Source organism: Pseudomonas sp. FG13, from assembly GCF_057809755.1.
On sequence record NZ_JBMDKO010000003.1, the window covers coordinates 113,025 to 169,153 of the forward strand.

Annotated in this window: 55 protein-coding genes and 4 pseudogenes (2 of these 59 cut by a window edge); 22 read left to right on the forward strand and 37 right to left on the reverse strand. The window is 61.7% G+C overall.

The features are described from left to right. From ACODTO_RS04450 to ACODTO_RS04475, 6 genes and pseudogenes are all read right to left on the reverse strand, one after another. Positions 1–98, reverse strand: the beginning of a protein-coding gene (locus ACODTO_RS04450) for a heme biosynthesis HemY N-terminal domain-containing protein (protein WP_139641078.1). It extends 1,150 nt beyond the left edge of the window; the window shows 98 of its 1,248 coding nt (coding positions 1–98); its start codon is at positions 96–98; the stop codon falls past the left edge of the window. Continuing rightward, positions 95–1,225, reverse strand: a complete 1,131-nt coding sequence (locus ACODTO_RS04455) for a uroporphyrinogen-III C-methyltransferase (RefSeq protein ID WP_241801590.1) — start codon at positions 1,223–1,225, stop codon at positions 95–97. The genes ACODTO_RS04450 and ACODTO_RS04455 overlap by 4 nt, the downstream gene beginning before the upstream one ends. A gap of 36 nt (positions 1,226–1,261) precedes the next feature. Next, positions 1,262–2,005 (reverse strand): annotated as a pseudogene (locus ACODTO_RS04460) (uroporphyrinogen-III synthase); the annotation flags it as partial. Beyond that, complete coding sequence (gene hemC / locus ACODTO_RS04465) at positions 2,005–2,946, reverse strand: hydroxymethylbilane synthase (RefSeq protein ID WP_139641082.1); 942 nt, start codon at positions 2,944–2,946, stop codon at positions 2,005–2,007. The pseudogene ACODTO_RS04460 and the gene hemC, both read right to left, overlap by 1 nt. A gap of 215 nt (positions 2,947–3,161) precedes the next feature. Next, complete coding sequence (locus ACODTO_RS04470; RefSeq protein WP_139641084.1) at positions 3,162–3,908, reverse strand: LytR/AlgR family response regulator transcription factor; 747 nt, start codon at positions 3,906–3,908, stop codon at positions 3,162–3,164. Beyond that, positions 3,905–4,054, reverse strand: a pseudogene (locus tag ACODTO_RS04475) (sensor histidine kinase); the annotation flags it as partial. The pseudogene ACODTO_RS04475 and the gene ACODTO_RS04470, both read right to left, overlap by 4 nt. Positions 4,055–4,369: 315 nt before the next feature. On the opposite strand from ACODTO_RS04475, the gene argH reads away from it, so the two are divergent. Beyond that, positions 4,370–5,764 (forward strand): argininosuccinate lyase, encoded by a 1,395-nt coding sequence (argH, locus tag ACODTO_RS04480; RefSeq protein WP_489106029.1) that lies wholly within the window; start codon positions 4,370–4,372, stop codon positions 5,762–5,764. A 128-nt stretch (positions 5,765–5,892) separates the two neighbouring features. On the opposite strand, the gene ACODTO_RS04485 is transcribed toward argH, so the two are convergent. Continuing rightward, positions 5,893–6,552, reverse strand: coding sequence for a glutathione S-transferase family protein (locus tag ACODTO_RS04485; protein ID WP_139641087.1), 660 nt, complete (start codon positions 6,550–6,552; stop codon positions 5,893–5,895). Between the two features lie 124 nt (positions 6,553–6,676). On the opposite strand from ACODTO_RS04485, the gene ACODTO_RS04490 reads away from it, so the two are divergent. The 3 genes from ACODTO_RS04490 to ACODTO_RS04500 all read left to right on the forward strand — a co-directional run bounded on the left by ACODTO_RS04490 (position 6,677) and on the right by ACODTO_RS04500 (position 10,459). Next, the gene (locus tag ACODTO_RS04490) at positions 6,677–6,961 is read left to right on the forward strand and encodes a hypothetical protein (protein WP_139641089.1); all 285 of its coding nucleotides are present in this window, start codon (positions 6,677–6,679) and stop codon (positions 6,959–6,961) included. A gap of 232 nt (positions 6,962–7,193) precedes the next feature. Then, the gene (locus ACODTO_RS04495; RefSeq protein WP_024780550.1) at positions 7,194–7,439 is read left to right on the forward strand and encodes a TIGR02647 family protein; all 246 of its coding nucleotides are present in this window, start codon (positions 7,194–7,196) and stop codon (positions 7,437–7,439) included. A 176-nt stretch (positions 7,440–7,615) separates the two neighbouring features. Continuing rightward, positions 7,616–10,459, forward strand: coding sequence for a class I adenylate cyclase (locus ACODTO_RS04500; protein WP_139641092.1), 2,844 nt, complete (start codon positions 7,616–7,618; stop codon positions 10,457–10,459). A 4-nt stretch (positions 10,460–10,463) separates the two neighbouring features. Here the strand turns inward: ACODTO_RS04500 and rnk are convergent, their stop codons facing one another. From rnk to cyaY, 3 genes are all read right to left on the reverse strand, one after another. Continuing rightward, a complete protein-coding gene (rnk, locus tag ACODTO_RS04505) occupies positions 10,464–10,874 on the reverse strand; it encodes a nucleoside diphosphate kinase regulator (RefSeq protein WP_139641094.1) in 411 nt (136 codons plus the stop codon). A 267-nt stretch (positions 10,875–11,141) separates the two neighbouring features. Continuing rightward, on the reverse strand, positions 11,142–11,360 hold the full coding sequence (locus ACODTO_RS04510; protein WP_139641095.1) for a DUF1289 domain-containing protein: 219 nt from the start codon (positions 11,358–11,360) through the stop codon (positions 11,142–11,144). A gap of 4 nt (positions 11,361–11,364) precedes the next feature. After that, entirely contained in the window at positions 11,365–11,697 is a 333-nt protein-coding gene (gene cyaY / locus ACODTO_RS04515; protein ID WP_139641097.1) for an iron donor protein CyaY, read from the reverse strand. A gap of 226 nt (positions 11,698–11,923) precedes the next feature. On the opposite strand from cyaY, the gene lptM reads away from it, so the two are divergent. Genes lptM through ACODTO_RS04545 form a run of 6 tightly spaced genes read left to right on the forward strand, consistent with a single transcriptional unit; the run spans position 11,924 to position 16,528 of the window. Beyond that, on the forward strand, positions 11,924–12,094 hold the full coding sequence (lptM, locus tag ACODTO_RS04520) for an LPS translocon maturation chaperone LptM (RefSeq protein WP_139641099.1): 171 nt from the start codon (positions 11,924–11,926) through the stop codon (positions 12,092–12,094). A gap of 9 nt (positions 12,095–12,103) precedes the next feature. Next, the gene (lysA, locus tag ACODTO_RS04525) at positions 12,104–13,351 is read left to right on the forward strand and encodes a diaminopimelate decarboxylase (protein WP_139641100.1); all 1,248 of its coding nucleotides are present in this window, start codon (positions 12,104–12,106) and stop codon (positions 13,349–13,351) included. A 4-nt stretch (positions 13,352–13,355) separates the two neighbouring features. Next, positions 13,356–14,186: a diaminopimelate epimerase gene (gene dapF, locus ACODTO_RS04530; RefSeq protein WP_139641102.1), complete on the forward strand. Its 831-nt coding sequence runs from the start codon at positions 13,356–13,358 to the stop codon at positions 14,184–14,186. Between the two features lie 13 nt (positions 14,187–14,199). Continuing rightward, positions 14,200–14,925 carry a DUF484 family protein gene (locus tag ACODTO_RS04535; protein WP_489106030.1) on the forward strand — a complete coding sequence of 242 codons (726 nt, stop codon included), beginning with the start codon at positions 14,200–14,202 and terminating at the stop codon, positions 14,923–14,925. A gap of 2 nt (positions 14,926–14,927) precedes the next feature. Beyond that, positions 14,928–15,827, forward strand: coding sequence for a tyrosine recombinase XerC (gene xerC, locus ACODTO_RS04540; protein WP_489106057.1), 900 nt, complete (start codon positions 14,928–14,930; stop codon positions 15,825–15,827). Continuing rightward, positions 15,824–16,528 (forward strand): HAD family hydrolase, encoded by a 705-nt coding sequence (locus ACODTO_RS04545; RefSeq protein WP_139641106.1) that lies wholly within the window; start codon positions 15,824–15,826, stop codon positions 16,526–16,528. The genes xerC and ACODTO_RS04545 overlap by 4 nt, the downstream gene beginning before the upstream one ends. Before the next feature lie 195 nt (positions 16,529–16,723). Here the strand turns inward: ACODTO_RS04545 and sutA are convergent, their stop codons facing one another. The 4 genes from sutA to glnK all read right to left on the reverse strand — a co-directional run bounded on the left by sutA (position 16,724) and on the right by glnK (position 19,493). Further along, entirely contained in the window at positions 16,724–17,047 is a 324-nt protein-coding gene (gene sutA, locus ACODTO_RS04550; RefSeq protein ID WP_024780560.1) for a transcriptional regulator SutA, read from the reverse strand. A 101-nt stretch (positions 17,048–17,148) separates the two neighbouring features. Further along, the gene (locus tag ACODTO_RS04555; protein ID WP_024780561.1) at positions 17,149–17,574 is read right to left on the reverse strand and encodes a secondary thiamine-phosphate synthase enzyme YjbQ; all 426 of its coding nucleotides are present in this window, start codon (positions 17,572–17,574) and stop codon (positions 17,149–17,151) included. 212 nt (positions 17,575–17,786) lie between these two features. After that, entirely contained in the window at positions 17,787–19,121 is a 1,335-nt protein-coding gene (locus ACODTO_RS04560) for an ammonium transporter (protein ID WP_139641108.1), read from the reverse strand. Positions 19,122–19,154: 33 nt separating this feature from the next. After that, entirely contained in the window at positions 19,155–19,493 is a 339-nt protein-coding gene (gene glnK, locus ACODTO_RS04565) for a P-II family nitrogen regulator (RefSeq protein ID WP_002555808.1), read from the reverse strand. A 413-nt stretch (positions 19,494–19,906) separates the two neighbouring features. Here glnK and ACODTO_RS04570 point away from each other — a divergent pair, with 413 nt between their 5' ends. Further along, entirely contained in the window at positions 19,907–20,167 is a 261-nt protein-coding gene (locus ACODTO_RS04570; RefSeq protein WP_053148583.1) for an accessory factor UbiK family protein, read from the forward strand. Between the two features lie 51 nt (positions 20,168–20,218). On the opposite strand, the gene ACODTO_RS04575 is transcribed toward ACODTO_RS04570, so the two are convergent. The 3 genes and pseudogenes from ACODTO_RS04575 to ACODTO_RS04585 form a co-directional block, all read right to left on the reverse strand. Beyond that, positions 20,219–21,082 carry a methyl-accepting chemotaxis protein gene (locus ACODTO_RS04575; RefSeq protein WP_464712009.1) on the reverse strand — a complete coding sequence of 288 codons (864 nt, stop codon included), beginning with the start codon at positions 21,080–21,082 and terminating at the stop codon, positions 20,219–20,221. Further along, a pseudogene (locus ACODTO_RS04580) lies at positions 21,077–21,859 on the reverse strand (MCP four helix bundle domain-containing protein); the annotation flags it as partial. The pseudogene ACODTO_RS04580 and the gene ACODTO_RS04575, both read right to left, overlap by 6 nt. A gap of 136 nt (positions 21,860–21,995) precedes the next feature. Further along, positions 21,996–23,273 (reverse strand): sensor histidine kinase, encoded by a 1,278-nt coding sequence (locus ACODTO_RS04585; protein ID WP_489106031.1) that lies wholly within the window; start codon positions 23,271–23,273, stop codon positions 21,996–21,998. Between the two features lie 200 nt (positions 23,274–23,473). Between ACODTO_RS04585 and ACODTO_RS04590 the strand changes: the two genes are divergently transcribed. Continuing rightward, complete coding sequence (locus ACODTO_RS04590; RefSeq protein ID WP_139641115.1) at positions 23,474–24,967, forward strand: YifB family Mg chelatase-like AAA ATPase; 1,494 nt, start codon at positions 23,474–23,476, stop codon at positions 24,965–24,967. Between the two features lie 6 nt (positions 24,968–24,973). Here ACODTO_RS04590 and ACODTO_RS04595 read toward each other — a convergent pair whose 3' ends face one another. The 5 genes and pseudogenes from ACODTO_RS04595 to ACODTO_RS04615 form a co-directional block, all read right to left on the reverse strand. Then, positions 24,974–26,188: an aldose 1-epimerase family protein gene (locus tag ACODTO_RS04595; RefSeq protein WP_175362810.1), complete on the reverse strand. Its 1,215-nt coding sequence runs from the start codon at positions 26,186–26,188 to the stop codon at positions 24,974–24,976. A gap of 12 nt (positions 26,189–26,200) precedes the next feature. Beyond that, entirely contained in the window at positions 26,201–26,437 is a 237-nt protein-coding gene (locus ACODTO_RS04600) for a hypothetical protein (protein WP_489106032.1), read from the reverse strand. Between the two features lie 61 nt (positions 26,438–26,498). After that, positions 26,499–27,359 (reverse strand): methyl-accepting chemotaxis protein, encoded by an 861-nt coding sequence (locus ACODTO_RS04605; RefSeq protein WP_373682427.1) that lies wholly within the window; start codon positions 27,357–27,359, stop codon positions 26,499–26,501. A gap of 42 nt (positions 27,360–27,401) precedes the next feature. Further along, positions 27,402–28,529 (reverse strand): annotated as a pseudogene (locus ACODTO_RS04610) (Cache 3/Cache 2 fusion domain-containing protein); the annotation flags it as partial. A 131-nt stretch (positions 28,530–28,660) separates the two neighbouring features. After that, a complete protein-coding gene (locus tag ACODTO_RS04615) occupies positions 28,661–29,581 on the reverse strand; it encodes a LysR substrate-binding domain-containing protein (RefSeq protein WP_047702568.1) in 921 nt (306 codons plus the stop codon). 146 nt (positions 29,582–29,727) lie between these two features. Between ACODTO_RS04615 and ACODTO_RS04620 the strand changes: the two genes are divergently transcribed. Further along, the gene (locus tag ACODTO_RS04620; protein ID WP_139641120.1) at positions 29,728–31,128 is read left to right on the forward strand and encodes a NorM family multidrug efflux MATE transporter; all 1,401 of its coding nucleotides are present in this window, start codon (positions 29,728–29,730) and stop codon (positions 31,126–31,128) included. Between the two features lie 122 nt (positions 31,129–31,250). On the opposite strand, the gene ACODTO_RS04625 is transcribed toward ACODTO_RS04620, so the two are convergent. Beyond that, the gene (locus ACODTO_RS04625) at positions 31,251–32,921 is read right to left on the reverse strand and encodes a putative bifunctional diguanylate cyclase/phosphodiesterase (protein WP_489106033.1); all 1,671 of its coding nucleotides are present in this window, start codon (positions 32,919–32,921) and stop codon (positions 31,251–31,253) included. Positions 32,922–33,187: 266 nt separating this feature from the next. Between ACODTO_RS04625 and rep the strand changes: the two genes are divergently transcribed. After that, positions 33,188–35,197: a DNA helicase Rep gene (gene rep, locus ACODTO_RS04630; RefSeq protein WP_139641125.1), complete on the forward strand. Its 2,010-nt coding sequence runs from the start codon at positions 33,188–33,190 to the stop codon at positions 35,195–35,197. Positions 35,198–35,253: 56 nt separating this feature from the next. After that, a complete protein-coding gene (locus ACODTO_RS04635) occupies positions 35,254–35,826 on the forward strand; it encodes a xanthine phosphoribosyltransferase (protein WP_041023330.1) in 573 nt (190 codons plus the stop codon). Positions 35,827–35,936: 110 nt separating this feature from the next. On the opposite strand, the gene ACODTO_RS04640 is transcribed toward ACODTO_RS04635, so the two are convergent. The 6 genes from ACODTO_RS04640 to dadA form a co-directional block, all read right to left on the reverse strand. Then, a complete protein-coding gene (locus ACODTO_RS04640) occupies positions 35,937–37,871 on the reverse strand; it encodes an acetyl-CoA hydrolase/transferase C-terminal domain-containing protein (RefSeq protein WP_489106034.1) in 1,935 nt (644 codons plus the stop codon). A gap of 136 nt (positions 37,872–38,007) precedes the next feature. Next, positions 38,008–38,421, reverse strand: a complete 414-nt coding sequence (locus ACODTO_RS04645; RefSeq protein ID WP_177329262.1) for a c-type cytochrome — start codon at positions 38,419–38,421, stop codon at positions 38,008–38,010. 181 nt (positions 38,422–38,602) lie between these two features. Then, positions 38,603–39,151 carry a cupin domain-containing protein gene (locus ACODTO_RS04650; protein WP_024780576.1) on the reverse strand — a complete coding sequence of 183 codons (549 nt, stop codon included), beginning with the start codon at positions 39,149–39,151 and terminating at the stop codon, positions 38,603–38,605. 128 nt (positions 39,152–39,279) lie between these two features. After that, positions 39,280–40,353 carry an alanine racemase gene (gene alr, locus ACODTO_RS04655; RefSeq protein WP_139641131.1) on the reverse strand — a complete coding sequence of 358 codons (1,074 nt, stop codon included), beginning with the start codon at positions 40,351–40,353 and terminating at the stop codon, positions 39,280–39,282. A 93-nt stretch (positions 40,354–40,446) separates the two neighbouring features. Next, positions 40,447–40,800, reverse strand: a complete 354-nt coding sequence (locus ACODTO_RS04660) for a RidA family protein (protein WP_139641132.1) — start codon at positions 40,798–40,800, stop codon at positions 40,447–40,449. Further along, on the reverse strand, positions 40,772–42,076 hold the full coding sequence (gene dadA, locus ACODTO_RS04665) for a D-amino acid dehydrogenase (RefSeq protein ID WP_139641134.1): 1,305 nt from the start codon (positions 42,074–42,076) through the stop codon (positions 40,772–40,774). Before dadA ends, ACODTO_RS04660 begins: the two co-directional genes overlap by 29 nt. A 156-nt stretch (positions 42,077–42,232) precedes the next feature. Here dadA and ACODTO_RS04670 point away from each other — a divergent pair, with 156 nt between their 5' ends. Next, positions 42,233–42,721, forward strand: coding sequence for an Lrp/AsnC ligand binding domain-containing protein (locus ACODTO_RS04670; protein WP_003206849.1), 489 nt, complete (start codon positions 42,233–42,235; stop codon positions 42,719–42,721). Positions 42,722–42,854: 133 nt separating this feature from the next. Here ACODTO_RS04670 and ACODTO_RS04675 read toward each other — a convergent pair whose 3' ends face one another. Further along, positions 42,855–43,208: a YkgJ family cysteine cluster protein gene (locus tag ACODTO_RS04675; RefSeq protein ID WP_489106035.1), complete on the reverse strand. Its 354-nt coding sequence runs from the start codon at positions 43,206–43,208 to the stop codon at positions 42,855–42,857. 145 nt (positions 43,209–43,353) lie between these two features. Here ACODTO_RS04675 and ACODTO_RS04680 point away from each other — a divergent pair, with 145 nt between their 5' ends. Beyond that, complete coding sequence (locus tag ACODTO_RS04680) at positions 43,354–44,667, forward strand: NAD(P)/FAD-dependent oxidoreductase (protein WP_139641140.1); 1,314 nt, start codon at positions 43,354–43,356, stop codon at positions 44,665–44,667. A 95-nt stretch (positions 44,668–44,762) separates the two neighbouring features. On the opposite strand, the gene ACODTO_RS04685 is transcribed toward ACODTO_RS04680, so the two are convergent. Continuing rightward, positions 44,763–45,008 carry a DUF1127 domain-containing protein gene (locus ACODTO_RS04685; protein ID WP_041024408.1) on the reverse strand — a complete coding sequence of 82 codons (246 nt, stop codon included), beginning with the start codon at positions 45,006–45,008 and terminating at the stop codon, positions 44,763–44,765. A gap of 180 nt (positions 45,009–45,188) precedes the next feature. On the opposite strand from ACODTO_RS04685, the gene ACODTO_RS04690 reads away from it, so the two are divergent. After that, positions 45,189–46,622 (forward strand): aminotransferase-like domain-containing protein, encoded by a 1,434-nt coding sequence (locus ACODTO_RS04690; protein ID WP_139641142.1) that lies wholly within the window; start codon positions 45,189–45,191, stop codon positions 46,620–46,622. Between the two features lie 61 nt (positions 46,623–46,683). After that, the gene (locus tag ACODTO_RS04695; RefSeq protein WP_175385185.1) at positions 46,684–48,252 is read left to right on the forward strand and encodes a phospholipase D family protein; all 1,569 of its coding nucleotides are present in this window, start codon (positions 46,684–46,686) and stop codon (positions 48,250–48,252) included. A gap of 186 nt (positions 48,253–48,438) precedes the next feature. On the opposite strand, the gene ACODTO_RS04700 is transcribed toward ACODTO_RS04695, so the two are convergent. After that, positions 48,439–49,581: an MFS transporter gene (locus ACODTO_RS04700; RefSeq protein ID WP_139641145.1), complete on the reverse strand. Its 1,143-nt coding sequence runs from the start codon at positions 49,579–49,581 to the stop codon at positions 48,439–48,441. 156 nt (positions 49,582–49,737) lie between these two features. Continuing rightward, entirely contained in the window at positions 49,738–51,231 is a 1,494-nt protein-coding gene (locus tag ACODTO_RS04705) for an aldehyde dehydrogenase (protein ID WP_175362815.1), read from the reverse strand. 233 nt (positions 51,232–51,464) lie between these two features. Here ACODTO_RS04705 and ACODTO_RS04710 point away from each other — a divergent pair, with 233 nt between their 5' ends. Then, positions 51,465–51,827, forward strand: a complete 363-nt coding sequence (locus ACODTO_RS04710; protein ID WP_139641149.1) for a cupin domain-containing protein — start codon at positions 51,465–51,467, stop codon at positions 51,825–51,827. A 131-nt stretch (positions 51,828–51,958) separates the two neighbouring features. On the opposite strand, the gene rpmG is transcribed toward ACODTO_RS04710, so the two are convergent. The 3 genes from rpmG to ACODTO_RS04725 form a co-directional block, all read right to left on the reverse strand. After that, on the reverse strand, positions 51,959–52,114 hold the full coding sequence (gene rpmG, locus ACODTO_RS04715) for a 50S ribosomal protein L33 (protein WP_003177274.1): 156 nt from the start codon (positions 52,112–52,114) through the stop codon (positions 51,959–51,961). 11 nt (positions 52,115–52,125) lie between these two features. Further along, positions 52,126–52,359, reverse strand: a complete 234-nt coding sequence (gene rpmB / locus ACODTO_RS04720) for a 50S ribosomal protein L28 (RefSeq protein ID WP_003177273.1) — start codon at positions 52,357–52,359, stop codon at positions 52,126–52,128. Between the two features lie 109 nt (positions 52,360–52,468). After that, complete coding sequence (locus ACODTO_RS04725) at positions 52,469–52,732, reverse strand: hypothetical protein (RefSeq protein ID WP_139641151.1); 264 nt, start codon at positions 52,730–52,732, stop codon at positions 52,469–52,471. Between the two features lie 63 nt (positions 52,733–52,795). Here ACODTO_RS04725 and ACODTO_RS04730 point away from each other — a divergent pair, with 63 nt between their 5' ends. Next, a complete protein-coding gene (locus ACODTO_RS04730; protein WP_175362816.1) occupies positions 52,796–54,382 on the forward strand; it encodes an ABC transporter substrate-binding protein in 1,587 nt (528 codons plus the stop codon). 128 nt (positions 54,383–54,510) lie between these two features. Here the strand turns inward: ACODTO_RS04730 and radC are convergent, their stop codons facing one another. Then, positions 54,511–55,185 (reverse strand): RadC family protein, encoded by a 675-nt coding sequence (gene radC / locus ACODTO_RS04735; RefSeq protein ID WP_139641155.1) that lies wholly within the window; start codon positions 55,183–55,185, stop codon positions 54,511–54,513. A 145-nt stretch (positions 55,186–55,330) separates the two neighbouring features. Here radC and coaBC point away from each other — a divergent pair, with 145 nt between their 5' ends. After that, a protein-coding gene (coaBC, locus tag ACODTO_RS04740; protein ID WP_041022862.1) for a bifunctional phosphopantothenoylcysteine decarboxylase/phosphopantothenate--cysteine ligase CoaBC crosses the window boundary here: on the forward strand, positions 55,331–56,129 show its 5' portion. 410 nt of this gene lie beyond the right edge of the window; 799 of the gene's 1,209 nt are visible here — the first part of the coding sequence; it begins with the start codon at positions 55,331–55,333; its stop codon lies beyond the right edge, outside the window.

Here is a 56,129-nt window from a genome sequence, read left to right on the forward strand (position 1 = left end):
TACGCCACCAGCACGTAACCCGAATGCTCGGAAATCGCCACGCCCAACAGGGCGGCGGCAGCGATGACCACGAACAGAATCACGTAGAGACGCTTCATGGCGTGGTCTCCTGCCCAGCAGGCTTGGCCAGCGGCTTGACCGACTCCTCGGCATTCAGGTTGCGACGCTCCAGATAGGCCTGGACGCTGCTCAGGGTCGCGGTCAGGTCCGGCGTGACCACCGTCACCGGCTGCTTGGCCAGTTCAGCCACTCGCTCGAGCATGACCTTGCTCTGCGGGTTGTCCTGGTTGAAGTTGTTCTGCAGTACATCGCGGGCCTCGAGCAACGCCTGGGTATACACCGGCGCTTGCCCGTTGAGGGCCGCCCATTGCGCCTGCTCCAATGCCAGGCTCAGGGCCAGGCGCACCTGCATCAGGCTCTGCCCGGCCAGCAGCGGACGGACGTTCTCGTCGGCATTGAAGTCGATGCGGATATAGCGCGAGATCTGATCCCACCACTGCGCCCAGCGGCTGGCCCCGTCGCCATCGGCCGTCAGGCCCAGCAGGGATTCGCCTCGATCCTTGTACTCGGGCGCCAGCTCCGAGAGTTGCAGCACTTGCTCACGCAGGGCCCCCAGTTGCAGGAACAGCCCGGTGCGATCCGGCTGCTCGGTGCTGCGCAGCGCCGCAAGCGTCTTGGCCAACTGCTCGCGGGCAGCGAACGAGCCCGGGTCGTTCTGTTCCCGCAGGATTTCGTCGGCGCCCTGGACCAGGGCCTGGGCACTGGTGATGTCTTGCAGGGCGGAAAGACGCAGGCTGGCAAGGCGCAACAGATGCTCGGCCTCGGCCAGGCGCCAATCCTTGCGGCTGGCACCCAGTACGGTTTCCAGCCGTTGGCTCAGGTGTTGCTGGTCGCCTTGTAGCTGGGCGACCTGACGCCGTCGCTCCTCCAGCTCTTCGGCCGCCGGCATCTGCGCCAGGCGCTCGCTGAGGCGTTGCTCATTGAGCTTGAGAGTCTGGGCCTGGTCATTCAGTGCCTGGACCTGGGTGGACTGTTGCTGGTTGTTGGCCTGCAGGTGACGCACCTGCCAGACGCCCCAGCCGCCAACGGCCACGCCAGCGGCCCCCAGCAGCAATGCGACAATGGCCAACCCGTTACCGCGACGCGGCGCCACCGGTGCCGGCGTTTCCACCGGAGCATCGATCACGGGTCGGTCTTGATCTTTTGGCAAGGCTGTTTCGCTCACGTATCCATCCTTTGCATTAGAAAACGGCACGGATTGTTCCCGTAAAGCCGCCAGCAAAGCCGCGGCACTGGCGCCACGACAATCCACAACTGATCGGGCCCCGGCGGCCCGCGCTATCTCGGCAACCCTGGGGCTTGGGACAAACAACGGCAACCGCGCCAGATCGGGCCAGGCGGCACCCGCCAGGCGGTGAAGATGCTCGAAGCTCTGCCCACTGCTGACCATCAGTGCGTTCAAGCGTTCCGCTTCGACCTTCGCCAGCAGTTCGCCTTCGCGATACTCAGGCAGGCCTCGCCGGTACAATTCCAGATAATCGACGCTAGCACCTTGCTCGCGCAAGCGCTCTGCCAGCAAACCGCGGCCGCCCTCACCACGCACGATCAGAACCTGGGGATTGCTCCGGGTGAGAGCCTGACGCAACGCCGGGAGTTCCAGCAAGGCTTCGCTGTCGTCGCCATCGTCCGGATAAAACACCGTGAGGCCCGCATCGGCCAGGATCTGCCCGGTGGCTGCGCCCACGCTGAACCAGGGTTGTTCCGGCGGCTCCGGCCAATATTCACGCAGTTGCTCCAGACACAACCGGGCGGCCGGCTTGCTGACGACGATCACGGCGCAGTACTGGTCGAGCCGCTGCAACATCGCTCGGCCGGAATCGGAGAGGGGAATCGGTTCGATAGCCAGCAACGGCAGGCTGCTGCTGAATACGCCAGCCTCGGCCAAGACAGCAGCCAGGGCCGACGACTCGTCCTCCGGCCGGGTCAGCAGCAACCGCCAGCCCATCACGCGTGGCCTGCCTCGCCGTAGACCTTCTTGAGGATCTCGCCAGCGCCCTGGCTCAGCAGGTCTTCAGCGACCCGCACCCCCAGCGCTTCGGCATCGCCCCGGGGCGCCCTGGCTTCGGAGCTGAGCAGCGTGCCGCCGTCCGGATCGCCCACCAGGCCACGTAACCAGACCTGTTCGCCTTCCAGCACGGCGTAGCAGGCAATCGGTACCTGGCAGCCGCCGTTGAGGTGTTTGTTGAGGGCGCGCTCGGCGAAAACCCGGGTCGCCGTGTCTTCGTGATGCAGAGGAGCCAGCAGCGCGTGGATCCCGCTGTCGGCGCTGCGGCATTCGATGCCTACCGCTCCTTGCCCGCCGGCCGGCAGGCTGTCGTCAACGCTGATGGCCGAGGTGATGCGGTCCTCGAAGCCCAGCCGGATCAGGCCAGCGGCGGCAAGGATGATGGCGTCGTACTCGCCAGCGTCGAGCTTGGCCAGGCGAGTGTTGACGTTGCCTCGCAGAAAACGGATTTGCAGGTCGGGACGACGGGTCAGCAGTTGCGCCTGGCGACGTAGGCTGGACGTGCCGACGACGCTCCCGGCAGGCAACGCGTCAAGGCTGGCAAAGGCGTTGGAAACGAACGCATCGCGCGGGTCTTCGCGCTCGCAGATGCAAAACAGACCCAGGCCTTCGGGGAAGTCCATGGGCACGTCTTTCATCGAATGCACGGCAATGTCGGCTTCGTTGTCCAGCAGCGCGGTTTCAAGTTCCTTGACGAACAAACCCTTGCCACCGATTTTCGACAGTGGCGAATCCAGCAGTTTGTCACCGCGACTGACCATGGGCACCAGCGTCACGACCAGGCCGGGATGGGCGGCCTCCAGACGGGCTTTGACGTACTCGGCCTGCCAGAGGGCCAGGGCGCTTTTACGGGTGGCGATGCGGATCTCGCGAGGGGACATGGATCAATCCGTACTTAAAAGATACGACGGATAATAACAGCTCAGCCAAATCCGCTTTGACTTGAATCACGACCCCAAGGCCTCCCTGGCCGTCAATATTCCGGATAATAAAACGTGCAATGCCGTTGAGACATTGCGCTAGTGGCCTGTACGGTTAATTCGAGTACTCAAGTTCTGGTGCCGAATTTGAGTGCACGAATTGGCCACGCAGGCCACTAGAGCTGCTGCATCATCTTGCGCACGCCCGCCACATGACGCCGACTGACAATCAACGCGTCGCCATTGAGGCCTTTGAGAAACAGCTGGAAATGCCCAAGGGGCGTGCGTTGCAGACGCTCGATGCGCTCGCGGGCCACCAGGGCGTTGCGGTGGATACGCACGAACCGCTCGCCGAACTCGTCCTCGAGTGCCTTGAGGGGCTCGTCCAGGAGCACCTCGCCACTCTCATGGCGCAAGGTCACGTATTTATGGTCGGCAATGAAGTAGACCACCTGGTTCAACGGGATCAGTTCGATGCCCTTGCGGGTTCGCGCACTGATGTGGCTGCGCGGGCCGCTGCCACTTTCCGCTGCCGGACGGGTCAGCGCCGCCAGTTGCACGCGGTTGGGCCGTTCCGCCTTGCGCAAGGCGTCAAGCAACGCCTCGGATGCCACCGGCTTGACCAGATAGCCCACGGCGCCGGCCTGCAATATCTCGGGCGGGAAGTCGTCCCGGGTGGTACAGAACACCACGGCGGGGGGCGACTCTCGTTCGCACAGCTTCGCCGCGACCTGCAGACCATCCAGGCCAGGCATGCGAATGTCGAGCAGCACGATATCCGGCTTGTGGCTGTCGATAAGGGCCAACGCCTCGTCGCCATTGGTGGCGCTCGGCTCCAGGACACTGTAACCCTCGAGCTCGCCAACCATTCGGCTCAGGCGCTCGCGGGCCAGTGGTTCGTCATCAACGATCAGGACATTCATATTGCGCTGGATTCCTGCGTGAGTCTCGCACAAGGATAGCGTAGACAGGGGAAGTGACATCCGTCACCGCGATCCACGCTAAGACTCGCTCGAGGGCCAAAAAGTGCCGCGAGGCGGTTGCCTATCTTTACCAGCGCTTGCCGACCGATGCTCGAGGCCCGTTGTCGCACGGCGTCGCCGCGGGGATTGTTGATTTTCGATCTGATCAATATTGAGCCCCCCTGGTTGGTTCGCCCCATGCGCCATGATGGAAAAAGCAAAACTCCTATCGTCCACTGTAGACGGTTGCCACGACGATATTGCTCAATCGGAAAATATCGTTGTGCAGAAAACCTGCTTGCACGCCTGGCTCGTGCGTAAAAAACCTGCCGACCAGTGCCAGCGCCAGCCCCGGCAACCCTGCTATCATCCGCCGCAGCCTTTAACCGCTACTTTTTCCACAGCCGATCACGAGCGAATTCATGAGCACTGACAAGACCAATCAGTCCTGGGGCGGCCGCTTCAGTGAACCCGTCGACGCCTTCGTCGCCCGCTTCACCGCCTCCGTCAATTTTGACCAGCGCCTGTATCGCCACGACATCATGGGTTCGATCGCCCACGCCACCATGCTGGCCAAGGTCGGCGTGCTGACCGATGCCGAGCGCGACAGCATCATCGATGGCCTGAAGACCATCCAGGGTGAAATCGAGGCCGGTCAATTCGACTGGCGTGTCGACCTTGAAGACGTGCACATGAACATCGAAGCGCGCCTGACCGATCGCATCGGCGTGACCGGCAAGAAACTGCACACCGGCCGCAGTCGCAACGACCAGGTCGCCACCGACATCCGCCTGTGGCTGCGTGATGAAATCGACCTGATCCTGGCCGAGATCACCCGCCTGCAGAAAGGCCTGCTGGAACAGGCTGAACGTGAAGCCGAGAGCATCATGCCCGGCTTCACCCATCTGCAGACCGCTCAACCCGTGACCTTCGGGCATCACATGCTGGCCTGGTTCGAAATGCTCAGCCGCGACTACGAGCGCCTTGTCGATTGCCGCAAGCGCACCAACCGCATGCCCCTGGGCAGCGCCGCGCTGGCCGGCACCACCTACCCGATCGATCGCGAATACACCGCCCAACTGCTGGGCTTCGACGCTGTGGGCGGCAACTCGCTGGATAACGTCTCGGACCGCGATTTCGCCATCGAATTCTGCGCCGCCGCGAGCATCGCGATGATGCACCTGTCGCGCTTCTCCGAAGAACTGGTGCTGTGGACCAGCGCGCAATTCCAGTTCATTGACCTGCCGGATCGCTTCTGCACCGGCAGCTCGATCATGCCGCAAAAGAAAAACCCCGACGTACCGGAGCTGGTACGGGGCAAGAGCGGCCGGGTGTTCGGCGCACTGATGGGCCTGTTGACCCTGATGAAAGGCCAACCGCTGGCCTACAACAAGGACAACCAGGAAGACAAGGAACCGCTGTTCGACGCCGCCGATACCCTGCGCGACTCGCTGCGCGCCTTTGCCGACATGATCCCGGCCATCAAGCCCAAGCACGCGGTGATGCGTGAAGCGGCCCTGCGCGGCTTCTCCACCGCGACGGACCTGGCCGACTATCTGGTGCGCCGTGGCCTGCCATTCCGCGACTGCCATGAAATCGTCGGTCATGCCGTGAAATATGGCGTGGAAAACGGCAAGGATCTGGCGGAGATGAGCCTGGACGAACTGCGCCAGTTCAGCGACCAGATCGAGCAGGACGTGTTTGCGGTGCTGACACTGGAAGGCTCGGTCAACGCCCGTGACCACATCGGCGGCACGGCACCGGCGCAGGTCAAGGCTGCCGTGGTGCGCGGCCAGGCGTTGCTTGCCGGTCGCTAGAACCTAACAGCATCGCGAGCAGGCTCGCTCCCGCATGGATCTTCAGTGAACACAAAGTTGTGAACATACAGAGATCCCCTGTGGGAGCGAGCCTGCTCGCGAAAGCAATCGCTAGAGCAGTATAAAATTCACTTCTTGGCAGCGATCATCGCCAAAAACTCTGGCATCCCCGCTTCCCTGTCCGCCGCGATCCGTTGTACGTGCGGATTCGTCCCCAACCGTTCCATCAGCGCCTTGGCCGCCGGCATGTCTGCGAACAGGTCGATATCAAACAATTTTTTGCCCACCTGTAAGGCTGGCGAAACACCATAGAGAAAGTACAAGTCGGCAATGCTCAAGCTGTCGCCCGCGACATAAGGTGAGAACTTTCCGTGCCTGCCCAGCGAGGCGAACCCCAGCAGCAGTTCAGCCTTGCTCTTTTCCTTGATGGCATCGGGTACTGTCATGCCGAAGAATGCCTCGGCGTAGCAGGCGCGCCCTGGCAGCTCGATGTACAGCTCGATCTCCCGGCACAGGGCCAGGACCTGGGCACGCTCGAACGGATCGGCGGGCAACAGGGCTTTGCCGGACTGGGTTTGCTCGATGTACTCGAGGATCACGCTGGTTTCGCTGATGAAGCCCTGCTCGGTTTTCAGCACAGGCACTTTGCCCCGTGGGCTGATGGCGAGTATTTCCGGGGTCTGCTTGCCATAGAACGACACTTCTTCGAAGGGCACGCCCTTCTCCAGCAATGCCAGTTTGACCATGTTGTAATAATTACTGGCGCAGAAACCATAAAGCTTGAGCATTGCAGATACCTCCAGTCCGTGTGGGGTGGGCAGCCTTGCGTTATAGACTGTCGGGAGGTTTCGCGCTAGGCGCATCACGCCGCTGAATGCAGGTAAACTGGCGCCTTTCTCACAGGAGCCTGCCATGAGCGAGCCAACCGACATCGACAATGACGAAGAAGAATTCGTCGAGTCGACCCTGATCGAAGCCATTGAAAACCAGATCGAAAGCGGCAACCCGCCAGCGGCCAAGGCCACCTTCAACAAACTGACTCTGGTCAATTACGAGCGCGAAGACATCCTGAACCTCATGGCCCATGTGCTGGCCTTCGAGATCGACGCCATGCTCGATGAAGACCGCCCGTTCAATACCCAATGGTATGAAGACGCGTTGCGCAAACTGCCCGAGCTGCCACCGGAAAAGAACTGAACCCGCTGCGGTGGGAGGGACTGCCTCAAACACTGTGGGAGCAAGGCTTGCCCGCGATGAAACCGATGCGATCGCTCATGAATCGAGGCGCCTGCATCGCGAGCAAGCTTTGCTCCCACACACGCTCCATCGCCCAAAACAAAAAAAGCCTGCCTCTACACTGGACAGCTCGGCTGAGTGCGCTCACCTTAGTGACGCTATCGACCATATTCCTAGAAAGTCTGGAGTCCTTATGTCGCTTACCCCTGAGCTGGTTGCCGAACTGGAAATCCTTGCACTCTTCAACCTGGACAGTTCCCAGGAAGGCCTGAAAATCCATCAGACCGCTGCCCCTAAAGCCATTGCCGCTGCCCAACGCCTGTACGACAAAGAACTGATCACCCAACCCGACGGCGGTTATCTGACCAGCCTGGGTCGTGACGCCGCGCAAAACGTACAAACCGTCCTGACGATACTCAGCGTCCAAGAAGCTGCCTGACTCTCCCTGTCGCCCACGGAAATCTGCTTCGCCGGATTTCCGCAGGCGCGGGCGCCTTGCGTGAAAAATCTGACGTCCACACCCTACTTTCAGCTTAAGAATTCACCGTCCCGGACGCTAAACTGCCATCACCTCTGATTTCCCACGTTCGACGCCGCGAGCCGGTTTGAGCCGACATGACCCGCAATCACGAAATACGCCCCGATCTGGACGAGGGAATCGACCGCAAGGTCCTCAGCCAGCTGCGCGCACGTTTTCTCAAGCTCAACACCGTCCGGATGGATCGCGCCATGGACGGCCTGTCGCCTCGCCAGCAGGGCGTGCTGACGCTGCTTCCTTTGTTTTTCCACGTCAACCATCCGCTGCTGCCAGGCTACGTCTCCGGCAGCACACCGGCCGGGCTGTCGAACTACGAGCCCGACGCCAGCGTCCTCGCCGACGCCCAGCGACTGACCCGATCGTTTTCCTACAAGCCACGCCATGGCAGCAATCCGCCGCGCCCCATCCTGGGTTTGTATCTGATGGGCAGCCTGGGCACCCTCGCCCAGGCGGACCAGAGTGACATGGATGTGTGGGTCTGCCATGGGCCGGACCTGAGCGACGACGAACTGGCCGAGCTGCGCAAGAAATGCCAACTGCTCGAAGCCTGGGCCGCGACCCAGGGCGCCGAAGCCCATTTTTTCCTGATCGACCCGGCCCGGTTCGTCCAGGGTGAACGGGACAATCAACTCAGCTCCGAAGATTGCGGCACGACTCAGCACTACCTGCTGCTGGACGAGTTCTACCGCACGGCGATCTGGCTGGCCGGGCGCACACCGATCTGGTGGCTGGTGCCGGTCTACGAGGAAGACAACTATGAGGCGTACACCCATACGTTGCTTTCCAAGCGCTTCATCCGCGCCGATGAAACCCTGGACCTCGGGCACCTGGCCTACATCCCGCCAGGGGAGTTCATCGGCGCGGGGCTCTGGCAATTGTTCAAGGGCATCGAGTCGCCCTACAAGTCCGTGCTCAAGCTGCTGCTGACGGAGGTCTACGCCAGCGAACACCCCAATGTCCGGTGCCTGAGCCTGCGCTTCAAGCAAGCCGTGTTCGCCAATCGCCTGGACCTGGAGGAGCTGGACCCGTACATGCTGGTCTACCGCCGTATCGAGGAATACCTCAACGCTCGTGGCGAACCCGAGCGCCTGGAATTGATCCGACGCGCGCTGTACCTGAAGGTCAATCGCAAGCTCACCGGCCAAGGGCGCAGCAGCGGCTGGCAGCGGAGGCTGCTCGAACGCCTGGCCGGGGAATGGGGCTGGGACCCGCGCCAACTGGCGCTGCTGGACAGCCGCAGCCAGTGGAAGGTGCGCCAGGTCAGCAACGAACGCCGCGCGCTGGTCAACGAACTGACCTACAGCTACCGCTTCCTTACCCAGTTCGCCCGCACCGAAAAAACCGTCAGCCTGATCAACAAGCGCGACCTCAACGTCCTTGGCCGCCGGCTGTATGCAGCCTTCGAACGCAAAGCCGACAAGGTCGAGTTCATCAATCCCGGCATCGCCCCGGACCTGGCCGAGGACACCCTGACGCTGGTCCAGTCACCCAACAAGAAAGAACCCGGACAGAACCAGTGGGGGCTCTACAACGGCAGCCTCAACGCCCTGGAGTGGGAGAACTTCGCGCCGATCAAGCGCAGCCGCGAACTGCTGGAACTGCTGACCTGGTGCCATCGCAACGGCGTGATCGACAGCAGCACACACCTGGCGCTGCACCCGGGCGACAGCGACTTGAGTGAGTTCGAGCTATTCAACCTGCTGGGCAGCCTGCAACAGGCCATCGCCCTGCCCCTGGTCACGGTCGAGGAAGAACAGCTGCTGCACGCCAGCGTCCCCAGTGAAGTGCTGATCCTGGTGAACGTCGGCATCGACCCACTCAAGCATCACCGCGACCTGAACATCCTGATGACCACCGAGCGCACCGACTCCCTGAGCTACTCCGGGGTCCGGGAAAACCTGGTACTGACCCTCGATCAGGTCACGCTCAATAGCTGGAATGAAGTACTGGTCAACCGTTTTGATGGCGAGCATGCGCTGCTCGATTGCCTGCGCGACTACCTCAACGACCTGCCCGCCACACAGCACCAGCCGCGCTTGCAGGTGCGCTGTTTCTGCCACAACCGGGCGCAGTTCATTGCGCGGCGGGTCGAAGAAGTCATCGAGACGGCCCAGACGCTGCTGCTGAGCAGACTCAATCACCGCTACTTGCTGCAGGTGCAGCAGTATTATCACGTACTGGAGCTGGTCCCCGGCCAGGTCAGGCACGTGGCGCTGGGCAGCCTGTCGGCGCTGCAGGACTACCTGGGCGAAGAGCTGGGCGCCTACAGCCCGCTGCACCTGGATCCAATGGCCTTGGAGGATCACGACCTGGCGCTGGTCCTGCCCATGGGCCAGCCGGAATGCATCCAGGTGTTCTACCGGGTCAATGAGGACGAGGCTGAGCTGTATGTGCTCGATGAGCTCAATGCCCTTTGGCAACAGCGCCTGCCTTATCACGACGAACACAGCCTGCTGGTGCCGTTGCAGCGCTTCCTGCAATCGGTGCTGTACCGTCGGGACGCCTTGCTGTCGATGGACACCGACCCGCCGTTGGGCCTGGAAACCCTGTACTACCAGCTTTTGCCCTCAGGCAGCGGACGCGCACGCCGGATCGAAATCCGTCCGGCGCCGCAGACACCCGAGAACAAGCCGTTCTATGACGTGCAGGCCATCATCGGCAAGGCGACCCATGGGCAGGTACACGTCACCCTGTATTGCAATCAACAGGAGTTTTCGGAACTGGAGCATGGCGACCAACTGTTCCGTGTGGTCGCCAGCGAGATCGTCGAACAGCGCCGCGAGGCCGAGCGCTATCGCTGCTACATCACCGATCTGGACCTCTCGGGCCTGGTGGGTGATAGCGCCTGCTCAAGCAATCTGTATCTGCGCTACAAGGCCGATCTGGAGCGCGCCCTGAACGAAGCGCTGACCCTGGTCTGAAGCCTCAGAGGTGGAAATCGCCGCCCGCTTCGGGCTGGTATTCCACCGCCAGCAACGTCAGCTTCAACGTCTTGCCGCCCGGTGCCGGCCAATCGATGTGCTGGCCGACCTTCAGCCCCAGCAAGGCGCTGCCCACCGGCGCCAGGATCGAGACCTTGCCTTCGTCGGCATTCGCGTCCTGTGGGTAAACCAGGGTCAGGTGATAGTCCTTGCCGCTGCCTTCCTCGCGGCAATGCACGCGCGCGTTCATGGTCACGACATCGGCGGGCACGTCTTCATGGCTCACCAGAGTCTCGGCGCGGTCCAGTTCGGTTTGCAACGCAATCACGCCCGGCAGCGTTTCGTCGAGACTGTCGATCAGGCGCTCCAGACGTTGGACGTCCAGGCGGGTAAGAGTGATGGAAGGTGCGGTCATGATCCAGGCAGACTCCTTTCTTCTGCACGAAAAAAGCAAAACCCCGCCACAGGAAGACGGGGTTTTTCACAGGCCTCGGTGAGTCGAGGCGTAGCCGGACACTATCACAGCTCAAAAAATATACAACCCGGGCCAGACAGATACACGATTGCCAGGTCCAGACAGTTCCTGTGGGAGCGAGCCTGCTCGCGATGGCGTCCGATCAATCAGCATTGATGTGACTGACACGCCGCCATCGCGAGCAGGCTCGCTCCCACGTGTATGTATTCACTTTCGATTCTGGCGCTTGAGCGCCTCGGCACAGATCACCCGCCGGCGCGCATCATCAGCCGAGCGCCACTCACGGATATCCTCCACATGGCGGAAACAGCCGAGGCAAACCTTCTGCTCATCCAGCTTGCACACGCTGGTGCACGGCGACGGCACGGCAGGGCTGACGTTGCTGTAGAGCGGCTTGGATGGCCGCGCCGGGACGGTCTGGCTCACGTTGTCACAGGCCTTCAAACTCGAATTCCACACCGGCCTGCTGCTTGACGATGCGCTCGAGCATCTCGCCCAACTGCTCCTCGCTCTTGTCGCACATCCAGCGCTCGCTTTCCTCGTCGTAGTCGAAATGGTAACCACCGGACACCGCCGCCAGCCACAACTGCCGCAGCGGTTCCTGACGACTGAAGATCAACTGGCTGCCGTTTTCGAACTTGACAGTGAGCACGCCGGCGGAGCTTTCCAGATCAATGTCCAGTTCGCTCTCATCGAAGATATCCTCCAGCATTTGCTGGGTGGTATCGACCAGATCGTGAAAACGGGCTTCAGTCAAACTCATTGCGACAACCTCGAAAATGTCTGCTCATGCTCAAGCGCCGCAAGATACGGGCGCTTCCCGACGATTGCAAAGGATATACCGACAACCACGGTCGGGGGCCGTGAAATGTCCGCGGAACCAGGCATATAGGCCACCAGCCCCGCCGGACGGGAGCCCCGTTGCATAGGCAAGCCGCCGGGTGGCCGGTATACTCCGGCGCAATTAACGCATTTTCAAGGATTTCGCCATGAAGCGCCTGATCTCTTCCCTTGCTGCGCTCGTCGCGGTTGCCTGCCTAGTGACAGCCTGTGGTCAAAAAGGTCCGCTGTACCTGCCTGATGACAGCAAGTCCCCTGAAGAGCAGGCCAAGTCGTCGCAATCCAAGTCCCACTCGCACGACACCCACTCCACCTACTAAGGGAACGCCATGGACGCTTTTAACTACCGTGGCGGGGAGCTGTTCGCGGAAGGGGTTGCCCTGTCCGCCATTGCCGAACGTTTCGGCACGCCGACCTACGTCTACTCCCGTGCCCACATCGAAGCCCAGTACCGGACCTTCGCCGACGCCCTCGCCGGCATGCCGCACCTGGTGTGTTTCGCCGTGAAGGCCAACTCCAACCTGGGTGTGCTCAATATCCTGGCGCGCCTGGGTGCAGGTTTCGACATTGTCTCCGGTGGCGAACTCGAACGAGTGCTGGCGGCTGGCGGCAGCCCTGACAAGATCGTCTTCTCCGGTGTCGGTAAAACCCGCGAGGACATGCGCCGTGCCCTGGAAGTCGGCGTGCATTGCTTCAACATCGAATCCACCGACGAACTGGAACGCCTGCAGGTCGTCGCCGCCGAGCTGGGCGTACGCGCACCGGTTTCCCTGCGCGTGAACCCGGACGTCGATGCCGGCACCCACCCGTACATTTCCACCGGTCTCAAGGAAAACAAGTTCGGCATCGCCATCGCCGATGCCGAAGACGTCTATGTGCGTGCCGCCCAACTGCCTAACCTGGAAGTCCTGGGCGTCGATTGCCACATCGGCTCGCAACTGACCACCCTCGACCCCTTCATCGATGCTCTCGACCGCCTGCTGGCGCTGGTCGACCGTCTCGGCGATTGCGGCATCTACCTGCGTCATATCGACCTGGGTGGCGGTGTCGGCGTGCGTTACCGCGATGAGGAGCCGCCGCTGGTGGCCGACTACATCAAGACCGTTCGTGAGCGTCTCGAAGGTCGCGACCTGGCGTTGATGTTCGAGCCAGGCCGCTACATCGTGGCCAATGCCGGCGTGCTGCTGACCCAGGTCGAGTACCTCAAGCACACCGAGCACAAGGACTTCGCCATCGTCGACGCGGCCATGAACGACCTGATCCGCCCGGCGCTGTACCAGGCGTGGATGGATGTGACCGCCGTGCGCCCCCGCGATACCGCAGCCCGTAGCTACGACATCGTCGGCCCGATCTGCGAAACCGGTGACTTCCTGGCCAAGGGCCGGGAGCTGGCACTGGAGGAAGGCGACCTGCTGGCGGTGCATTCGGCCGGTGCCTATGGGTTTGTCATGAGTTCCAACTACAACACCCGCGGCCGCTGCGCCGAGGTGCTGGTGGACGGTGATCAAGCATTCGAAGTGCGTCGCCGCGAGACGGTAGCCGAGTTGTTTGCCGGCGAAAGCCTGCTACCGGAGTAAAACCATGCTGCTGCGTTTTACCAAGATGCACGGCCTGGGCAATGACTTCATGGTTCTCGACCTGGTCAGCCAGCACGCGCACATTCTGCCCAAGCATGCCAAGCAATGGGGCGATCGGCACACAGGTATCGGTTTCGACCAGTTGCTGATCGTCGAGGCGCCCAACAACCCGGACGTGGACTTTCGTTATCGGATCTTCAACGCCGACGGTTCGGAAGTGGAACAATGCGGCAACGGCGCACGCTGCTTCGCCCGCTTCGTGCTGGACAAGCGCCTGACGGCCAAACGCAGGATTCGCGTCGAGACCAAAAGCGGCATCATCGAGTTGGATGTGCGCAACGACGGTCAGATCGGCGTCAACATGGGCGCTCCCCGCCTGGTGCCGGCAGATATCCCGTTCGAAGCATCGGCCCAGGCCCTGAGCTATCAGCTGGACGTCGATGACACCACGGTAGAACTGGCGGCGGTGTCCATGGGCAATCCCCATGCCGTGCTGCGAGTCAGCGACATCAATAGCGCGCCGGTGCATGAACTGGGGCCGAAGATCGAGAACCATCCGCGCTTTCCAGCACGGGTGAACGTGGGTTTCCTGCAGGTCATCGACCGTCACCGCGCGCAACTGCGTGTCTGGGAACGCGGTGCCGGGGAAACCCAGGCCTGCGGCACCGGCGCCTGCGCCGCCGCCGTCGCTGCGATCAGCCAGGGGTGGATGGATTCGCCCCTGTTGATCGACCTGCCCGGCGGGCGCCTGTCCATCGAATGGGCAGGCCCCGGCCAACCGGTGATGATGACCGGCCCGGCAGTGCGCGTATACGAAGGACAAGTTCGTCTTTGAGTGAGCCAAACCCATGACCGACAAGCCACAGGTTCCAGCGCCACAGCCCGATGAATCCTCGAGCCCGCTTCCGGAGGCCGCGGCGGTGGCCGCTTACCTGGAGGCCCATCCGGATTTCTTCGTCGAACGTGAAGACTTGCTTTCAGTGATGCGCATTCCCCACCGGCGCGGCGACACCGTGTCGCTGGTGGAGCACCAGATGAAGATCCTGCGTGAGCGCAACATCGAGATGCGTCACCGCCTTTCTCACCTGATGGACGTCGCCCGGGACAACGACCGGCTCTTCGACAAGACCCGCCGCCTGATCCTGGCTCTGATGGACGCCAGCACCCTCGAAGACCTGGTCATGAGCGTCGAAGACAGCCTGCGCCAGGAGTTCCAGGTGCCCTTTGTCAGCCTGATCCTGTTCGGCGACAACGCCATGCCGGTGGGCCGCTGGGTGACCCATGCCGAAGCGCAGACCGCCATTGGCGGCCTGCTCACCGAGAACAAAAGCGTCAGCGGCAGCTTGCGCGAACACGAGCTGGACTTCCTCTTCGGCGAGGAACAGCGCAAGCAGATCGGCTCCACCGCCGTCGTCGCCATCGCCCACCAAGGCGTCCATGGCGTGCTGGCCATCGCCAGCCGTGACCCGCAGCACTACAAAAGCTCGGTGGGCACGCTGTTCCTGAGCTACATCGCCGAAGTCACCGGCCGGGTACTGCCACGGGTTGCCGGTTCGCTGCGCTCGGTACGCTGATGATGGAACGACAGCTGGACGCCTACTGCGAACACCTGCGCAGTGAGCGCCAGGTGTCACCCCACACGCTGACGGCCTATCGCCGCGACCTGGAAAAAGTGCTGGGCTGGTGCCAGAAACAGAACGTCGGCAGTTGGCAGGCCCTGGACATCCAGCGCCTGCGCAGCCTGGTGGCGCGCCTGCATCAACAGGGACAGTCGTCCCGCAGCCTGGCGCGCCTGCTCTCCGCGGTACGCGGGTTGTATCACTACCTCAACCGCGAAGGCCTGTGCGATCACGACCCGGCCACCGGCCTGGCTCCGCCCAAGGGCGAGCGTCGCCTGCCGAAAACCCTCGACACCGACCGCGCCCTGCAATTACTTGAAGGCGCAGTCGAGGATGATTTCCTGGCGCGACGGGACCAGGCGATTCTCGAACTGTTCTACTCCTCCGGCCTGCGGCTTTCCGAACTGACAGGGCTGAACCTGGATCAACTGGACCTGGCCGACGGCATGGTCCAGGTGCTCGGCAAGGGCAGCAAGACCCGCCTGCTGCCCATTGGCCGCAAGGCCCGGGAAGCACTGGAGCTGTGGCTGCCGTTACGCGCCCTGAGCAATCCTGCCGATGACGCGGTATTCGTCAGCCAACAGGGGCGGCGCCTCGGTCCACGGGCGATCCAGGTGCGGGTCAAGGCTGCCGGCGAACGCGAGCTGGGGCAGAACCTGCATCCGCACATGCTCAGGCACTCCTTCGCCAGCCATGTGCTGGAGTCCTCCCAGGACCTGCGCGCCGTGCAAGAGCTGCTGGGCCACTCGGACATCAAGACCACTCAGATCTATACCCATCTGGACTTCCAGCACCTGGCGACGGTCTATGACAGTGCCCATCCCCGGGCCAAACGCATCAAGGGCGACGAATCATGACCATCGAGCTCATCACTTTCGACCTCGACGACACCTTGTGGGACACCGCCCCGGTGATCGCCACGGCCGAAGCCGTTCTCCGCCAGTGGCTGACCGACAACGCACCGAACCTGGGCGGCGTGCCGGTGGAGCATCTGTTTTCGATTCGCGAGCAGGTATTGCGCGAAGAGCCCGGCCTGAAGCATCGCATCAGCGCATTGCGGCGGAGGGTGCTGTTCCGTGCGCTGCAAGAAGCCGGCTATGACCAGTGGCAAGCGTCCGAGCTGGCGGACCAAGGGTTCGAGACGTTCCTGCATGCCCGCCATCAATTGGAGGTGTTTCCCGAGGTGCAGCCCACCCTGGAAATCCTCGCCAACCACTTCGCCCTTGGCGTGGTCACCAATGGCAACGCCGATGTGCGTCGCCTCGGGCTGGCGGATTACTTCAAGTTCGCGTTGTGTGCCGAGGACATCGGCATCGCCAAGCCTGATGCGCGGCTGTTCCACGAGGCCCTGCAACGCGGCGGTGCCACGGCGCAGACCGCCGTGCACGTTGGCGATCATCCCGGTGACGATATTGCCGGCGCCCAACAGGCCGGCCTGCGGGCGGTGTGGTTCAACCCGGCAGGCAAGGCCTGGGATGCCGACCATGTACCGGATGCGGAGATTCGCAGCCTGACCGAGTTGCCGGGGTTGTTGGCGGGATGGCACAGCCAGGGCTGAATCCGAGAACACCACCAAACCCTGTGGCCTGTGGGAGCGAGCCTGCTCGCGATGAGGGCGTCCCAGTGACGCTCATGTAACAGACACACCGCCATCGCGAGCAGGCTCGCTCCCACAAGGGCCGGCGCAACAGTTTTATGCCCACGAAAAAGCCCGCGACGACGGCGGGCTTTTTCGGCAAGCAGGAAGCAGAACTCAGATAGGGCGGCTGCCGTACTTGTTGTCAGGCTTCTTGGGCGGATCGGCGACCACATTGGCCTCCACTTCCTGCACCTTTCCGCCCCTGGCCAGGAATTCTTCCATGGCCTTGGCGAGCGCATCACGCTCCTTGTTCTTGGCCTCAACGCTCGGCAACTCGTCGACCGACACCGCAGCCTTGGCCTTACCCTTGGCGGTCGGGGCCGGTATATCGGCGCCATCGTCGTCGGCAACGTCTTCGGCTGCCGCTTCCAGGCCGTCTTCGGCCTCGTCTTCTTCACCTACTTCGAGGTCGTCGTTTTCCAGATCATCGTCGCTCATGTTCTACCTCATGACTTGCGAAAAGCAGATTAGTTATAGCCCAGCTACGCCATCTGTCGAAGGCTGCCAGAAAAAATTCAACATCCACCGGCAATCGGCGGTCATGCCCCTTCACCGTACAAGGTGGCGAGGACTTTACGAGCACCGCCATGATCACGGTGCTCGCCCAGATAAACACCTTGCCAGGTACCCAGAGCCAGTCGCCCGTCCGTTACCGGAAGGCTGAGCTGACATCCCAGCACGCTGGCCTTGAAGTGCGCCGGGAGGTCGTCCAGGCCTTCGTCGTTGTGCTCATAATCGGCAGTTCCTTGTGGGATCAGCCGATTGAAAAATCGTTCGAAGTCTCGACGTACCGCCGGATCGGCGTTCTCGTTGATGGTCAACGAGGCCGAGGTATGCTGCAGCCACAGATGCAACAGACCGACGCGACACGCCCGTAGTTCAGGCAGGCCGGCGAGCAACTCGTCCGTCACCAGATGAAAGCCCCGGGGCCTTGCCCGCAGGGTAATCAGCGTCTGTTGCCACATACAGTTCTCCGCACGCTCGGCGCGCATTCTAGCGCGCTCAGGAAAAAAACAAAGAGCCTAATATTCCACCTTCGATGTAAGCCTTTGGCGCTGGAAAACCCCTGCCACCCGCCAGACAAAAAGGCCTCGGAAAAACTGGCTCTTCCTGTGAGCGTTGACAAATCGCAGGCAAAAAAATGCCCGGCGAACCGGGCATATTTTTTTGCGTGGATTTACAGATTGTAGCCACGCTCGTTGTGCTGGGCCAGATCCAGGCCAACAGCCTCTTCTTCCTCGGAGACACGCAGACCCATGACGGCGTCCAGGACCTTGAGGATGATGAAGGTGACGATCGCGGTGTAGATCACCGTGAAGCCCACGCCTTTGACTTGAATCCACACTTGCGCACCGATATCGGTCACGGTGCCGAAGCCACCCAGGGCCGGCGCAGCGAACACACCGGTGAGGATCGCGCCGAGGATACCGCCGATGCCGTGCACGCCGAAGGCATCCAGGGAGTCGTCATAGCCGAGTTTGCGTTTGAGGGTGGTTGCGCAGAAGAAGCACACCACGCCCGCCGCCAGGCCAATCACCAGAGCGCCCATCGGGCCCACGGTGCCAGCCGCCGGAGTGATCGCAACCAGACCCGCCACCACGCCCGAGGCGATGCCCAGTGCGCTTGGCTTGCCGTGGGTGATCCATTCGGCAAACATCCAGCCCAATGCTGCGGCAGCGGTAGCAATCTGAGTGACCAGCATGGCCATGCCGGCCGTGCCGTTGGCGGCGACGGCGGAACCGGCGTTGAAACCGAACCAGCCGACCCACAGCATGGCGGCGCCCATCAGGGTGTAACCCAGGTTATGCGGTGCCATTGGCGTGGTCGGGAAGCCTTTGCGCTTGCCCAGTACCAGGCACGCCACCAGGCCTGCGATACCGGCGTTGATGTGCACCACGGTGCCGCCGGCGAAGTCCAGCACGCCCCAGTCCCACAGCAGGCCACCGTTACCGGACCAGACCATGTGCGCAATCGGCGCATACACCAGGGTGAACCACACGCCCATGAAGATGAGCATGGCGGAGAACTTCATCCGCTCGGCAAAGGCGCCGACGATCAGGGCCGGGGTGATGATGGCGAAGGTCATCTGGAAAGTGACGAACACCGCTTCAGGGAACAGCGCTGTCGGACCGGTGATGCTCGCCGGAGTCACGCCCGCCAGGAACGCCTTGCCCAGGCCACCGACGAAGGAGTTGAAGTTGACGACGCCCTGCTCCATGCCGGTGGTGTCGAACGCAATGCTGTAGCCATAAATGACCCACAGGATGCTGATCAGACCGGTAATGGCGAAACACTGCATCATCACGGAAAGAAGGTTTTTCGAGCGAACCATGCCGCCGTAGAACAGCGCCAGGCCGGGAATGGTCATGAACAGTACAAGAATCGTGGCTGTCAGCATCCAGGCGGTGTCGCCAGAGTTGAGGACAGGGGCTGCCGCTTCTTCTGCCATGGCCAGGCCAGGCATTACGAAGGACAACAGGGCTCCTAGCCCTGCGAATTTACGCAGAGTCATATTGTTTTCTCCTGGGGCGTTGGGTTTGGCGGCTTAGATGGCGTCGGTATCGGTTTCGCCGGTACGGATGCGAATAGCCTGTTCCAGATTGACCACAAAGATCTTTCCGTCACCGATCTTGCCGGTGTTGGCGGCCTTGGTGATTGCCTCGATCACCCGGTCAAGATCCTTGTCGTCAATGGCGACGTCGATCTTCACCTTGGGCAGGAAATCGACCACGTATTCCGCGCCGCGATACAGCTCGGTGTGACCTTTCTGCCGGCCGAAGCCTTTGACCTCAGTGACGGTAATGCCCTGCACGCCGATCTCGGACAACGACTCGCGCACGTCGTCCAACTTGAACGGCTTGATGATGGCAGTGACTAGCTTCATGAAACTTTCTCCCGAATTGGTGGACTTGCCCCAGGAAAACAAACCCGACTCAAGTCTAAGCGCAGTGCCTGGCTTTGTAACGCATCGTCGGCCCAAGTTGCCCGACCAGCGCCAGTCAACCGTGCCAGCCGCAGCTCCCCGCTTCGCCTGGCTGCACTGCATCGTCACAACGACTGCATCAGTGCATGGGTCATGAGCCTCTAAGCAGAAACCTTGCCATCTGCACCAAAAACCCGTGATTTCAACTCTTTAACCGTCGAGCCCACCTCTCTCACGCCACCAACCGCCGCGATACGCACAACAACAGTGCGACAACCTCCAGCCCCGTGCGCGAAAAGCGTGCATCCGATGCATGCGAATTGACTATAGACACTGCGTGATACACTGCCGCCATCGTTTTCAGGATTGCTGCCATGCTCGCCCCCAAAGACCTGCTCGACGCCCTCAGTGGCCACGCCTCCCGCCTCTTGAGCGGCGACACTCCGCTGCCCAAAAGCGAAATCGAAAGCCAGTTCAAGGCACTGCTGCAAAGCGGCTTCAGCAAACTGGACTTGGTGAGCCGGGAAGAATTCGACAGTCAGATGGTCGTGCTGGCCCGCACCCGGGCGCGCCTCGAAAGCCTGGAGGCGAAGGTCGCGGAGTTGGAAGCGCGATTGGCTCCAACCCAGGAATAAGCAGGCTCGGGATACGCCTGGTACTGGCCCAGGCGTAATCACTCCCAGGCGTCAGAGGCGAAAGCGGCCGACCAGGGTATTGAAGGACAGCGCCAGGTTGGACAGTTCCTGGCTCGATGCGTTGGTCTGGTTCGCCCCCGCCGCGGTCTGGGTCGAGAGATCCTGGATATTCACCAGGTTGCGATCCACCTCACGGGCCACGTGGGCCTGCTCCTCGGACGCCGTGGCGATCACCAGGTTGCGGTCGTTGATCTGCGAAATGCCGTCAGCAATCTGCTCCAACGCCTCGCCGGTCGCCCGAGCCAGGCCCTGGGTCTCGGTAACCAGTGCCTGGCTCTTGCTCATCGCATCGACCGCGCTATCGGCACGATCCTGGACCGCGTGGATCATGCTTTCGATTTCGCCGGTAGACGACTGGGTACGCGCCGCCAGTGCGCGAACCTCATCGGCCACCACGGCAAAGCCGCGACCCTGCTCCCCTGCCCGCGCGGCCTCGATCGCTGCGTTGAGCGCCAGCAGGTTGGTTTGCTCGGCGATCCCGCGGATCACATCCACCACCTTACCGATATCCCGGACCTGCCCGGCAAGAACACTGACCAGTTCGGTGGATGAGGTGAGTTCCCGGGTCGCATTGTTGATCGCCTGCACTGCATTGCGAGCCTGATCGCGCCCATTGCTGGCTTGCGAGCTGGTCGCTTGGGACGCCTGCGAGGTGGAAACGGCATTGCGAGCCACCTCCTCCACGGCAGAGGTCATCTCGGTCACAGCCGTGGCCGCCTGTTGGATTTCGTCGTTCTGCCGGATCAGGGCACGACTGCCATCGTCAGTGACCGCGGTGAGCTCCTCGGCAGCGGAAGCCAACTGTTCCGAGGCGCAGGCAATCTGTTGGATGGTGGTTTTCAAGCTGGCTTGCATATCGCCCAGGGCCTTGAGCAGTTGACCGGCCTCGTCGCGACTGTTGCTGTTGATGTGCTGGGTCAGGTCACCCTGGGCAATGCGTTGCGCGCAGTCGACCGCCACGGCAATCGGTCGGCTGATCAGGCGGCTGATGAACATGCCCAGCAGCAGCGCCGCAATAAAGGCGATGGCAATGCCGCTGTACAACACCGTCTTGGCCGTCACTTCCTGAAGCGTGGCAGCCTTGGCGTCTTCGCTGATCTGGCGGTCGTTGGAGTCGATCATGATCGTCAACTGATCCATCACCTTGCGGTAGGCCTTCTGCAAATCTCCCAACAGCAGCGTGCGACCGTTCTCCAAGTCTCCCGCCGCCATCAGTGCCAAGTACTGCTGCACCATCGCCTGGTAGACGGGCCAGTCGCGCGCCATCTGGTCACCGGCCAGGCGCTCGTCCTCAGCCAGGTTTCCCTTGCGGTAATCGGCAAACGCCTTTTCGCTGGCCAACTGGTTGGCTTTCATCGAGGCGAGAAACTCATCCTTCACGCTCTGTGGGGCGTTGCCTGCGGTCGCCACGTACAGCCGGTACATATCGCGGGTCTGTCCGACGGCCTTGGTCTTGGTCTGCGAGGTATTGGCGACCGAGACCAGGTTGTTGTTGAACACTGCCTGCAGGCGGGCCGACAGCGCGGAAACGCCGCTGACGCCCAGCATGCCCACGGCGAGCGTAATCAGGGCGCAGAGGAAAAACGAAATGATCAGTTTGGTCGAAAGTTTTGCGTCATTGAGCCAGTTCATTAGCGGATCCCTACGGAGCAATGGCCCTTCGCCATATCAGCCGGGGAATGCTAGTCATGTGAAATATTGATCACAATGCAGGGAATCGCATGACCGTTTGGATTATTCAACGATGATGCGTCGCTATCGTCGCTGCTCAACCACCCGCGGCTTGCAGGGACTGCTCCTGATCGAGCGCAATCGGCAGCTCCAACGCAAACAATGCTCCCTGTCCCGGCCCGGCACTCTGTACGGTCAGCTCGCCGCCCATTTCATGAGCCGCCAGGATGCAGCTGTGCAGGCCGAAACCATGGCCGTCGGCCCGTGTCGTGAAACCGTGTTCGAACAACCGGGGGAGGTTGTCCATGGCGATACCCTCGCCGTTGTCCTCGACCTCGATCCGTACGCGCTTGTCGTCAATGGCCTTCAGGCGCAGGGTGATCCGGGACGGACGATCCGAGACCGGATCGAGCGCCTGCTTGGCGTTGTTGATCAGGTTGATCAATATCTGTAGCACTTTGTGCTTATCCAGCGCCATGATCGGGATATCGTTGAGCTCCTTGACCACCGTCACCTGATGGCGGGCCAGGGACACATGGCAGATGCGCACCACATCCTCGATCAACTCTCGCAACGAGCCCGGCTCCAGCACGCTGGAATTGCCGGCATAGGACTGCTGGGTAGCGACGATTTCCTTGATATGGTCAATGCTCTTGGTCAACTGCGCCAACTCGTTGATCATGCTCTGCTGCTCGATTGCCAGCGACTCGGCCAGCTTGCCGAGGTAGTCCGGCAATGCGCGACCTTTCGGATTGGAGCTGAAGAAGTCACCGAGATCATCGGAATGCTCCTTCATTAATTGAACAACCTTGGCGACCCCCTGCCCTTTGGACGTATGCACTTTGTCATACAGAACCTGGGCCGACACATTGACGCTATTGAGCACGTTGCCCACATTGTGCAGCACGTTAGTGGCAATTTCCGCCATGCCCGCCCGGCGCGCGGTGGTGACCAGTTCGGCCTGGGCCTCGCGCAATTCGTCGTTGACCCGGGCCAATTGCTGCGGGCTGGGAATCTTCAGGGCCGCGGGCACCAGCCGAACCAGCAGGATGGCGGTAATCATCGAAGCAATCGCGGTGATTACCTTAACCAGCGCCGATAGCCAGTAGTAGGGTTGCCAGATGGTCAGGATTTCCATCACATGGCTGGTCCCGCAGGCCAGGATGAAGACGCCGAAGGCCGCCAGCATCCAGTCGAAAGGCACGTCCTTGCGCTTGTGGATAAAGTAGATGAGCGTGAAGGGAATGGTGACGTAAGAGAACGTGATCAGCCCATCCGCAATCACGTTGGTCCAGAGCAGATCCGGGCGCCACAGATAGCAATGCCCGTGGGGCATGAAGCGGTTATCGGTCAACAGCGCCAGCAGATCGTTCACGACCGCGTCCTCCCTGTGCTATTGGATTGCCACAGATCGCAGTCTAGCAGAGGCCTAATCCCCCACCTCCCAGGCCGCCATTCCACCTGCAACATCCTGCCAAGATTTCGCTCATCATTTGCCACGCCGGTCCCCCTCCCCACGACTAACCTTCAGGCACCGCAGGATGCGGTCTTTATATCCCTTTCAAGGAACGATTCATGTCGCTCGCCATTGTCCATAGCCGCGCCCAGGTGGGGGTGGAGGCTCCCGCCGTTACCGTTGAGGTCCATCTTGCCAATGGCTTGCCGTCATTGACGATGGTCGGTTTGCCGGAGGCGGCGGTGAAGGAAAGCAAGGACCGGGTGCGCAGTGCGATTATCAATTCGGGGCTGAACTTCCCGGCGCGGCGTATTACCTTGAACCTGGCACCGGCGGACCTGCCGAAGGACGGCGGGCGGTTCGACCTGGCCATTGCCCTGGGCATCCTGGCGGCCAGCGTGCAGGTGCCGACCCTGACGCTGGACGACGTGGAATGCCTTGGTGAGCTGGCGTTATCCGGCGCCGTGCGACCGGTGCGCGGGGTATTGCCCGCTGCGCTGGCGGCGCGCAAGGCCGGACGCACGCTGGTGGTGCCGCGGGCGAACGCCGAGGAGGCCTGCCTGGCCTCGGGCCTGAGAGTGATCGCCGTGGATCATCTGCTTGAAGTGGTAGCGCATTTCAACGGCCACGCTCCGGTCGAGCCTTTCGTTTCGAACGGACTGCTTTCAGCCAGCAAGCCCTACCCCGACCTGAACGAAGTGCAAGGCCAGGTCGGGGCCAAGCGTGCCTTGCTGATCGCTGCCGCCGGAGCGCACAACCTGCTATTCAGCGGACCGCCGGGTACCGGCAAGACATTGCTGGCGAGTCGTTTGCCGGGACTGCTACCGCCACTGGCCGAGAGCGAGGCCCTGGAGGTCGCTGCGATCCAGTCGGTCGCCAGTTGCGTGCCCTTGAGTCATTGGCCACAACGGCCTTTTCGCCAGCCCCATCACTCGGCTTCGGGTCCGGCGCTGGTAGGTGGAGGATCCAAACCGCAGCCAGGCGAGATCACTCTGGCCCACCATGGCGTGTTATTCCTCGATGAATTACCGGAGTTCGACCGCAAGGTACTGGAAGTCCTGCGGGAGCCGCTGGAATCGGGCCACATCGTCGTATCTCGTGCCCGCGACCGCGTGCGCTTTCCGGCGCGCTTCCAGCTGGTGGCGGCGATGAACCCCTGCCCCTGCGGATACCTGGGCGAGCCCAGCGGCCGTTGCTCCTGCACACCCGACATGGTGCAGCGCTACCGCAACAAGCTCTCAGGTCCCTTGTTGGACCGTATCGACCTGCACCTGACGGTCGCACGGGAAGCCACGGCGCTGAATCCCCGGCGCGAACCGGGTGAGGACACCGCCACCGTGGCCGAACAAGTGGCCGAAGCCCGTGAACGCCAGCAGACGCGACAAGGCTGTGCCAACGCTTTCCTGGATCTGCCCGGTCTGCGTCGGCACTGCACGTTATCCACAGCCGATGAAACGTGGCTGGAAACGGCCTGCGAGCGACTAACCCTGTCGCTGCGGGCCGCCCATCGCTTGCTCAAGGTTGCCCGGACGCTGGCAGACCTAGAGCAAGCTGGCCGTATCAGCCGGGAGCACCTGGCTGAAGCCTTGCAGTATCGCCCTGCGACGGCCTGAACCGGGTCACGGTTTGCTCAGGTCCACCAGCGGCGTATTCCGCACCTCGGTTTTTCGATCGCCCTGGATCTCATCGACCCGTTTGAGCGCTTTATCCACGGCGCCCTTGTCCGCCAGCAGGCTGTAACGGATCTGGAAGTGCTTCTGCTCTTTCGGCGCGATAGTGGGTACCAGGCCCAGTGGCCGCTGGTAATGGCGGTTATAGGAAAAACTGGTGCCAGGCTCCAGCCCGGTCACGTACCCCTGCCCTTGGGTATCGGTGTTTTTCCACAGGGAGAACACGGGAAGCGTTGCCGTGTTGAAGCCCACCGATACACCAAGGCTACCGGCCTTGTTGTGCAGCACGGTGAGCGTGTCACCCTTGGCGTCGGCGTAGGGCACGACGTTATAGACGGTTTCGTCGTAATCCTTGGTGGGAGCCCGGTAGGTTTGCCAATCGGCCAGGTCGCCCTTGGCCTTGTCATTGAATGGCGAGACCTGCTTGACCGGCGCGGCGAAACGGGCGCCCTGCTCCAGGAACGGCGTGCTGAAGTTGCTGTGGTAGAGCGCCTGGTATTCCTTCGGATAGTCGCCGTTGTTGGTCAACGTGTCGTTGAGGGCGAAAGTTACGCTACCAGGTTCGGTGACCAGCTCGGTCTGCACCGAAAAATCGACCTTCTTGAAAGCCTGCTCTTTCAACTCACCCCTCAGGGTAATGGCATAAGGGGCTTTTTCATCGATGTGCAGGGTGACCTTGTTGGCCGGGATATTGGCGGCGCGACCGTGCAGCGTCAGCAGTTCGCCATTGTCCATGCCAGGGTGCCCCACCCACTCGTAACCACAACGGGTGACCAGCTCGTTGAAACCTTCGAGCCATCCCAGCCCGCCGCGACCGTTGAGTTCGATGAAGGCCGGATTGACCACTTCCTTGACCGGCGAATCCCAACCCATCCGCGCATTTCCGACCGACGCCTGCAACACGTTCATGCCCCGGGTCGGAACGACCGACAGTTTCATGGTGCCGTTGTCGATGTCGACGATGCTGACGCCTTCCTGGCGACCGCCGTGCAGGGTGCGCATCGTCACGGAAAAGGGTTTGTCGGTCTTCACGCCGAGCTGCTGGCTGGTGATCTGCCAAGGCTGGGCGGCTTTATCGGTGTCGAGCAGGACATAGTCCCAGGCCATGGCATGGGAGGCAGCGCCCAGGGCGCCGAGGGTAACAAGGAGTTTGAGCGGAGTCATGGACTTGGCCTTTTATTGGAGTTGTGCGGTTTTTATAGACTTGAAGAAACGTTTCAGCAAGCTTAAAAACGGCAATAACTCTAAAAAAAGCAGACCGGAGAAATTAGCGACACAACGTGTGTGGGAGCTGAGCTTGCTCGCGATGGCATTGGATCGGGCGATATCTCTGTCGCCTGACATAAAGCTATCGCGAGCAAGCTCGGCTCCCACAGTGGCCGGGGCAATTAGATATTGGCGGTTGAAAGCCATCGCGAGCAGGCTCGCTCCCACAATGATCCGGGACGAGCCTGCTGCGGTGGTTGTAAGGGACTCAGCGGAACCGATCGACTTCCTGGCGCAGGTCCTGCGCCAGCTTTTCCAGTTCCTTGGCAGTGACCGCCAGGTTCGAGACCACTTCGCGCTGCTCGCTGTTGGCCATGGCGATACTCTGCAGGTTGCTGCTGAGCAGGGTTGCCGTGCTGCTTTGTTCCTGGGTAGCGGTGGTGATCGCCGCGAACTGCTGGCCAGCCGAACGGCTCTGCTCATCGATGCGAGCCAGCGCCGAGGCCACGTTGGCGTTGCGCGACAGGCCTTCTTGCATCAACAGGTTGCCCTGCTCCATCGTACTGATGGCGTTGCCGGTTTCCTGCTGGATGCTGGTGATCATGCTGGAAATCTCGTCAGTGGCCTGACGAGTACGGGAGGCCAGGCTACGGACCTCATCCGCCACCACGGCGAAACCACGCCCCTGCTCACCCGCGCGAGCGGCTTCGATGGCAGCGTTCAGGGCCAGCAGGTTGGTCTGCTCGGCGATCGAGGTGATCACGCCGACGATCCCGCCGATTTCCTGGGAACGCTGACCCAAGGTGTTGATAACCGTGGCAGTGCTGTTCAGTGCGCCGGCGATCTGTTCCAGGGACGAAGAGGCTTCATCCATCGATGTCCGACCGATACGCGTCTGCTGGGCGTTTTCCTGGGCCAGGCGCTCGGTATTGCCCATGTTGTCGGCAATGTTCAACGAGGTAGCGCTGAACTCTTCCACCGCGCCGGCCATGCTGGTGATTTCGCCGGACTGCTGCTCCATCCCCTCATAAGCACCGCTGGACAACCCGGACAGGGCCTGGGCACGACTGCTGACCTCCTGGGAGGCCTTGCGGATATGCTCGACCATGGTCGACAACGCCTGGCTCATCTGATTGAAGGCACGGGACAGTTGGCCGATTTCGTCATGGCTCGACACGCTCAGGCGCACACTCAGGTCACCGGCGCCCAATGCTTCGGCCTGGCGCACCAGATCGCCCAGGGGCGCCAGCTTGCTGCGCAACAGCCACATCGCTGCGCCAACCGCCAGCAGCATTGCCAGCAAGCTGCCAATGGCCAGTTGCGTACCGACGCTCCAGGTCACCTCGCGAATCTCGGCCTTCGGCATGCTCGCCACCACCGCCCACGGTCCGCCCTCGAACGGTACGGCGACGCTATAGAAATCTTCGGCGGTGTCGCTCCAGAACGCGCCCTTGCCCGGTTCTTTCACCAGGCCAACGACGGTCGTGACAGCGGCATCCAGCGCCTGGACGCCGGCCGGCGGTACCAGCCATTTGCTTTGTTCATCCAGCAGGGCCAGCGAGCCGGTCTTGCCAATGCGGAAGCGCTTGAGGTTCTCGAACTGGGCATTCTGCGCATCGGTGTAGTCGAAACCGACGTACAGCGCGGCGATGATCTTGCCACCGCTGTCACGAACCGGGCTGTACTGGGTCATGTAGTAACGGCCAAAGAGCAAGACCCGGCCAATATAGCTCTGCCCACTCATCAAGCGGGCGTAAGCCGGGCTGGCGTGGTCCAGCACGGTGCCAATGGCTCGCGAACCGTCCTGCTTGGCCACCGACGTACTGACGCGGATGAAATCGTCGCCGCTGCGCACGAACACCGTGGCGGTCCCGGCGGTCATCTGCTTGAACTCGTCAACTTCCTTGAAGTTGTTGTTCAGCACTTCGCTACCCAGGCTCAGGCTCGGTGTCTGTATGCCCGCCACCGCAACCGGCTGGTCCGGGTGCACGTTCAGGCCCGCGCTGAAGCGCTTTTCGAACAGGCCAGCCAGGCGCTGGGTGCTCTCGCGCAAGGTGCCGTGGAAGGTATTGAGCTGATCGGCCATCAGACGCGCTTCACTGGCCAGATGCTCTTCACGAGTGGCAAGGTTGGCGGCGTCCAGCGAACGCAAGGCGAAGACGGTACTGCCGGAGATCACGATCGCCAATATCACGGCGAGGGCAAGGCCTAGCTGTGAGGCGATCCGGGCACGGGGTTGAGACATGACGGCTCCTGGCCGAGACACCGGATCATCCTGATCACGTCGCACGCTCGGCATTTTATTCAAGGTAGGTATATGTTTTGCCCTTTCTGAACGAGGGTTCCATGTCACGGGTTCGGCCGCAAAGCGAGATACTTGAGCGGCCAGCAAGGATTAATACAGGCTGCTATCACCCTTACTGCAACGTTTCAGCCAAGACGCTCCACCGCGGGCAGTTGCATGGCCTTGACTTCGCCTTGCAGAAAATCGCTGAGCCGACGCAAACGTTCACCTCCCGGACGGGTTTTGGGCCAGACCAGGTAATAATGCTCGCCACTGGCGACGGCGGTCGGCCACGGCAGGCTCAAGCGCCCCTGAGCCACATCTTCGGCCACCATCAACAGGTCGCCCATGGAAACACCGTAACCGCGCGCCGCTGCAATCATGCCCAGCTCCAGCGTATCGAACACCTGCCCGCCCTTGAGCGAGACCTTGTCGGACAAGCCCATGCGCTCCAGCCAACTGCGCCAGTCGCGACGGTCTGGCGTGGGATGGAGCAGTTCGGCGTTGGCCAGCCGCTGCACATCCCACGGTTGATCGTTCAACAGGTTCGGCGCGCCCACGGGAATCAGCTCCTCGGGAAACAGGAAACTGGCCTCCCAATCCGCTGGAAAATGTCCATTGCCCAACAACACCGCACAATCGAAAGGCTCGGTGTTGAAGTCCACCGAATCGACGTCCATCCAGGCGCTGGTCAACTGCACCTCATTGCCCGGCTGCAAATGTCGAAAGCGACTCAGGCGCGCCAGCAGCCAACGCATGGTCAGGGTCGAGGGGGCCTTCATGCGCAGGATGCCGTCCTCACCCGACAGCGTATGGCAGGCCCGCTCAAGTGCCATGAACCCATCGCGGATACCTGGCAGCAGCAACCGCGCCGCTTCGGTCAATTGCAGATTGCGACCGCTGCGCTGGAACAGCCGGCAGGCAAAATGCTCCTCGAGCGTGCGGATGTGACGGCTCACCGCACTCTGGGTAATCGATAACTCTTCTGCGGCCCGGGTGAACGAGCTGTAGCGCGCCGCTGCTTCGAATGCCCGCAGCGCATAAAGAGGTGGAAGACGACGCGACATCGGGAAACGCTCCAGTGACGAGGGCCTGGCAGAAAGAACCCATACATGAGTTTTAATCATATCTGCCATCGTTTTTATCCTTTTGTGCAAAGCGTCGCAAGCGCCGAGAATCGACGGTTTACAGCCTCGTCTGAACATGGAGCGTGATGATCATGCAGCATCCTGTGCGTACCGAACTCCGGGCTATCCTGCGGCTGGCGGGGCCGTTGATTGCCTCGCAGTTGGCGCACATGTTGATGGTCCTCACCGACACCTTGATGATGGCGCGCCTGAGCCCCGAAGCCCTGGCCGGCGGTGGACTGGGGGCGGCGAGTTATTCGTTCGTGTCGATTTTCTGCATCGGCGTGATCGCGGCAGTGGGTACCCTGGTGGCGATCCGTCACGGTGCCGGCGACATCGAGGGGGCCACCCGTTTGACCCAGGCCGGGTTGTGGCTGGCCTGGCTGATGGCGCTGGCAGCCGGGTTACTGTTATGGAACCTCAAGCCGGTGCTGCTGATGTTCGGCCAGACCGAAACCAACGTGCTGTCCGCCGGACAGTTCCTGCTGGTGTTGCCGTTTGCCCTGCCGGGCTATCTGAGCTTCATGGCCCTGCGCGGCTTTACCAGCGCCATCGGCCGGGCCACGCCGGTCATGGTGATCAGTCTGGGCGGCACGGTGGCCAACTTCCTGCTCAATTACGCGCTTATCACCGGTATGTTCGGGCTGCCGAAACTGGGCTTGATGGGCATCGGCCTGGTTACTGCCATTGTTGCCAGTTGCATGGCCCTGGCGCTGGCCTGGCATATCCACCGGCATCCGGCATACCGCGCGTACCCACTGCTTGAGGGGCTGTTCCGGCCGAATCGCCAGTACCTCAAGGAGCTGTGGCGCCTGGGCCTGCCGATTGGCGGCACCTATGCCGTGGAAGTCGGGCTGTTCGCGTTCGCCGCGCTGTGCATGGGCACCATGGGCAGCACGCCGTTGGCGGCCCATCAGATCGCCCTGCAGATTGTGTCTGTGGCATTCATGGTTCCGGCAGGGATGTCGTACGCCATCACCATGCGCATCGGCCAGCACTACGGCGCCGGACAACTGCTGATGGCCCGACTGTCCGGACGGGTCGGCATTGGCTTCGGCGCTGCGGTGATGCTGGCTTTTGCCATGGTGTTCTGGCTGTTGCCGAATCAGTTGATCGGTTTGTTCCTGGACCACAACGACCCGGCGTTCCGTCCGGTGATCGACCTGGCGGTGAGCCTGCTGGCCGTGGCGGCGTGGTTCGAACTGTTCGACGGCACGCAGACCATCGCCATGGGCTGCATTCGTGGGCTCAAGGACGCCAAGACCACGTTCCTGGTGGGCCTGGGTTGTTATTGGTTGATTGGCGCGCCGGCGGCCTGGTGGATGGCGTTTCACCTGAGCTGGGGACCGACCGGCGTCTGGTGGGGGCTGGCCCTGGGGCTGGCCTGCGCGGCGGTGAGCCTGACGTTGGCGTTCGAAGGGAAGATGAAGCGGATGATCAGGGGCGAGCCGGGACAACAGGGTTTCGAGAACGTCCAGACTGAATGAACCCCCTGTGGGAGCGAGCCTGCTCGCGATAGCGGTGTGTCTAATACATCGATCTGACTGATCGACCGCCATCGCGAGCAGGCTCGCTCCCACCGGGGATTGTGTCAGCCCGCGGGGTGGGGTCAGCCCACCACGTCCCGCGTTGCCTGATGACCATCGAACGTCAGGTATTCCACCAGTTCAGGCAGCGGCAACGGTTTGCTGATCAGGAAGCCCTGCACCTGATCGCAACCGAAACCGCGCAACAGGTCCAACTGCTCGCGGGTTTCCACACCTTCGGCCACCACCTCCAGGTTGAGGTTGTGGGCCAGGTTGATCATCGCGTGCACCAGCTTGCGGTTCTCTTCGCGTTGCTCCATGCCGCCGACGAAGCTCTTGTCGATCTTCAGCAGGGCGATGGGAAGGCTGTTGAGGTGCACGAACGAGGAAAATCCAGTGCCGAAATCGTCCAGGGAGAAACGCACCCCCAACCGGCCGAGGGCATCCATCGTCTGCTTGACCAACTCGCTGCGACGCATGACCGCGGTTTCGGTGAGTTCGAACTCCAGCCATTGGGCTTCGACGCCTCGCTCGCTGATCAACCGACTCAGGGTCGACAGCAACTGGCTGTCCTGGAACTGCCGGAACGACAAGTTGACCGCCATGTGCAGCGGCGCCAACCCGCGCTCGCGCAGGGCCTGCATATCCCGCAGCGCACGGGAAATCACCCAGTAGCCCAGCGGTACGATCAGGCCACTCTGCTCGGCCAGCGGCACGAATTCACTCGGCGGCAGCAGCCCGCGCTCACCGTGACGCCAACGCACCAGGGCTTCGAGGCCGACGATGCGACCGCTTTCGAGGTCCAGGCGGGGCTGGTAGTGCAGCTCCAGTTCGTCGCGACGCAGCGCCCGGCGCAGTTCGCTTTCCAGATCGGCGAGGCTGCGGGCGTTGCGGTTGATGCGCTCGTTGAAGACATGAAAGGTGCAACCCTGGGTGCTCTTGGCCTGCTGCATGGCGATGTGGGCATGCCACATCAACGGATCGGCACCCGCCTGGGCCCGAGCATGGGCGATGCCCAGGCTGCAGCCGATCAGCAGGCTTTCCCCGTCCACCCAATAGGGCTCGGCCATGGCTTGGGTGATGCGCTCGGCCATCCATTCGGCCCGCTGAGGTGCCCGGCGGGTATCGATCAGCAAGGCGAACTCGTCGCTGCCCAGCCGTGCCAACTGATCGCCGGCTTCGAGCGCCCCCTTGAGACGCGATACCACCTGCAGGATCAAGCGGTCGCCGGCTTGATGCCCGAGGGCGTCGTTGGCGTGACGGAAGTTGTCCAGGTCCAGGTGACCGAGCGCCAGGCCACGGCCTTCGCTTTCAGCCAGGCGCGCCGCCAGCAGGGTCTGGAACCCCTGGCGGTTCGCAATGCCGGTCAGCGGGTCCTGTTCGGCGAGACGTTGCAAGGTGTTTTCCAGTACCCCGCGCTCACGTACATGACGCAGGCAACGACGCAGGGTCGCACTGTCGAGCAGCTCACGCACCAGCCAGTCGCTGGCGCCGTCGGGCAGCGACGCGGGCTCGTGATCAAGCAGCAGGATGGTCGGCAGAGGGCAGCGGCCGGGCGCTGGTTGCAAGGCCGCGACCGTCAACAGGACCGCGTTGCGGTTGTCTTCGAACAGACTGTTGACCGACTCCCAGCTCGGGGCAATGATCAACACGACCGAGCCCGCCATAGGCGCCAGGCACTCGCGTAATATCGCTGACCACTCAGGCTCTTCGGCCAATAACAGCAAACGCAAGGGTTCGACAGGCGTGGACAAGCTGACTCCGTAGACTCTGCAAGGGGGGGTGCGCTGGGCATTATGACCTGCCGACCGACAATGACCAGTGCCAATAGTTCTCAAAAACGGGCTTCTGGCGATTTTTTTCCATTCCCAGGCCGAACATCAGCGCCAATCCACTCCAAATCCCTGCCTCAAGGCAGCGAAGCCTCGTCATACCGCGTCACAAGTCGGACAGAGCAGCACAATTCTCCAAGCCTGTTAAAATGCCGGCCCATTTTCGCAAACGACTCCCTGACCCTGTCATGTCCCGACTCAATCCCCGGCAGCAAGAAGCCGTGAACTATGTCGGCGGCCCTCTTTTGGTGCTCGCCGGTGCAGGCTCCGGCAAGACCAGCGTGATCACCCGCAAGATCGCGCACCTGATCCAGAACTGCGGCATCCGCGCCCAGTACATCGTCGCCATGACCTTTACCAACAAAGCCGCCCGGGAAATGAAAGAACGGGTCGGCGGCCTGCTGCGCGCCGGCGAAGGCCGTGGCCTGACGGTCTGCACCTTCCACAACCTGGGCCTGAACATCATCCGCAAGGAACACGTGCGACTGGGCTACAAGCCGGGCTTCTCGATTTTCGACGAGACCGACGTCAAGGCCCTGATGACCGACATCATGCAGAAGGAGTACTCGGGCGACGACGGCGTCGACGAGATCAAGAACATGATCGGCGCCTGGAAGAACGACCTGGTGCTGCCCGCCGAAGCCCTGGAAAACGCCCGCAACCCCAAGGAACAGACAGCCGCCATCGTCTACACCCATTACCAGCGCACGCTCAAGGCGTTCAATGCGGTGGACTTCGACGACCTGATCCTGCTGCCGGTCAAGCTGTTCCAGGAACACGCCGACATCCTCGAAAAATGGCAGAACAAGGTTCGCTACCTGCTGGTGGACGAATACCAGGACACCAACGCCAGCCAATACCTGCTGGTGAAGCTGCTCATCGGCAAGCGCAACCAGTTCACCGTGGTGGGCGACGACGACCAGTCGATCTACGCCTGGCGTGGCGCGCGTCCGGAAAACCTGATGCTGCTCAAGGAAGATTATCCGTCGCTCAAAGTGGTGATGCTGGAACAGAACTACCGCTCCACCAGCCGTATCCTGCGCTGCGCCAACGTGCTGATTTCCAACAACCCCCACGAGTTCGAAAAGCAGCTGTGGAGCGAGATGGGTCACGGCGACGAGATCCGCGTGATCCGCTGCCGCAACGAAGACGCCGAAGCCGAGCGCGTGGCCATGGAAATCCTCAGCCTGCACCTGCGCACCGACCGGCCGTACAGCGATTTTGCGATCCTGTACCGCGGCAACTACCAGGCCAAGCTGATCGAGCTGAAGTTGCAGCATCACCAGGTTCCCTATCGCCTGTCGGGGGGCAACAGCTTCTTCGGCCGTCAGGAAGTGAAGGACCTGATGGCCTATTTCCGCCTGATCGTGAACCCGGACGATGACAACGCCTTCCTGCGGGTGATCAACGTCCCGCGTCGGGAAATCGGCTCGACCACGCTGGAAAAGCTCGGCAATTACGCCACCGAGCGCAAGATCTCGATGTACGCCGCCACCGACGAAATCGGCCTGGGCGAACACCTGGACAGCCGCTTCACCGACCGCCTGGCGCGCTTCAAGCGCTTCATGGACCGGGTCCGCGAGCAGTGCGCCGGGGAAGATCCGATCGCGGCACTGCGCAGCATGGTCATGGACATCGACTACGAGAACTGGCTGCGCACCAACAGCTCCAGCGACAAGGCCGCCGACTACCGCATGGGCAACGTCTGGTTCCTGATCGAGGCCCTGAAGAACACCCTGGAAAAAGACGAAGACGGCGAAATGACCGTCGAGGACGCCATCGGCAAGCTCGTGCTGCGGGACATGCTCGAGCGTCAGCAGGAAGAGGAAGACGGTGCCGAAGGCGTGCAAATGATGACGCTGCACGCCTCCAAGGGCCTGGAATTCCCTTACGTGTTCATCATGGGCATGGAAGAAGAAATCCTGCCGCACCGTTCCAGCATCGAGGCCGACACCATCGAAGAAGAACGGCGCCTGGCCTACGTGGGTATTACCCGGGCCCGTCAGACGCTGGCCTTCACCTTCGCCGCCAAGCGCAAGCAATATGGTGAAGTGATCGACTGCGCGCCGAGCCGCTTTCTCGATGAGCTGCCGCCGGACGACCTGGCCTGGGAAGGCAACGACGACACCCCGACTGAAGTAAAAGCCGTTCGCGGCAACAGCGCCTTGGCCGATATACGAGCGATGCTAAAGCGCTAGAATCGACTACTTTTTTCCGCCTTCAGAGCCCTTGAGGCGTTATCAGAGGAGGCTTCATGGAAGCCCTGCACCAGAAAATCCGTGAGCAAGGCATCGTGCTATCCGATCAGGTCCTGAAAGTCGACGCTTTCCTGAACCACCAGATCGACCCGCAGTTGATGAAACAGATCGGCGATGAATTCGCCGCGCTGTTCAAGGATTCGGGCATCACCAAGATCGTCACCATTGAAGCCTCGGGTATCGCCCCGGCCATCATGACCGGCCTGAACCTTGGCGTGCCGGTGATTTTCGCCCGTAAGCAACAGTCCCTGACCCTGACGGAAAACCTGCTGTCGGCGACCGTGTATTCGTTCACCAAGAAGACCGAGAGCACCGTCGCCATCAGCCCTCGTCACCTGACCAGCAGCGACCGGGTGCTGATCATCGATGACTTCCTGGCCAACGGCAAAGCCTCCCAGGCGCTGATTTCCATCATCAAACAGGCCGGCGCCACCGTGGCCGGGCTGGGGATCGTGATCGAGAAGTCGTTCCAGGGTGGCCGCGCGGAACTGGACGCCCAAGGCTATCGTGTCGAGTCCCTGGCGCGGGTGAAATCCCTGGCCGGCGGGGTCGTGACCTTCATCGACTGACACACATCCCCCTTGTGGGAGCGAGCCTGCTCGCGATGAGGCCTGCACATCCAACACAAGTGTTGGCAGGTAGTTCGTCATCGTGAGCAGGCTCGCTCCCACAGGGTGGGTCAGGTTGATTGTTGTTGCGCAGAGGCCTTGAGACCCGCCAGCAACAAGCGCTGGAACAGATCTTCCTTCAGCCCCTCCGTGCTCGCCAGTTGCATCCGCTCCAGATGCTCGGGGTACAACGAGGGCTCGGGGGCATCCAGCGCCGCCTTGCCCAACTCGAGTATTTCGGTGAGCTTGAACTTGCTCTTGAGCCAGTTCAGCGCCCGCAACAGGTCCCGCTCCACTCCGTCGAAATCAGCACCCAACGGATACTCTGGAAACAGATTCGGATGCCGCGCCTGGATCGCCTGCAAGCGCTCCGATGTGTTGTCGGCGAACCGCGGATCGAGGCGAAAATCCTTCGGTAGCTTTCCAGCATTCTGCGCCTGCTCGATCAACCCCGGTTGGAAGCGTGAATCACTGATGTTCAGCAACGCTTCGATCACCGCGGCATCGGTCTTGCCCCGCAGATCGGCGATGCCGTATTCGGTCACCACGATGTCCCGCAGGTGCCGAGGAATCGTGCAATGGCCATACTCCCAGACAATGTTCGAGCTGATCTCGCCCCCGGACTCCCGCCAACTGCGCAGGAGCAAAATGGAACGCGCACCTTCCAGCGCATGCCCCTGAGCGACGAAGTTGTACTGCCCGCCCACACCGCTGAGCACCCGGCCGTCCTCCAACTGATCGGACACCCCAGCGCCGAGCAGAGTCATGGTGAACACGGTATTGATGAAGCGGGCATCGAGACGCTGCAAGCGCTTGAGGCGCTCCTGGCCATACAACTCGTTGATGTAGCTGATGCGGGTCATGTTGAATTCGAGCCGACGGCTCTGCGGCAACTCGTGCAAGCGCTGGTAAAAACTGCGTGGCCCGAGAAAGAAGCCGCCATGGATACAGACGCCGTCGGGCTGGGCCGCCTCGTCGAGCGTGCCCGCGTTGGCCTGCTCCTGGGTCGGCTCATCGGGGTAGACCTTGCGCCGGATGATCCCGGCCTCCGCCAGCACCAGCAGACCGTTGACGAACATTTCACTGCAACCGTACAACCCCTTTGCAAATGGCTCGACCCCACCCTCACGCTCGATCAGTTGCGCCCACTGGCTGAGGTTCAGGTCCGCCAGTAACGCCCGATATCCGGCGTTATCCGCCTGACGCGCCAGCAGCGCCGCCGTCAGCGCATCGCCCATGGAACCAATACCGATTTGCAGCGTGCCGCCGTCACGCACCAGGCTGCTTGCGTGCAGGCCGATGAAATGGTCCTGGAACCCCACCGGCATGTTCGGAGTGGAAAACAGCGTGTGGTTGTCCTTCTCGTCGATCAACAGATCGAAAGCGTCGATGCCGATTTCAGCATCCCCCGGCATGTAGGGCAGATCGCTATGAACCTGGCCGACCATGAGGATGGTCTCCCCCGCCGCCCGCCGCTTCTCGATCATTGGCAACAGGTCGAGGGTGATGTCGGGGTTGCAACTCAGGCTCAGGCGATCCGGGTGCTGTGGATCGCTCGCCACCAGTTGCGCGATCAGGTTCAAGCCTGCGGCGTTGATGTCCCGGGCGGCGTGACTGTAGTTGCTGCTGACGTAGTTCTGCTGGGCCGATGCGCTGTGCAGCAGGCTGCCCGGCTGCATGAAGAACTGCTCGACCCGAATGTTGGACGGCAGGCTGTCCCGCTGCAGGTCGGCCAGGTAATCGAGTTCAGGATAGTCGCCGAAAACCCGCTCAATGAAGGGCTCGAGAAAGCGCTTTTGCAAACCGTCGCCCAGGTTCGGCCGACCCAGGCTCAGGGCTGTGTAGACGGTCAGTTGTCGTTCGGGCAGTTGGGCAACGCGCCGGTACAGCGCGTTGGCGAACAGATTGGGTTTGCCCAACCCCAGGGGCATGCCGAGGTGGATATGCGCCGGCAGGCGTTCCAGGACGTCATCCACCGCCTGCTCGATTGAACACAATTGCACCATCCTACCCTCCGGGTCATTCCGTGAATGTGGATTGGACCGAGCTTGCCGGGTCTTGGTTGCGATGAACAGCCCCGAGTGGTCGTTTCCGAGGCGCAAAAAAGCCGCTCGTAAGCGGCTTTTTTGAAGGATGCTGGCTTTATTTCAGGCCGGACATCTTCTGGATGGCGCCTTTGAGCTCTTCATCCGAGCAATCGGCGCAGGTGCCTTTAGGTGGCATGGAATTGATACCGGAGATGGCTTTAGCCAGCAGACCATCAACGCCGCCTTCTTTCTTGGCTCGTTCGCCCCAAGCTCCGCTGTCACCAATTTTGGGAGCGCCCAGCACGCCTGCAGTGTGGCAAGCCCCGCAATGTTTACCGATTACGTCATCCGGTGTCTTCTTGCCCCCACCGCCGGCCGCAACGGCAACTTCCATGCCCTTGCATTCCTTCCCCGCAACGCAAACCTGGCCGACCGGCTCGAGGCGCTTGGCGATTTCGTCGTTGGTCGCCGCTTGGGCACTGACTGCCCAAAGGGCCAATACGGTTGCTGGTGCAGCCAGCATTTTCATAATTAGGTTCACGCGTACACCCTCATGGTGGCTAGTCACGCCTGCGGCCACGGTTGCAGGCGGGCGCAAGTATAGCGGTAAGCCTGTCACACTGAAACAACCCTAAAGTCACAAGGGTCTTGTTCGTTGTGACAGCTTCCCCCCTGGCCGCCGCTGCCCGTGCGGGCTTGGCGCCTCTTCCTTAGAAATTGGCCGGTGTGGCTGCGCTGATCAGTCGCGCCGGCACATCGAACGGATTACGGAAACGGTGTGGCTTGGTGCTTTCGAAATAGTAGCTGTCCCCGGCTTCGAGCACGAACGTTTCGGCGCCGACGACCAGCTCCAGACGCCCTTCCACCAGAATCCCGGTTTCCTCGCCTTCATGGGTGAGCATCTCGTCACCGGTATCGGCGCCAGGCGGATAGATTTCGTTCAAAAAGGCAATCGCCCGACTCGGGTGTGCCCTACCCACCAGCTTCATGGTCACGGCGCCGTCGGAGATATCGATCAGTTCGTTGGCTTTGTAGACGATCTGGGTCGGCTTCTCCTGGAGGATTTCTTCGGAGAAAAACTCGACCATGGACATGGGGATGCCGCCAAGGACCTTGCGCAGCGAGCTGATCGAGGGGCTCACGCTGTTTTTCTCGATCATCGAAATGGTGCTGTTGGTGACGCCCGCACGTTTGGCGAGTTCACGCTGGGAAAGGCCTTTGAGTTTACGAATGGCTTGCAGTCGTTCACCGACGTCCAATGCTGGAACCTCCAGGGGATCAGGTTGTGTGGAAAGTGAGCGTTATCATGGCGACAGCGTTCAGTATTTACAACACTTTGACCCGAATCCTGCGCGGTGAAGCGACCTTCGGTCGATCCCGCGTTGCGTCAGCCCCCGGAATAGAGCCGCGGCACCCGCCGCAGGTTGCAGAAAATCTGATAGGGAATGGTGCCGGCAGCCTTCGCCACATCGCTGGCGAGCACATGCTTGCCCCACAACTCGACGGTCGAACCGAGCCCGGCATGGGGGACATTCGTCAGGTCGACACACAGCATGTCCATCGACACGCGTCCGAGCAATTGGCTGCGCTGGCCGTCCACCAGCACCGGAGTACCGCTCGGAGCCTGGCGCGGGTAGCCGTCGGCATAGCCCATGGCGACCACCCCGACCCGGGTCGTCTGGGTGGTCACGTAACGGGCGCCATACCCCACCGGCTCGCCGGCCGGCAGCTCGCGCACGCAGATGATCTTCGACTCCAGGGTCATCACCGGCTGCAGGCGCGAAGCGGTGGCGTTGGCTTCATCGAAAGGCGTCGCGCCATACAGCATGATGCCCGGACGAACCCAGTCACTCGGCATCTGTGGCCAGCCCAAGACCGCCGGGGAGTTGCGCAGGCTGGTCTCGGCCGTCAATCCCTGGCAGGTCGCTTCAAACACTTCCAGTTGCCGGGTGCTGCTAGGATCATGCAGCTCGTCGGCACGGGCAAAGTGGCTCATCAGCACGATTTTCGCCACTTTGCCGCTGGCCAGCAGCCGACGATAGGCGGCCTGGTAGTCTTGCGGATGCAGGCCGACCCGGTGCATCCCAGAGTCCAGCTTGAGCCAGACCGTGATCGGCTTGCCCAGCGCCGCTTTTTCAATCGCTTCGAGCTGCCACAACGAATGCACGACGCACCAGAAATCGTGCTCGACGATCAACGACAGCTCATCGGCTTCGAAAAACCCTTCCAGCAGCAACACCGGCGCACGAATACCGCCGGCCCGCAGCTCCAGGGCTTCCTCGATGCATGCCACGGCAAATCCATCCGCAGTGTCCTGCAAGGCTTGGGCGCAACGTACCGCGCCATGCCCGTAGGCATCGGCCTTGATCACTGCAAGGGCCTTGGCCCCCGTGACGTCACGAGCCAATTGGTAGTTGTGGCGCAGGGCTTGAAGATCGATAAGGGCACGGGCAGGACGCATGACGGCACGCTTCTAGGCAAACATGAAAAAAACCGGCGCGGGCTGATGGCGTGAACCACCCACAGCGCCGGGAGAGGGATCGTTTCGACAGCTTTAAGGCAGCGCGGCCACGACTGACAGCTCCACCAGGATTTCCGGCTCGCACAGCTTGGCCTCTACCGTGGCGCGGGCCGGAGCCACCCCCTTGGGCAGCCATTTGTCCCAGACCGAGTTCATGCCTGCAAAGTCGGCCTCGATGTCTTTCAGGTAGATCGTGACCGACAGCAACCGGCTCTTGTCAGTCCCGGCCAGGTCCAGCAAACGCTCGATATTGGCCAGGGTTTCGCGGGTCTGCTGCTCGATACCGGCGCCCATGTCGTCGCCGACTTGCCCGGCCAGGTAAACGGTGCCGTTGTGCACGACCACCTGGCTCATGCGGTCATTGGTGAGCTGGCGCTGGATTGACATGTTTTGCAGACTCCTGATGTTTGCTGCCATAACGGGAAATATCGAGACCTTCGGCGCTGATCTGCGGCTTTTTCTTCGCCATCAGGTCCGCTAGCAGGCGACCGGAACCACAGGCCATGGTCCAGCCGAGGGTGCCATGGCCAGTGTTCAGGAACAGATTCTTGAACGGGGTGGCGCCGACGATCGGCGTGCCATCCGGCGTGGTCGGGCGCAAGCCGGTCCAGAAACTGGCCTGGGCCAGGTCGCCGCCCAGAGGATAAAGGTCGTTGACGATCATCTCCAGGGTTTCACGGCGACGGGGATTGAGCGACAAGTCAAAACCGGCGATTTCCGCCATGCCACCCACGCGAATACGGTTATCGAAACGGGTGATCGCGACCTTGTAGGTTTCATCGAGAATGGTCGAGGTCGGCGCCATCGCCGGGTTGGTGATCGGCACAGTCAGGGAATAGCCCTTGAGCGGATACACCGGGGCACGGATACCCAGGGGCTTGAGCAATTGCGGAGAATAACTGCCCAGGGCCAGGACGTAGCGGTCGGCGGTTTCCAGCTTGCCGTCGATCCAGACGCCGTTGATACGGTCACCGGCCTGGTCCAGCCGCTGGATATCCTGGCCGAAACGGAACTCCACACCCAGCTTCACAGCCATTTCCGCCAAGCGCGTGGTAAACATCTGACAGTCGCCGGTCTGATCGTTGGGCAGACGCAAGGCACCGGCCAGAATGTCGGTGACATTCGCCAACGCTGGCTCGACCCGTGCGATGCCTTCGCGGTCGAGGACTTCGAACGGCACACCCGATTCTTTCAATACGGCGATGTCCTTGGCCGCGCCGTCGAGCTGTGCCTGGGTGCGGAACAACTGTGTGGTTCCCAGGCTACGGCCTTCGTAGGCAATACCGGTTTCGGCGCGCAGTTCGTCGAGGCAGTCGCGGCTGTACTCGGACAGGCGCACCATGCGTTCCTTGTTGATGGCGTAGCGGCTGGCGGTGCAGTTGCGCAGCATCTGCGCCATCCACAGGTACTGGTCGATGTCGGCGGTGGCCTTGATGGCCAGCGGCGCGTGGCGCTGCAAGAGCCATTTGATGGCCTTGAGCGGCACGCCCGGTGCGGCCCACGGCGAGGCATAGCCTGGCGACACCTGGCCGGCGTTGGCGAAACTGGTTTCCATGGCGGGCGCCGGCTGACGGTCGACCACCACCACTTCGAACCCGGCACGGGCCAGATAGTAAGCACTGACGGTACCGATGACGCCGCTACCCAAGACCAGAACGCGCATGTTGTTGCCCTCATCGCGGGTGAACCGCTGACGTTTGTTGTACAGAACCGTAATGAGCGCAGTGTAAAAAAGAATAGGCAGTGCTTTTCACTATATAACTGCCTATATTTGGCGAGAATTCTCGGCAAAAACCCTTTTCACGGAGGCGCATCCCCTGTGCGTACCAATACCCAGACCAAGCGCGAGCTGGACAAGATCGACCGCAACATCCTGCGTATCCTTCAGGCGGACGGGCGGATCTCCTTCACCGAACTGGGGGAAAAGGTCGGTCTCTCGACAACGCCCTGCACCGAGCGGGTACGGCGCCTGGAGCGCGAAGGGATCATCATGGGCTACAACGCCCGGCTCAACCCGCAGCATCTGAAGGGTAGCCTGCTGGTGTTTGTCGAGATCAGTCTCGATTACAAATCCGGCGACACCTTCGAAGAATTCCGACGTGCCGTGCTGAAATTGCCTCACGTGCTGGAATGCCACCTGGTGTCGGGGGACTTCGACTACCTGGTCAAAGCACGGATTTCCGAGATGGCCTCATACCGCAAGCTGTTGGGCGACATTCTGCTCAAACTGCCCCATGTGCGGGAGTCCAAGAGCTATATCGTGATGGAAGAGGTGAAAGAGAGCCTGAACCTGCCGATTCCGGATTGATCGCTCCCGCGCGGAGCGTAGATCGTTCCCACGCTCCGCGTGGGAATGCAGCCAGGGACGCTCCGCGTCCCGGAAAAGCCAAACGCGGAGCGTCCGATGAGGCATTCCCACGCAGAGCGTGGGAACGATCTCGCTAGACCAACACCTGCCGATTGGCAGCCATGTACTCATGAATCTGCTGCTCGACCCGGGGATGGATCAACTCCACCGGTCGCCGCCCATTGGGGCACGGCAGCGTCGCCGTGGTGCCGAACAACCGACAGATCAGCGGCCGCTCGTCATACACGGTGCAGCCGTTCGGCCCCAGGTGCACGCAGTCGAGAGCCGCCAGGGCAGCGTCCTGCTCGGCGCGGGTTTTGCGCGGCAGGCGGGCCATCTCCTCGGGTGACGTGGTCACCGGCCCGCAGCAGTCGTGGCAACCCGGTACGCACTCGAACGAGGGAATCTGCTGGCGCAGCGTGCGGATTTTCTGACTGTTGCAGCTCATCGAGGCGTCACCTGGTGGGGATTGCTCCGGATTCTGCCCTAAAAGCCCTGTACCAGACAGCGCCAGCCGACCACTGTTGCCCACGGAGGAATCCGCGGCTTATGCTCCGTAAAATTTCTCAAACACAATAATCAGGATTACGCACATGAACGCCCGTGTTCAGCAACCTGTCCCGAGCCACGCGCACGCCGCCTCCTACTACGCCGCCAGCAGCCTGCCGCAACCGGACCATCCGTTGCTGCAGGGCGAGCTGGTGGCGGATGTCTGCGTGGTCGGTGGCGGGTTCTCAGGGTTGAACACGGCCATCGAACTGGCCGAACGCGGCATGAGCGTAGTGTTGCTGGAAGCACACCAGATCGGCTGGGGAGCCAGTGGGCGTAACGGCGGCCAGTTGATCCGCGGCGTCGGCCATGGCCTGGATCAATTCGCCCCAGTCATCGGCGCCGAAGGCGTCCGCCAGATGAAGCTCATGGGACTTGAGGCAGTGGAAATCGTCCGGCAGCGCGTCGAGCGTTTCCAGATCGCCTGCGACCTCACCTGGGGTTATTGCGACCTCGCCAACAAACCCGCCGACCTGGAAGGCTTCGCCGAGGACGCCGAGGAACTGCGCAGCCTGGGCTATCGTCACCCGACCCGGCTGCTGCAAGCCCATGAGATGCACAGCGTGGTGGGCTCGGACCGCTATGTCGGCGGCTTGATCGACATGGGTTCTGGCCATCTGCATCCACTGAACCTGGCCCTGGGCGAAGCCGACGCCGCGCAGCGGCTGGGGGTCAGGCTGTTCGAGCAATCGGCGGTCACCCGGATCGATTACGGCCCTGAAGTGAAGGTGCATACCCGACAAGGCTCGGTTCGCGCCAAGACCCTGGTGCTCGGTTGCAATGCCTATCTCAACGGCCTCAACCAGGAATTGAGCGGCAAGGTACTACCCGCTGGCAGCTACATTATCGCCACTGAGCCTTTGAGCCAGGCTCAGGCCCAGGCGTTGTTGCCACAGAACATGGCGGTCTGTGACCAGCGGGTGGCTCTGGATTATTACCGGCTTTCGGCGGATCGCCGCTTGCTGTTCGGCGGGGCTTGCCATTATTCGGGCCGCGATCCACAGGACATCGCCGCTTATATGCGTCCGAAAATGCTCAAGGTCTTCCCGCAGTTGGCACACGTGAAGATCGACTATCAATGGGGCGGGATGATCGGCATCGGCGCCAACCGCCTGCCGCAGATCGGCCGCCTCAAGGACCGGCCCAACGTGTATTTCGCTCAGGCCTATTCCGGCCACGGCGTGAACGCCACGCACCTGGCCGGCAAGCTGTTGGCCGAAGCCATCAGTGGGCAGCAAGGCGGTGGGTTCGATCTGTTCGCCCGGGTCCCGCACATCACCTTTCCCGGCGGCAAGCACTTGCGCTCGCCGCTGTTGGCATTGGGGATGTTGTGGCACAGGTTGAAAGAGCTGGTCTGATCCGAATGACACTGTAGGTAAGCCTGATGCTGTTTTTGTGGCGAGGGGATTTATACCCTCGCCACAGCAAGCTCCCTCGCCACCTTTTGGTTGGATCAACCCCGCCAGAACGGCTTGAGGGCCTCCTCCCGCGCCTGCTGCGGATCCATCCCGATATCACGCAACTGTTCGGGTGTCAGCTCCAGCAAGACTCGACGTGTATGCAGACGATGCCAGAACAGGCCCCAGCGGCCCAGGCAGGTCGGAGCATTTCGAAACCTTGCGCCTCGAAGTTCCTTTTCCTGCCCAGCCTCCAGTTCCTGACTGTGTAACGTCAGCCGCACATCGCTCAAGCCGTTCATTTTCATTGCTCCTGTTTACTTGGGTAGCCAGAGGTTTCATGATGCGCGGACGGCCAAAATCGATACAGATTCAACGTCTGTATTTTATTTGCATACAGATAGAGCCTTTTTGCCACTGAATGCTGTTTTTACCGGCCAACTGTATTGGTTACCTGCTTCCCAACTTATCGAGAGCGCGCCATGACCCTCTACGTGAACCTCGCCGAATTGCTCGGCACCCGCATCGAACAGGGTTTCTACCGCCCCGGCGACCGGCTGCCGTCGGTGCGGGCACTGAGCACGGAACATGGGGTCAGCCTGAGCACGGTGCAGCAGGCCTATCGCGTGCTGGAAGACAGTGGGTTGGCGATGCCGAAGCCCAAATCCGGCTATTTCGTCCCGGTCAGTCGCGAATTGCCAGACCTGCCGGCGATAGGCCGTCCGGCCCAACGGCCGGTGGATATCTCACAGTGGGACCAGGTGCTGGAGCTGATACGCGCCGTGCCGCGCAAGGATGTGGTGCAACTGGGACGCGGCATGCCGGACATCCACTCTCCAACCATGAAACCGCTGCTGCGCAGCCTGGCGCAGATCAGCCGTCGGCAGGACATGCCTGGCCTGTACTACGACAATATCCACGGCAACCTTGCGTTGCGCGAACAGATTGCCCGCCTGCTGCTGGATTCGGGCTGTCAGTTGGGGGCCAATGACCTGATTGTCACCACCGGCTGCCACGAAGCGCTGTCGGTCAGCATTCGCGCCACCTGTGAACAAGGCGACATCGTCGCGGTGGACTCGCCCAGCTTCCATGGCGCCATGCAAACCCTCAAGGGTCTGGGCATGAAGGCCATGGAAATCCCTACCGACCCACTCACCGGCATCAGCCTGGAGGCATTGGAACTGGCGTTGGAACAATGGCCGATCAAGGCCATACAGTTGACGCCCAGCTGCAACAACCCCCTGGGCTACATCATGCCGGAAGCGAACAAACGTGCGCTGTTGACCCTGGCACAGCGCTTCGATGTGGCAATTATCGAAGACGATGTGTATGGGGATCTGGCCTACAACTACCCACGACCCCGCACAATCAAATCCTTCGATGAAGATGGCCGCGTCCTGCTGTGCAGTTCGTTTTCCAAGACCCTGGCGCCGGGCCTGCGAGTGGGCTGGGTTGCGCCGGGCCGGTACTTGGAGCGGGCGCTGCACATGAAGTACATCAGCACCGGCTCCACCGCGCCGCAGCCGCAGATCGCCATCGCCGAGTTCCTCAAGAACGGGCATTTCGAACCCCATTTGCGGCGGATGCGCACACAGTACCAGCGTAATCGCGACATGATGATTGACTGGGTCAGCCGCTACTTTCCAGCAGGCACCCGCGCCAGTCGCCCCCGGGGCAGCTTCATGCTGTGGGTCGAATTACCCGAAGGTTTCGATACCCTGAAGCTCAATCGGGTCTTGCACGACCAAGGTGTTCAGGTTGCGGTCGGGAGCATTTTTTCGGCATCGGGCAAGTACCGCAACTGCCTGCGGATGAACTACGCTGCCAAGCCAACGGCACAGATCGAGGACGCCGTGCGCAAGGTCGGGGCAGCCGCTATCGCGCTGTTGAACGAAACCCAGGACGGCGGCGTCTGAATGCTAAGCAGGGAAGCAGCACCCGACAGCCAATCAACGCCAACAAGCGGAACGATCCTACGTGAGATCCAAACCGATCCTGCCTACGCTACTGCTTGTCGCCTCACTGTTGGGAGGCTGTGCCAGCGTTGATATCACCCGCGAGCCTTCCCAGACATTGCCGGCTTCCGAATCGTCATTCGGACGCTCGGTCCAGGCCCAGGCCCTGCCACATGAAGGACGCTCGGGGTTTCGCCTGCTCTCCGACAGCACCGATGCCTTTACCGCCCGGGCCGAGCTGATTCGCAACGCCCAGCGCAGCCTGGACTTGCAGTACTACATCGTTCACGACGGCATCAGCACCCGGATGCTGGTGGATGAATTGCTCAAAGCTGCCGACCGGGGCGTGCGCGTGCGGATCCTGCTGGACGACACCACCAGCGATGGCCAGGACCAGATCATTTCGACCCTCGGCGCTCACCCGCAGATCCAGATCCGCCTGTTCAACCCATTGCACCTGGGGCGCGCCACCGGCGTGACCCGCAGTCTCGGCCGGCTGTTCAACCTGTCGCTGCAACACCGGCGGATGCACAACAAGCTATGGCTGGCGGACAACAGCATGGCCATCGTCGGTGGGCGCAACCTGGGAGACGAATACTTCGATGCCGAACCTCACCTGAACTTCACCGATATCGACCTGCTCGGCGTCGGCCCGGTGGCCGAGCAACTGGGACACAGTTTCGACCAGTACTGGAACAGCGCCCTGAGCAAGCCCATTGAACAATTCCTGTCCCATCGGCCCACCGCCAAGGACTTGGCCAACAGCCGCCTGCGCCTGCAAGAGTCCCTGGAACAAACGCAAAAGGAAAACCACGCGCTGTACCAGCAGTTGACCACCTACCGGACCCAACCGCGCCTGGATATCTGGCGCAACGAATTGATCTGGGCCTGGAACCAGGCGCTGTGGGATGCGCCCAGCAAGGTGCTGGCCAAGGACGAGCCGGATCCGCACCTGTTGCTGACCACGCAACTGGGCCCTGAGCTGACGGGGGTCAGCAAGGAGCTGATCATGATTTCGGCTTACTTCGTGCCGGGACAGCCCGGATTGGTGTACCTCACCAGCCGCGCCGATGCCGGCGTGTCGGTCAGCTTGTTGACCAACTCCCTGGAGGCCACCGATGTGCCAGCGGTGCACGGCGGTTACGCGCCCTACCGCAGGGCCCTGCTGGAGCATGGTGTACGGCTGTTCGAGTTGCGGCGCCAGCCCGGGGACACGGGAGGCAGCAGCCCGCACCTGTTCTACAGCAAGTCCTACGGCGAATCGGACTCGAGCCTGCACAGCAAGGCGATCATTTTTGACCGGCAGAAGTCGTTCATCGGCTCATTCAATTTCGACCCGCGCTCAGTGCTGTGGAACACCGAGGTCGGCGTATTGGTGGACAGTCCCGAACTCGCTGGCCAGGTCCGCGACCTCGCCTTGCAAGGCATGGCCCCTGCCCTGAGCTATCACGCGCGACTGGAGGATGGAGCGCTTATCTGGACCACCGAAGACAACGGCAAACTCCACGACCTGGACCGCGAGCCCGGCAGCTGGTGGCGCCGGTTCAATGCCTGGTTTGCGACGACCATCGGGTTGGAAAAAATGTTGTAGGGCTGCCCCGCTCTTGTGGCGAGGGGATTTATCCCCGCTGGGCTGCGAAGCAGCCCCAAGCAGATTGAATGTAATCAACTTGATGTACCGTGGCGCCTGGCTTCAGGGCTGCTACGCAGCCCAGCGGGGCGGTGCGACGTCTCGCTAAATCCCCTCGCCACAAGAAGCTCCCTCGCCACAGGTTTTTCAGGCAGGCTGCGTAGCCCCGAACGCACCCTGGCGCAGCAACAGAATCACCAGCCCAAACGCACCCGCCGCCATGAACAACGGCAGCGCGTGCCCGCTGATCCATTGGCTGCCCGCACCCGCCACCAAGGGACCGATCAGGCAACCGATTCCCCATAACTGGGCAATATGGGCGTTGGCCCGCACCAGCGCATCGTCGCGGTAACGCTCGCCGATCAGGATCAACGACAGGGTGAACAAGCCACCCGCGCTGGCTCCGAACAGCACCCACAACGGCCAGATCAGTACGGTATCGATCAGCAACGGAACCGCCAGGCTGGATAAGGTCAGCGCCACCGCGCAGCCCGTGAGCAAGGTTCGCCGAGACAAATGGTCGGCCAAGGCGCCAATGGGTAATTGCAGCAACGCATCACCGACCACCACGGTGCTGACCATCGCCAGCGCGACGTCGGCACTGAACCCCTGGCGCAGGCAATACACCGGCAGCAACGTCAGGATCATCGCCTCGAAGGCCGCGAACAACGACACCGCCCAGGCGATCGCTGGCAGCCCTCGGCAAAATGCCCACAAATCGCCCAAGGTAACGCTGCCGGCTTCACTGGTCGGCGCGCCGCTGCGACCGAGCAGCAGCAAGGGCGCCACCAGCAGCAGGCCGACGCCCACCCAGAATCCGTAGTCGTGAACAGTACCCAGCGCACCAAGCAACAGCGGGCCGGACAACTGGCTGAGGGCATAACTGGCGCCATACAGCGCCACCAGCCGCCCGCGCCACTGTTCGACGACCAGTTGATTGATCCAACTCTCACCAAGGATGAACACCAGGGTCAGGACCACCCCGATCACCAGCCGCAGCACCAGCCAGACCGGGTAACTGGGCAACAATGCCAGCAATCCAATGGACACTGCCCCGCCCCACAGGCACAAGCGCATCAAGGTCGCCGTCCCAAACCGTGCCGCCAGACGGCTCGACACCTTGGCTCCAAGCAACACCCCCACGGCGGGCATGGCCGCCATCACACCAATGGCGAACGAACCATACCCCCAGCCCTCCAGGCGCAGCGACACCAGCGGCATGCTGACCCCCAGGGCAAGGCCGACGCTCAGGACAGAGGCCAACACGGCGAAATAAGTCGCCCAACGCATTTCCACGCTCCTGTGGGTCGTCATCGATTATGGGTATCCCTCAAAACAATGTGGGAGCGAGCCTGCTCGCGAAGCGGCGCAACATTCAACAAAGCTGTCGACTGTCATACCGTTATCGCGAGCAGGCTCGCTCCCACAGGGATCAGCGCTGTGCTATTACAGCTTGATCCAGGTCGACTTCAGCTCGGTGTATTTGTCGAAGGCATGCAGCGACTTGTCGCGGCCGTTACCTGACTGCTTGAAGCCACCGAACGGCGCGGTCATGTCGCCGCCGTCGTACTGGTTCACCCACACGCTGCCGGCGCGCAAGGCCTTGGCGGTCAGGTGGGCCTTGGAGATGTCCCGGGTCCATACCGCCGCCGCCAGGCCATATGGCGTGTCGTTGGCAATCTGGATGGCTTCTTCGGCGGTATCGAAGGCAATCACCGACAAGACCGGACCGAAAATCTCTTCCTGGGCAATTTTCATGGCATTGCTCACACCGTCGAAAATCGTCGGCTCGACATACGTACCACCGGTTTCCTCGAGGATCCGCTTGCCACCGGCCACCAGCTTGGCGCCGTCGCTGTGACCGGCTTCGATGTAGGACAGCACGGTATTCATCTGCTGGGTGTCCACCAGGGCACCGACATTCGTCGCCGGATCCAGCGGGTTGCCGGGCTTCCAGCCCTTGAGGGCTTCGATCACCAGCGGCAGGAAGGTGTCCTTGATGGAGCGCTCCACCAGCAGTCGCGAGCCGGCGGTGCAGACTTCGCCCTGGTTGAACGCAATGGCGCTGGCCGCGGCTTCGGCGGCAGCTTGCAGGTCCGGGGCGTCGGCGAACACGATGTTCGGGCTCTTGCCGCCGGCTTCCAGCCAGATGCGCTTCATATTGGATTCGCCGGAGTAGATCATCAGTTGCTTGGCGATCTTGGTGGAACCGGTGAATACCAGCGTGTCGACATCCATGTGCAGGGCCAGGGCCTTGCCGACGGTATGGCCGTAGCCTGGCAACACGTTGAGCACGCCTTTCGGAATCCCGGCTTCGACGGCCAGTGCGGCGATGCGGATGGCGGTCAGCGGGGATTTTTCCGACGGCTTGAGTACCACCGAGTTACCGGTGGACAGTGCCGGACCGAGCTTCCAGCAGGCCATCAACAGCGGAAAGTTCCACGGCACGATGGCGCCCACCACACCGACCGGCTCGCGGGTGACCAAGCCCAGTTGGTCGTGCGGGGTCGAAGCCACTTCGTCGTAGAGCTTGTCGATCGCTTCGCCGCTCCAGCTCAACGCTTGGGCCGCACCGGGCACATCGATGTTCAGGGAATCGCTGATCGGCTTGCCCATGTCCAGGGTTTCGAGCAGGGCCAGCTCCTCGACGTGCTGCTTGAGCAGGCCGGCGAAACGAATCATGGTGGCTTTGCGCTTGCTCGGCGCCAGGCGCGACCAGGCGCCGGAATTGAAGACCGCGCGAGCGTTTTCGACGGCACGCTGGGCGTCGGCAGCATCGCAGCTGGCGACCTTGCCCAACAGGCGGCCATCGACCGGGCTGAGGCAATCGAAGGTTTCGCCGGACACCGCATCGGTGTATTCGCCGTTGATGAAGGCGCGGCCCTCGATGGTCAGATCGCGAGCGCGTTGTTCCCAGTCGGCACGAGTCAGGGTGGTCATGCGAGTGTCCTCCTCTTATTGGGGTATGAGCGTCGCAGAGGTGCGCCCGCTCAGGAATTCTGCCCGGCCAGCCGGTTTTCGCGCATATTTTCGGCACAGGGCACCCACCACCCTAAACCAGCCGCCCCTCCAGTTTCAATATATTTGACACAAGGCCGGCAAACAGCCTTGCGATGTTCGTTTTAATAAACATAGACTCGAGCCTTCCAAGCAATCACCGGGGGATTACGGAAATGAGCATCCAGGACATCGTCGACTTCAGTCAGGCCAGCACCGTCGCCGATCGCTATCGCCCGGACCCGGCCAAGGTTCTCAAGGGTGATCCCGAACAAGCCGTGTACAACCACTACAACAGCCCCTGCGGACAAATGAATGCCGGCGTCTGGGAAGGCGCGGTCGGCCAGTGGACAGTCAATTACACCGAACATGAATACTGCGAGATCGTCCAGGGTGTCTCCGTGCTGCGGGACAGCGACGGCAATGCCAAGACACTGCGCGCAGGCGACCGCTTCGTGATTCCGGCCGGGTTCAAGGGTACTTGGGAAGTGCTGGAGCCGTGCCGCAAGATCTATGTGGTGTTTGAGCAGAAGGCTTGAGTTTTCATTGGCCGGGCTGGCCCCATCGCGAGCAGGCTCGCTCCCACAGGGATTGAATCAGGGCTGGAAGCCAGCCACAAAAAAGGCCCGTATCTCGCGATACGGGCCTTTTTTGTAAGAAGGAAAATCAATTACTTGATTTTGCCTTCCTTGTAGATCACGTGCTTGCGAACAACCGGATCATATTTCTTGATCTCGATTTTGTCCGGGGTAGTACGCTTGTTCTTGTCGGTAGTGTAGAAGTGACCAGTACCGGCGCTCGAGATCAAACGAATCAATTCACGCATGATTAGCTCCCTTAAACCTTGCCATCGCGACGAAGTTCGGCCAGCACGACACTGATGCCACGCTTGTCGATGATACGCATGCCCTTGGCAGATACGCGCAGACGCACAAAACGTTTCTCTTCTTCAACCCAGAAGCGGTGATGCTGCAGGTTCGGCAGGAAACGACGACGGGTTTTGTTGTTTGCGTGGGAAATGTTATTCCCAGTCACCGGACCCTTACCGGTAACTTGACAGACTCTAGACATGCCTCAGCCCTCTAAAACCACATGCCCAACCCGGCATGGGTTGGCCGCTTAATCTCTCAGTCATTTGGCGCCAGGCGCCGCGTTTCTTTAAGGGTCTTACCGGCTACACCTACAGTGAAGGAACCGGGCCCCTAGAAAAGAGCGCTGCTTTATACCAGAAAGACCTCGGTGCAACAACAGCCTGTGTGATTTGTCTTTGCTGGGAATCCTCGGGCAGCCGTGCCGAACGGCTGCGGCAAAGGCTGGCGATGGCTGCGACCGCTCGTCGCTGCATCCAGTTTTTTTCAACGCCGACCGCTTCCAGTGCATCGATGCGCGAGCGCAGGGTGCCGGAAAAAGCAAAAAGGGGATAGTCATTTGGCAGCGAGCCCACTAGGGTAGGCCTTTTCCAGACTGCACTCGCAGATGGGCCTTCGACCTGACAAGGAAACCGATCATGCGCCTCGCTGCCCTCTCACTGTTGCTCGCCCCCTTGCTGATCAGCCCATTGGCCCAGGCCGCCGCCCTGAGCGTCTGCACCGAGGCCAGCCCGGAGGGGTTCGATGTCGTCCAATACAATTCGCTGACGACCACCAACGCCTCCGCCGACGTCCTGATGAACCGACTGGTGGAGTTCGACACCGCCAGCGGCAAGGTGGTCCCCAGCCTGGCCGAGCGCTGGGACGTCTCGACCGATGGGCTGACCTACGTGTTCAATCTGCGTCCAAAGGTCAGGTTCCATCAGACCGAATATTTCACGCCCCATCGCGACCTGAGCGCCGAAGACGTGAAGTTCAGCTTCGAACGTATGCTGGACCCTGCCAATCCCTGGCATAAAGTCGCCCAGAGCGGCTTCCCGCATGCCCAGTCCATGCAACTGCCGGCGCTGATCAAGAAAATCGATGCACTGGACCCGCTGACCGTGCGCTTCACCCTCGATCACGCGGACTCCACCTTCCTGGCCACTTTGAGCATGGGATTCGCCTCGATCTATTCGGCTGAATACGCCGATCAATTGATGAAGGCCGGCACCCCGGAAAAACTCAACAACCAGCCCATCGGCACCGGCCCGTTCATCTTCAACCGGTTCCAGAAGGACGCCTCGATTCGCTACAAGGCCAACAATGATTACTTCGGCGGCAAGCCCCAGGTAGACCCGCTGATCTTCGCCATCACACCGGATGCAAACGTGCGCCTGCAAAAACTGCGGCGCAACGAATGCCAGATCGCCCTGTCGCCCAAGCCTTTGGACGTGCAGGCCGCCCGGCAGGAAGCGACCCTGAAGGTGGAACAGACCGACGCCTTCATGACCGCCTTCGTGGCAATCAACAGCCAGCATCCGCCCCTGGACAAACCCGAGGTGCGCCAGGCCATCAACCTCGCCTTCGACAAGGCCAGCTACCTCAAGACCGTCTTCGAAGGCACCGCCGAAGCAGCCAACGGCCCCTACCCGCCAAACACCTGGAGCTACGCCAAGAACCTGCCCGGCTATGCCCATGACCCGGCCAAGGCCCGCGAGCTGCTGGCCAAGGCCGGCTTGAAAGAGGGTTTCCAGACCACGATCTGGACCCGCCCTTCCGGCAGCCTGCTGAACCCCAACCCCAGCCTCGGCGCACAACTGCTGCAATCCGACCTGGCGGAAATCGGCATCCAGGCCGAAATCCGGGTGATCGAATGGGGGGAGCTGATCCGTCGAGCCAAGGCCGGCGAGCATGACCTGCTGTTCATGGGCTGGGCCGGCGACAACGGCGATCCGGACAACTTCCTGACGCCGCAGTTTTCCTGCGCGGCGGTCAAGTCCGGCACCAACTTCGCCCGTTATTGCAACCAGGACCTGGACAAGCTGATCAGCGCCGGCAAGACCACCGGCGAACAGGGCGTGCGTACCAAGCTCTATGAGCAGGCCCAGGCACAGATCCAGCAACAGGCCCTGTGGCTACCGCTGGCGCACCCGACCGCGTTCGCTCTGGTTCGCAAGGACCTGCAGGGTTATGCGGTCAGCCCGTTTGGGCGCCAGGATTACTCGAAGGTCAGCCTCAAGTAATGCGGTGAACCTTGTGGGAGCGAGCCTGCTCGCGATTGCGGCGTGTCAGAACAGACAATGTCACTGACGAACCGCTATCGCGAGCAGGCTCGCTCCCACAAAGGATTTCTCTGGGCACCAGATTTCGCTCACATCCACCCATACTCCGCCATCGACAGCGGCTCCCCATCACCAACGATGAAGTGATCGAGCACTCGCACGTCAATCAGCTCCAACGCCTCTTGAAGTCGCTCGGTGAGTAACCGATCGGCCTGACTGGGCTCGGTGTTGCCGGAAGGATGGTTGTGGCACAGGATCAGCGCGGCGGCGTTGTGGGCCAGGGCGCGCTTGACCACTTGCCGGGGATGAACGCTGGCATTGTCGATGGAGCCGCGAAACAGCGTCTCGAAGCCCAACACCTGATGCCTGGAATTGAGAAACAGGCAGCCAAACACTTCATGGGGCTCGTGGCGCAGCATCGACTTCAGGTACTCACGGACGATGCCCGGGCTTTCCAATGTCGTTCTTTGCCGCGCCCGTTCGGCCAGGTGCCGTCGGCTCATCTCCTGGGCCGCCTGCAATTGCGCGAATTTCGCCGGCCCCAACCCCATATGGCTGCTGAAGGTGATCTGGTCGGCCTCCAGCAGCGCGCGCAGGCTGCCAAATTGAGTCAACAGTTGTCGCGCCAGATCCACCGCGCTTTTCCCCGACACGCCGGTTCGCAAGAAAATCGCCAATAGCTCGGCGTCAGAAAGACTCCCTGCCCCCGAAGCCAACAACCTCTCCCGCGGCCGCTCGGCCACGGGCCAATCCCGAATACTCATAGGCTCTCCCTGATGGTGGGCACCGCTGTTCCATAGCGGTCGCTGTGATATCGTAGCCCATCTTTTTTGCAGGCGATTTGCACCCCGGCAGGCTGCTGTCGAGAGGTTCGCCCTGCATTGACCACTGAAATCCAAAGGCAGGCTTATGCAGCGGCTGTATCGGAAACGCATCGTTCTGGGCGTCGGCGGCGGCATTGCCGCCTACAAGAGCGCCGAGCTGGTTCGCCGACTCATCGACCAGGGCGCGGAAGTGCGGGTCGTCATGACCCGTGGCGGCAGTGAATTCATAACCCCGCTGACCATGCAGGCCCTGTCCGGGCACCCGGTCCACCTGGATCTGCTCGACCCGGCGGCCGAAGCCGCCATGGGCCATATCGAACTGGCCAAGTGGGCCGACCTGGTACTGATCGCCCCAGCCACCGCCGATCTCATTGCCCGCCTGGCCCAAGGCATCGCCAATGACCTGCTGACCACCCTGGTGCTCGCCACCGACGCGGTGGTCGCTGTCGCACCGGCGATGAACCAGGCCATGTGGCGCGATCCGGCCACCCAGGCCAACCTGCAACTGCTCGAAAGCCGCGACCTGAAAGTCTTTGGCCCGGCCTCCGGCAGCCAGGCCTGCGGCGATGTGGGCATGGGCCGCATGCTCGAAGCCACCGACCTGGCCCAATGTGCCGCCGACTGCTTCCAGCGCCACGCCCTGACCGGCAAGCACGTGCTGATCACCGCCGGACCGACCCAGGAAAACATCGACCCGGTGCGCTACATCACCAACCACAGCTCCGGAAAAATGGGCTTCGCCCTGGCCGAGGCCGCAGTGGAAGCCGGTGCCCGGGTGACATTGATCACCGGCCCCGTGCACCTGCCGACGCCGGATCGGGTGACCCGCATCGACGTGGTCAGCGCCCGGGACATGCTCGCGGCCTGCGAAGCGGCCATCCCCT

Coding starts and splice junctions, on each gene's coding strand:
- cyaY (WP_139641097.1), bottom strand. CDS start 11,697: ATGAGTTTGACTGAAGCCCGTTTTCACGATCTGGTCGATACCACCCAG.
- lysA (WP_139641100.1), top strand. CDS start 12,104: ATGGACGCTTTTAACTACCGTGGCGGGGAGCTGTTCGCGGAAGGGGTT.
- argH (WP_489106029.1), top strand. CDS start 4,370: ATGAGCACTGACAAGACCAATCAGTCCTGGGGCGGCCGCTTCAGTGAA.
- ACODTO_RS04605 (WP_373682427.1), bottom strand. CDS start 27,359: ATGAGCCAGGCGTTGTCGACCATGGTCGAGCATATCCGCAAGGCCTCC.
- ACODTO_RS04675 (WP_489106035.1), bottom strand. CDS start 43,208: ATGAGCTGCAACAGTCAGAAAATCCGCACGCTGCGCCAGCAGATTCCC.
- ACODTO_RS04705 (WP_175362815.1), bottom strand. CDS start 51,231: ATGACCACCCTGACTCGTGCCGACTGGGAACAACGCGCTCGCGATCTG.
- ACODTO_RS04685 (WP_041024408.1), bottom strand. CDS start 45,008: ATGAACGGCTTGAGCGATGTGCGGCTGACGTTACACAGTCAGGAACTG.
- lptM (WP_139641099.1), top strand. CDS start 11,924: ATGAAGCGCCTGATCTCTTCCCTTGCTGCGCTCGTCGCGGTTGCCTGC.
- ACODTO_RS04490 (WP_139641089.1), top strand. CDS start 6,677: ATGAGCGAGCCAACCGACATCGACAATGACGAAGAAGAATTCGTCGAG.
- ACODTO_RS04560 (WP_139641108.1), bottom strand. CDS start 19,121: ATGACTCTGCGTAAATTCGCAGGGCTAGGAGCCCTGTTGTCCTTCGTA.
- ACODTO_RS04710 (WP_139641149.1), top strand. CDS start 51,465: ATGAGCATCCAGGACATCGTCGACTTCAGTCAGGCCAGCACCGTCGCC.
- ACODTO_RS04615 (WP_047702568.1), bottom strand. CDS start 29,581: ATGTCGCGTCGTCTTCCACCTCTTTATGCGCTGCGGGCATTCGAAGCA.
- rep (WP_139641125.1), top strand. CDS start 33,188: ATGTCCCGACTCAATCCCCGGCAGCAAGAAGCCGTGAACTATGTCGGC.
- rpmG (WP_003177274.1), bottom strand. CDS start 52,114: ATGCGTGAATTGATTCGTTTGATCTCGAGCGCCGGTACTGGTCACTTC.
- ACODTO_RS04595 (WP_175362810.1), bottom strand. CDS start 26,188: ATGACTCCGCTCAAACTCCTTGTTACCCTCGGCGCCCTGGGCGCTGCC.
- ACODTO_RS04535 (WP_489106030.1), top strand. CDS start 14,200: ATGACCGACAAGCCACAGGTTCCAGCGCCACAGCCCGATGAATCCTCG.
- ACODTO_RS04575 (WP_464712009.1), bottom strand. CDS start 21,082: ATGCAAGCCAGCTTGAAAACCACCATCCAACAGATTGCCTGCGCCTCG.
- ACODTO_RS04590 (WP_139641115.1), top strand. CDS start 23,474: ATGTCGCTCGCCATTGTCCATAGCCGCGCCCAGGTGGGGGTGGAGGCT.
- ACODTO_RS04660 (WP_139641132.1), bottom strand. CDS start 40,800: ATGTCAATCCAGCGCCAGCTCACCAATGACCGCATGAGCCAGGTGGTC.
- ACODTO_RS04620 (WP_139641120.1), top strand. CDS start 29,728: ATGATCATGCAGCATCCTGTGCGTACCGAACTCCGGGCTATCCTGCGG.
- xerC (WP_489106057.1), top strand. CDS start 14,928: ATGGAACGACAGCTGGACGCCTACTGCGAACACCTGCGCAGTGAGCGC.
- rpmB (WP_003177273.1), bottom strand. CDS start 52,359: ATGTCTAGAGTCTGTCAAGTTACCGGTAAGGGTCCGGTGACTGGGAAT.
- ACODTO_RS04635 (WP_041023330.1), top strand. CDS start 35,254: ATGGAAGCCCTGCACCAGAAAATCCGTGAGCAAGGCATCGTGCTATCC.
- hemC (WP_139641082.1), bottom strand. CDS start 2,946: ATGTCCCCTCGCGAGATCCGCATCGCCACCCGTAAAAGCGCCCTGGCC.
- dapF (WP_139641102.1), top strand. CDS start 13,356: ATGCTGCTGCGTTTTACCAAGATGCACGGCCTGGGCAATGACTTCATG.
- ACODTO_RS04485 (WP_139641087.1), bottom strand. CDS start 6,552: ATGCTCAAGCTTTATGGTTTCTGCGCCAGTAATTATTACAACATGGTC.
- ACODTO_RS04700 (WP_139641145.1), bottom strand. CDS start 49,581: ATGCGTTGGGCGACTTATTTCGCCGTGTTGGCCTCTGTCCTGAGCGTC.
- ACODTO_RS04640 (WP_489106034.1), bottom strand. CDS start 37,871: ATGGTGCAATTGTGTTCAATCGAGCAGGCGGTGGATGACGTCCTGGAA.
- alr (WP_139641131.1), bottom strand. CDS start 40,353: ATGCGTCCTGCCCGTGCCCTTATCGATCTTCAAGCCCTGCGCCACAAC.
- glnK (WP_002555808.1), bottom strand. CDS start 19,493: ATGAAGCTAGTCACTGCCATCATCAAGCCGTTCAAGTTGGACGACGTG.
- ACODTO_RS04690 (WP_139641142.1), top strand. CDS start 45,189: ATGACCCTCTACGTGAACCTCGCCGAATTGCTCGGCACCCGCATCGAA.
- radC (WP_139641155.1), bottom strand. CDS start 55,185: ATGAGTATTCGGGATTGGCCCGTGGCCGAGCGGCCGCGGGAGAGGTTG.
- ACODTO_RS04495 (WP_024780550.1), top strand. CDS start 7,194: ATGTCGCTTACCCCTGAGCTGGTTGCCGAACTGGAAATCCTTGCACTC.
- ACODTO_RS04730 (WP_175362816.1), top strand. CDS start 52,796: ATGCGCCTCGCTGCCCTCTCACTGTTGCTCGCCCCCTTGCTGATCAGC.
- ACODTO_RS04645 (WP_177329262.1), bottom strand. CDS start 38,421: ATGAAAATGCTGGCTGCACCAGCAACCGTATTGGCCCTTTGGGCAGTC.
- rnk (WP_139641094.1), bottom strand. CDS start 10,874: ATGACCGCACCTTCCATCACTCTTACCCGCCTGGACGTCCAACGTCTG.
- sutA (WP_024780560.1), bottom strand. CDS start 17,047: ATGAGCGACGATGATCTGGAAAACGACGACCTCGAAGTAGGTGAAGAA.
- ACODTO_RS04500 (WP_139641092.1), top strand. CDS start 7,616: ATGACCCGCAATCACGAAATACGCCCCGATCTGGACGAGGGAATCGAC.
- ACODTO_RS04555 (WP_024780561.1), bottom strand. CDS start 17,574: ATGTGGCAACAGACGCTGATTACCCTGCGGGCAAGGCCCCGGGGCTTT.
- dadA (WP_139641134.1), bottom strand. CDS start 42,076: ATGCGCGTTCTGGTCTTGGGTAGCGGCGTCATCGGTACCGTCAGTGCT.
- ACODTO_RS04570 (WP_053148583.1), top strand. CDS start 19,907: ATGCTCGCCCCCAAAGACCTGCTCGACGCCCTCAGTGGCCACGCCTCC.
- ACODTO_RS04680 (WP_139641140.1), top strand. CDS start 43,354: ATGAACGCCCGTGTTCAGCAACCTGTCCCGAGCCACGCGCACGCCGCC.
- ACODTO_RS04600 (WP_489106032.1), bottom strand. CDS start 26,437: ATGGCTTTCAACCGCCAATATCTAATTGCCCCGGCCACTGTGGGAGCC.
- ACODTO_RS04470 (WP_139641084.1), bottom strand. CDS start 3,908: ATGAATGTCCTGATCGTTGATGACGAACCACTGGCCCGCGAGCGCCTG.
- ACODTO_RS04545 (WP_139641106.1), top strand. CDS start 15,824: ATGACCATCGAGCTCATCACTTTCGACCTCGACGACACCTTGTGGGAC.